Origin of the sequence: Celeribacter baekdonensis, assembly GCF_900102315.1 — a bacterium.
GTDB classification, from domain to species: Bacteria; Pseudomonadota; Alphaproteobacteria; order Rhodobacterales; family Rhodobacteraceae; genus Celeribacter; species Celeribacter baekdonensis.
The window spans coordinates 225,833-282,650 of record NZ_FNBL01000004.1 but is presented as its reverse complement, the minus strand read 5'-3'; the positions used below and the strand labels follow the sequence as shown (position 1 = coordinate 282,650).

The window sequence follows — 56,818 nt, the reverse complement described above, 5'->3', positions numbered from 1 at the left end:
CACCGGCATCCGCGCCCTGCACGTCCACTTTGCCCAGCGTGGTCACATCACACAGACCCACGCCCACGCGCACGGCTTTGGTTTCGCGATCAACGCTTTCGCGCCAATCGGTCTCACCCGCTTGCGGGAAATACTGCGCCCGCATCCATTGCCCCACTTCGACAAATTCCGCGCCTTGCGATTTGGCCCATGTGTGGGTCGGGGTCAGGCGGCGCGGACGGAAATTGACACCCGTATCACCACCGCCCAACACAGATAGGGACACGCCTGTGTAAGGCGGGCGAAAAATCGTTGTGCCGGTTTGAGGGATGGATTTCCCGGTGAGTTCCGCCATGACGGCCAGCGCAGACACGTTCGACGTTTTGCCCTGATCCGTCGCCATGCCAAGGGTGGTCCAGCGTTTCAAATGCTCAACCGGCTTCATATTCTCTTTATGGGCCAAGGAGATGTCTTTGACGGTCACGTCATTTTGGAAATCAACCCAAGCGCGTTTTTTGCCGGGCACATGCCAGAAATCCGCTTGCGATACGGGCATGTCCTCGGCGTCTGGCAAAGCAACCTCGGGGGTTTTGATACCCAGTTCAGCCAAGGCAATGCCCGCCGCTTTTGCACCATCGGCCAGCGCCTTTGCCGTGCTGCCCAGCCCGACGCATGCGCCAGCCGGAATCAACCCCGCCGGACCGTCGGCACCGGGCACAAAACTCAAAAGCGTGTCATCCCAAACCGGACGCCCACGGTGGTGCGAGGCAAGATGCACGTTCGGGTTCCATCCGCCCGACACACCAAGTGCTGCACAGCGATGCCAAGAGGCCACGCCACCTTTGGTGATCTCGATGTCCCTCAGACCAAGACGCCCTTTGGTTCCAGTTACCATGGCGCCGGAAAAGAGGTCGTAATCGCCAAAGCGCGGGGCATTTTCACGGCTGTCGATCACGCCCAAAATAGGGACGTTTTTCGACATCAGATCAAGCGCTGTGCGGTGGCCATCGTCATTGTTGGTAAAGATCGCAACGGGGTCTTTGGCGGACTGCGTGGGCGTCACAGCCCAGCGGTTGGCATAGGCGCGCATCGCACCGCCCAACATGACGCCGGGGCGATCATTGTCAGCAAAGGGGATGTGCCGCTCAGTCGCGCCCGCCGCCAAAACCGCGCGTTTCGCAGTGATACGCCAGAGGGTCTGACGCACCTTATTGCCGGGTTCGACGACATGATCAGAGACGCGCTCAACCGCACCATAAATCCCGTGATCATAGACACCAAACACCGTGGTCCGGCGCATGACACGTAGGTTTGGCAAAGTCTCGAACTCAGCCTCAAGGGTCGAAATCCAATCCGTTGCTGGCGCACCATCAAGCCTATGACTTTCCGCCAAAAGACGGCCACCAAGGCGGAAGTCTTCGTCACACAGAATGACCTGTGCGCCAGCCCGCGCCGCAGTCAAAGCCGCCGCAAGACCGGCCGCACCACCGCCAATGACCAAGACATCGCAATGCAAAAAGCCTTTGTCATAACTGTCAGGATCGGCCTGCATCGACAGGCGACCAAGGCCCGCCGCGCGACGGATCATCGGCTCATAGAGCTTTTCCCAAAAAGCGCGCGGCCACATGAAGGTTTTATAGTAAAACCCGGCGGCAAAGAACGGCGCAAAATAGTCATTCACGCCAAGCGCATCAAAGGCCAAAGAACCGGTGCGGTTTTGCGATTTGGCAACCAGACCATCATACAATTCGGCCACCGTGGCGCGTGTATTTGGCTCTGTGCGTGCGCCGCTGCGCAGTTCCACCATAGCGTTGGGTTCCTCAGACCCCGCCGCCACAACGCCGCGCGGGCGGTGGTATTTAAAGCTGCGGCCCATGAGGCGCACCCCATTGGCCAGCAAAGCGGAGGCCAAAGTGTCGCCTTGGTGGCCCGTGTAGGTTTTGCCATCGAAGGTAAAAGAAAAGGAGGAGTTCCGGTCAATCAGACCGCCGGACAAACGCGTCATTTCGATCCCTCTCTGTGTGCCAAGGCCACATCAGAGGCCAGTTCTGCGCCGAGAATTTCGTGAGTCACCGTGTTGCGCGTGACGACAAGCCAACTGCGGTCGCCTTGTTCGTGATACCAAAGTTCACGGTGAACCCCCGCCGGGTTGTCGCGCAGGAACACATAGTCGCAAAACATTGCCTCGGCATTGGGGGCGTTTGGGTCCGGTCGGTTTATCAGGTTTGCGTCACCCAGATAGGTGAACTCCTGAGCATCGCGCAGACCGAGAAGGGGGTGAGGGATCAACATCTGTGGACCTCAATGCAAATTGGGCTGAGCGCCAGCGCCACGTTCGTCAATGACGTAGCCCTTGGCAAAACGATCAAGGCGGTAGGCTTTGGCAGTGTCATGCGGGCGATCGGTGGCGAGCAAATGCGCAAAGGCATAGCCCGAGGCAGGCGTCGCTTTGAACCCGCCATAACACCACCCACCATTGAAATAGAGGCCTTCGATATCGGTGCGATCAATGATGGGGGAACCGTCCATGGACATGTCCATCACCCCACCCCAGCCGCGCAAAAGCCGCGCGCGCCCGATCATCGGCATAAGCGCCATGCCGCCTTCGAGCACGTCTTCGATCACCGGAAGATTGCCGCGTTGGGCGTAAGAGTTATAGCCATCGATGTCGCCCCCAAACACAAGCCCGCCCTTGTCAGATTGACTGATGTAAAAATGCCCGGCACCGAATGTGATCACGCCGGGAATGGTCGGTTTGAGACCCTCAGACACAAACGCCTGAAGCACATGGCTTTCAATCGGCAAGCGCATTCCAGCCATGGACATGACCCGACTGGACGAACCTGCCACCGCCACACCAACCTTTTTCGCGCCAATAAATCCACGCGAGGTCTCGACGCCCAAAACTTTGCCACGTTCAATTTTAAAGCCGGTGACTTCGCAATTCTGGATGATATCGACGCCGCGCATGTCGGCGCCACGGGCATAGCCCCAAGCAACACCATCGTGGCGCGCCGTGCCCGCACGCGGCTGCATCAAACCGCCTTTGATCGGGAAACGCGCATTGTCATAGTTCAAAAACGGCACTTTCTCACGCAGTTCTTCTCGCGACAAAAGCACCGAATCCGCACCCGCAAACCGCATCGCATTGCCACGCCGACGGTAGGCGTCACGTTGGGCGTCTGTGTGGATCAGGTTGATGATACCACGTTGGCTGACCATGGAATTGAAATTGGTTTCTTGTTCAAGGTTCTCCCAAAGTTTCATCGAGAATTCGTAGAACGGCTCATTGCCCGGCAACAGGTAATTGGAGCGAATGATGGTGGTGTTCCGGCCAATATTGCCCGACCCAAGCCAACCCTTTTCAAGCACCGCAATCCGCGCCTGTCCAAAGCTCTTGGCAAGATAAAATGCCGTGGCAAGTCCATGCCCACCGCCGCCAACGATGACAATGTCGTAGTCTGATTGCGGCTCGGGATCGCGCCATAAGGGCGTCCAGCCTTTGTGGCCTGTCAGAGCCTCTTTGATGACCTTAAATCCGGAGAATTTCATGCGTATCGCTCCATTCGGTTGAGACAGTTTTACATTGTAATTTTCCCCTATTCTTTTCATTAAAAGACATTTATTTTCTTATTTAGGACAAAACACTGGGCAGTAAGCGCATGAGGAAAATCGGATTCGTCTTGCTTGATGGCCATGCCCTTATGTCCACGGCGGCAGCGCTTGAACCGTTGCGCGCGGCCAATCTTTTTGGCTCTGAACCGCTCTACAATATTCAGGTTTTGTCACCCCGAAATCCGGCGGTGCACTCCTCCGCCGGAAGCATGTTTGCGGCAACGCCACTACACGCGGCAGGCACCGATTTCGATCTGGTGTTTGTGGTTGCGGGCGGTGACCCTTTGTCCGTCAACGATCCCGAATTAGAGACATGGTTGCGGCGTGTGTCGCGTGCGGGCGCAGCACTTGGGGGCATTTCTGGCGGGGCGGCGATTTTGGCCAAGGCGGGGCTTTTGGACAACCGTCGTTTCACTCTGCATTGGCATCACTATGAGGATATCCAAAGGCTGTTCCCAAAGCTCCTGCTTGAGCGCAGATTGTTCGTGATTGACCGGGATCGCTACACCTGCGCCGGGGGAACCGCGCCGTTGGATATGATGCACGCGATCATTTCGCGCGATCACGGGGTTGGCTTTGCGCAACGGATCAGCGATTGGTTTATTCAAACCGAAGTGCGCCGGTCAGAAGCACCGCAACAGGCCAGCATCGCGGCGCGATACGGGGCTTTGCCCGCGCCGATTTTGGCCGCGATTGAATTGATGGAATCCCATATCGCCGATCCGCTCGATATCTCTCAACTCTCTGAATTATCCGGGCTTTCTTCGCGCCAGTTGCAGCGTCAATTCACCGAAAGCCTCGGCAGTTCGGTTATGGAAACCTATCGCGACATTCGCCTGGAAACCGCGCGGGATTTGCTGCGTCAATCCCAGCTGCGTATTCATGAGATTGCGATGATGACCGGGTTTGTCAGTCAGGCGCATTTTTCCGAAAGCTTCCGCCGCCAGTTTGGTCAACCGCCCTCTGCCCTGCGCAGGCGTTGACAAAAAAGCGGCCCCCGAAGAGGCCGCTAAAGGGGAATTAGGAAGAGGAAAACGCTTAGATATCAAGCGTGTTCTCGCGCTCCCAACGCGAGAAGTGGGAGACGAAGGAATTCCATTCCTGCATCTTCATCTTGGAATAGGAGGTCGAGAAACCGGTTCCCATCATGGCTTTCAAACCTTCATCCTCGTCATACGCGCGGATCGCGTCGAGCAGGTTCAAAGGCAGGCGCGGGGCGTCTTTGACAAGGTGGCCTTCGGCGTACATGTCGATGTCGTAACGCTTGCCGGGATCGGCTTTGGAGTTGATGCCAGACAGGCCCGCCGCGATGATCACAGCTTGCAACAAATAGGGGTTCACTGCCCCATCTGGCAGGCGCAATTCAAAACGGCCCGGCCCCGGAACGCGCACCATATGAGTGCGGTTGTTGCCGGTCCATGTCACAGAATTCGGGGCCCATGTTGCGCCAGAAATGGTCCGCGGCGCACTGATGCGTTTATAAGAATTCACCGTCGGGTTGGTGATTGCCGCCAAGGCTTCGGCGTGCTTCATAATGCCGCCAAGGAAATAACCGCCCTGCTCAGAGAGGCCGACTTCGCCGACCTGCCCCTTACCATCTTTTGAAGCAAAGGCGTTGGTTTTGCCGTCTAAATCCCAAACCGAAATATGCGCGTGACAGCCGTTTCCGGTCAGACCTTCAATCGGCTTCGGCATAAACGTCGCCCGCAAACCATGTTTTTCGGCCACGGATTTAACCATGAATTTGAAAAAGCTGTGGCGGTCGGCGGTCACGAGCGCGTCGTCAAAATCCCAGTTCATTTCGAACTGGCCATTGGCGTCTTCGTGGTCGTTTTGATACGGGCCCCAACCCATTTCCAACATATAATCGCAGATTTCCGCGATCACATCATAGCGGCGCATCACCGCTTGTTGGTCGTAACAGGGCTTTGCGGCGGTATCGAAAGGGTCAGAAATCTGATCGCCCTCAGGCGTCAAAAGAAAGAACTCCGCCTCGATCCCGGTCTTAACCCGAAGGCCCGCCTCAGCAGCTTCGGCAACGAGTTTTTTCAACACGTTGCGCGGCGCTTGCTCAACGGGCACGCCTTCCATGACGCAATCGGCGGGCACCCACGCGACATCGGGTTTCCACGGCAATTGGATCACGGCCGAGGCGTCCGGCACGGCCAACATGTCCGGGTGCGCGGGGGTCAAATCAAGCCAGGTTGCGAAACCCGCAAAACCTGCGCCGTCTTCCTCCATATCGACAATCGCCTGAGCAGGTACGAGTTTGGCCCGCTGCCCGCCGAAGAGGTCAGTGTAGGAGATCATGAAATATTTTACGCCGGTCTTTGCGGCGAAATCTGCAAGAACGCTCATCGTCTTGTCCTTTTTCTAGTCCCTGTTGGCAGGATGAGGGGCACATGGCCCCTCCCCTTTTATCGCTGACTCAAAAGCCCGGTTTGCCCGGATACCAATTGGTCCCCGCAAGCGGCACCTGGGCCATTGCAGCGGCTTCCATGGTCAGAGCGCAAAGATCCTCTGGCTCAAGGTTATGGACATGGTTGTGACCACAGGCGCGGGCGAGTGTTTGGCATTCCAAGGTCAAAACATTGAGGTAATTTTGCAAACGACGACCGGCTGCGACCGGATCGAGGCGCTTCATCAACTCAGGGTCTTGGGTGGTGATGCCAGCCGGATCGCGGCCCTCGTGCCAATCATCGTAGGCACCCGTTGTCGTGCCAAGTTTTTGGTACTCAGATTCCCATTTCGGATCATTGTCCCCCAAAGCGATGAGAGCCGCCGTCCCGATAGACACCGCATCTGCGCCCAGCGCCAAAGCCTTGGCCACATCGGCCCCGGTGCGAATACCGCCGGAGACAACAAGCTGAACTTTGCGATGCATACCGAGGTCTTGCAGCGCCTGAACGGCAGGGCGGATACAGGCCAAAGTGGGCTGACCGACATGTTCGATGAACACGTCTTGGGTGGCGGCGGTCCCGCCCTGCATCCCGTCCAAAACGACCACATCAGCACCGGATTTGACCGCCAAAGCCGTGTCGTAATAGGGTCGAGCGCCGCCAATTTTGATGTAAATCGGCTTTTCCCAATTGGTGATTTCGCGGATTTCGAGAATCTTGATCTCAAGATCATCCGGGCCGGTCCAATCCGGGTGACGACAGGCGGAGCGTTGGTCAATCCCGACAGGCAAATCGCGCATACCCGCGACCCGCTCGGTGATCTTTTGACCCAAAAGCATCCCGCCACCACCGGGTTTCGCGCCCTGACCCACCACGATTTCAATCGCATCGGCGCGGCGCAAATCATCCGGGTTCATGCCGTAGCGCGACGGCAGATATTGATAGACGAGCTTCTCGGAATGACCGCGCTCTTCTTCGGTCATGCCGCCGTCGCCCGTGGTGGTCGAGGTGCCCGCAAGGGTTGCGCCGCGGCCCAACGCCTCTTTTGCCGGACCCGACAGGGAGCCAAAGGACATGCCCGCGATGGTCACCGGGATTTTCAGCTCAATCGGCTTTTTCGCAAAACGCGTACCGAGGGTGACGGAGGTGTCACATTTCTCGCGATAACCTTCGAGCGGATAGCGCGACATCGACGCGCCCATGAACAACAGGTCGTCAAAATGCGGCACACGACGTTTTGCGCCACCGCCCCGGATATCGTAAATCCCGGTGGCTGCCGCCCGACGGATTTCAGCATTCACATCTTTTGAAAAGGTCCACGACTGACGCGGTTCGGTTTGTGGTGTTTTTTCCATGTCGCGCTCCTCAGTATTCGTCTGCGTGGTCGATGTTGAAATTGTAGAGTTTGCGGGCGGAGCCGTAGCGTTTGAACTCTTCGGGCTTTGCATCGGCACCCGCTTTTTCAAGAAGCTCTTTGAGGATTTCGATGTGTTCCGGGCGCATCTCTTTTTCGATGCAATCGGCGCCGAGGGATTTCACCGCCCCGCGCACGAAAAGACGTGCTTCATATAAGCTGTCGCCAAGGGCATCCCCTGCGTTACCCAGCACCACAAGGTTGCCCTTTTGTGCCATGAACGCGGACATGTGACCGATGTTGCCATGCACGACAATGTCGATGCCCTTCATCGAAATACCACAACGCGAAGACGCATTGCCTTTGATGTTCAAGAGACCGCCATGTCCGGTTGCGCCGGCATATTGCGAAGCGTCGCCTTCGATGGTGACCGTGCCTGACATCATGTTTTCGGCGACACCGGGACCCGCGGACCCTTTGACTGTGATCGCCGCTTCTTTGTTCATGCCTGCACAATAATAGCCGGTAGAACCTTGGATCGTCACGTCGAGCGGGCCGTCTAGACCACAGGCCATCGCATGGCTGCCGCGCGGATTGGTGATGATATATTTCTCGTTGGCTTGACCTTTTGCGGCGGCCTGGAGCGTGGTGTTGATGTCGCGCAGCTCTGTCTGCGTCATATCGAGCGTGTTGGTCATGGATTAGCGCTCCCAGAAATAAACAGTTGCGGGTTCCGGCTCCCAAACGCGGGCGGCATCAATACCCGGCAGGTCGGCGAACGCACGGTATTCAGAGGCGAAAGCGACGTAGTCGTCTGTTTCGGCCATCACGGCGGGCTTGCAAGCGATCGGGTCGCGTACAACGCCAAAGCCGTTTTTCGTTCCGGTCACAAAGGTGAAGAACCCATCAAGATCCTTCAGTGTGCCCTCCAAGGCTTCGCCAAGCGTCGCGCCCTCAGCGATGCGCGAAGAGATATAGGCCGCGCCCACTTCGGTGTCGTTTTCGGAGCGGGTGAACACGCCCTTTTTGGCCAAAACCCGGCGCATTTGGTTGTGATTGGACAGCGAGCCGTTGTGCACAAGGCATTGATCATCTGCGGTCGAGAACGGATGCGCGCCCATGGTTGTGACTGCGGATTCTGTCGCCATGCGGGTGTGGCCGATACCGTGGCTGCCACCCATCTCGCGTAGGTTAAACCGAGCCGCCACATCTTTGGGCAGGCCGATTTCTTTGTAAATTTCCATGGACTCGCCTGAGCCCATGATGCGCAATCCTTTGTCTTCCAGAAAAGCAATCGCTGCTTTTTCCGATCCGGCGGGTACAGTGAGAACCGCATGTGTGCTGATTGACTTGATCGTCACAGGCCCGTCGATAACCGCACAGAGGTCGGCGTCGAGATCGACAAATGCCGTCTCCGGCGTGTCCGACTGAACGGTGATTTTGATGCCGCCTGTCTCATCGCCATAGATCGCGATCCCGGCACTATCGGGGCCGCGGTCGGTCATGGTGATCAGCATATCGGTTAACATGTCGCCCAGCTTGGGGCGCAGTTCGTCCTTCTTAAGGAACAGGCCTACAATGCCACACATATATCCCTCCATCAGAGTCTTCGGCCCAATCGCCGTTATGATCTGATTAGAGGGAAATCTTATTTCTCATCAAGAAAGTTTTTCTCTACAGGAGCAAGTTTTTCTGTTTGGGAAATAATTGCCCGGAAATGTCGCGAAATAGGGCGTGGGCAGCCACCGTCGCACAAAAAACAGACTTCCTTAGAACGCATCATTTTTGTTGAGGGTAGGTGATGACCGAAAGATAGCGCGCGGGGAGTTCAATCAGCGCCTCTGGCCCATGCGGCGAATCTGCATCAAACAAAAGCGAGTCACCCGGTTCCAAGATGTACCGTTTGTCGCCATGCCGATAGTCGATCACACCTTCAAGAATATAGAGCAACTCGATGCCCTCATGCTGGAAGGCCGGAAAACGGTCGCTCTCGTTGTCCAAGGTGATGAGATAGGGTTCAACGACAACGCCGGAGTTGTTTGACCCAATATGCCCCAACAGATTGTATTGGTGCCCTGCGCGGGTCCCCGCACGTTCGATTTCAACGCCTTCGCCCGCTTTCACATGCATACAGCCGCGCTCTTCCTCAAAACCGGAAAACAGTTGAACCAGCGGCACGCGCAATGCATTTGCGAGCGTTTGGATCGTGTTCAAAGAAGGGGAAATCACACCGTTTTCGATTTTGGACAGCATCCCAACCGACAGACCCGCCTGCCCCGCAAGATCCGCGCCCGTCATGCGCTGACGCTTGCGCAACTCACGCACCTGACGGCCAATCGCCACTTCAAGGTTCTTTTCACGAGCCTCACGAACTGCATGAGGATTTTGTTGGAGGGTGGTTTGTGATTTTGTCATTCGGCGTCCTGTCTCGAAACTGGTCTTCAATCTATGCTCTGTTTACTGCGACGTGGCTTTGGCACTGCGATCTGGGGCAAGTCGTTGATCCCACAATTGCCCAAGCTCTTCCATATGCCGTTTTAAACGTGGTCCATTGTGTTCCAGCCAGTCCAAAACGGACACGAAATCTTCGATCCGGGCTTTACCATCGCGAATTGTAACCACGGGCCAATCTCCGACCAAGGCATTATCAATCCCAAAAATCTCATCGCCCCACCAACGGGCTGGACCAAAGACATGCGACATCTGGCGCCCCCGCTTCATTGCCGCCAAAACCGACACGGAATTGGTCGAATCCGCAAGCTCAACCGCATTGTGCCACAGATCCAAGATCGAAGCATATTCCCAACTTACCGCGCCCCATGCGCCAGGGAAACGACTGCAATAGGTGTCAAAGAATGCTTTGGGCTGACGAAAGAAAAACGCGTTATCCGCCAGTTTTGGGTCATCAAAATCCGGGAACTGAAAGACGAAACGCTCCATGAACACAGCCGAAGTGCGCGCAATCAACCTGTTATAATTGTCGCCGGTACAGGACAGGATATGGCCCTCAAAGCCAAGTTTGTAGGCGGCTTCGGTCAGAGCCTTGACCATCGGCGGCGGCGAGGAACACCAACAGAGAATATCGGGGGCTTCGGCCATCATGGCTTTGACAATGCCAAGCGCGTCTTTGGTGTCTGCGCTGTACTGAATGTCTTTGACGATTTCTCGCTTTGCCGCCTCGAACCCGGCGCGATAGACCGCCAGTGAGGGCAATCCCATCAAATCGGTTTGACTACATACTGCGACGCGCGTGGCCTGAGGTTGGGTGCGCGCCAGCCACTCAATACCCGCGACATTGAACAGGGGATGCACCTCCGCCGGAGCGATCAAATAAGGTCGGTCCGGCGACAGATCACTGGGCAACAGGGTCGCCACAAGCACTTTACGCGACATCAGGTAATCAATCGCCTGCGCCACATCATTTCCGCCCAGCGTGACGATCAGCGGGATCTGATCTTTTTCGACCATATCGCGGGCCGCGGCCAAAGTTTGGTCTGGACCAATTGCACTATCCTGCACACGCATTTCAATCTTGTGCCTGCGACCGCCCACCATCAGGCCGCCATGGGTGTTGATCCAGTCCACCCAGATCTTGCAGCCCTCATATCCGGGCAGTCCCCACGCCTGTTCATCCCCGGACATGGGAATCAAAAAGCCAATCCGAAGAGGCGCGCGGGTCTGCCCCCTTAGTTTCGGCAAAGACCCGGTCACAAGCAGGCGCTGAGATAAGGAAGGAATGCTCATATTTTCATCATTGGCCTAATTTTGTGATCATAAAGGCCAAATGGCCCATACAAATATATTCCCACAAAGAAAATTCATTGACCACGGAAAAAGTTGGTTCTCATTTGGTTCATGCCGATTGAACCAATTTATGAATTCGGTTCAATCCAATGAATTCTAATGTCCAAGGGAGACACTCATGACCAAACGTGTCGCAATTATCGGAGCGGGTCCCTCCGGTCTCGCACAGCTCCGCGCCTTTCAATCCGCCGTGCAAAAAGGCGCAGAGATCCCCGAGGTTGTCTGTTTTGAAAAACAATCCGATTGGGGTGGGTTGTGGAACTACACATGGCGCACCGGCGTCGATGAAAATGGCGAACCCGTGCATTGCTCAATGTATCGCTATCTGTGGACCAACGGTCCAAAAGAAGGTTTGGAATTTGCCGACTATTCCTTTGAGGAACATTTCGGCAAACAGATCGCGTCCTATCCGCCGCGCGCCGTCATGGTCGATTATATCGAAGGTCGCGTGAAAAAGGCCGGAGTGCGTGATTGGATTCGGTTCTCTACCGTGATCCGCTGGGTCGACTACGATGAGGACACAGGCAAATTTACCGTCACTGCCCACGACATGATCGAGGATCGAATGTACAAAGAGGTGTTTGACCATGTGATCGTCGCCTCAGGTCATTTCTCTTCGCCAAATGTGCCCGAATACCCTGGGTTCGAGACGTTTAATGGCCGCATCGTCCACGCTCATGATTTCCGCGACGCGCGCGAATTTGCGGGCAAGGATGTGCTTTTGGTTGGCGCCTCTTACTCCGCCGAAGACATCGGCTCGCAATGTTGGAAATACGGCGCCAAGTCGATCACAACTTCCTATCGGTCCGCTCCCATGGGGTTTGACTGGCCGGGCAATTGGGAAGAAAAGCCTGCGCTGGTGAAAGTCGACGGCAAAACCGCCTTTTTCAAAGACGGCTCCACCAAGGATGTCGATGCGATTATTCTTTGCACTGGCTATCGTCACTACTTCCCATTCCTGCCCGACGATCTGCGCCTGAAAACGGCCAACCGCCTGGCCACGGCCGACCTCTACAAAGGCGTCGCCTATGTCCACAATCCAAAGATGTTCTATCTGGGGATGCAGGATCAGTGGTTCACCTTTAACATGTTCGATGCGCAGGCTTGGTATGTGCGGGACATCATCATGGGCCGCATCGAAGTGCCCTCTGACAAAGAGGTGCTTTTGGCCGATGTTGCAGAACGCGTTGAACGCGAAGAGCGTCAGGATGATGTGAAATACGCGATCGTCTATCAGGGTGATTATGTCAAAGAACTGATCGCCGACACCGACTATCCGTCCTTCGATGTGGATGGGGCTTGTGAAGCTTTCTTTGAATGGAAACACCATAAGGTCGAGGACATCATGGGGTTCCGCAATCACAGCTATAAATCAGTGATCACCGGAACCATGGCCCCTGCGCACCACACCCCGTGGAAAGACGCGCTGGACGATTCCATGGAAGTCTATCTTCAAAACTGATCTACCACGTGACGCAATGGGCGGGCCTTTCGCGGGGCCCGTCTCTCTCCTTTTTCAAGGACAAAAAATGCAAACGCACATTCCCGCAACCCTGTTGCGCCCCGGACCGCCCTCCGCCTCCCGCGCGCGCCGCGCGGCGGCCTATGGGCTTCAATCCAACGAAGAGCGCGTGACCGTTCCCGGTTCTGGCGCGGTCATGGTCGAACTCGCTCAGGGCGATCAGATCACGATTGAGAATATCGAAGGCGGTCAGCGTTGTGAGCTCTTAAGCGCGCATCCCGATGGGCGCTTGGATTGCGGCCTTTTGGGCGCAACCGCAGACACGTCCGCCGCAGGCCTACGCGCGATGCTCCTGTCACCGCTGTCGGGCTTTGACCGGCTTGAAAAGGGTCTAATCCAGCGCAATATCGACATAACGGGCGCACGCACCATTGGCCTTTTTGGCGCAGAAAGCCCCGCGAAAGACAGTGCCACCTTTACGGCGCAGGGTTCAGGTTGGGCCATCATTGCCGCTCCCGGCGATGTGATGAATTTCGAAGCGCAAAACACCACAACACCGCTGCGTGTGACCCTAACCCGTGCCAAATCGCGCAAGTCTGGCCAATTCGCCCTCCCCGATCCTTTGGCCGATCCGGTTCAAGACCTGCGAGTCAAATCCGCCACAGCTCAGGCCTATTTCGTGCGCAAGAGCGAGTTCATTCAGATTCTTGATGTCGATGGTCGCCAATGCACCGATTTCCAATGCTTCGATGCGCGCAAAGTGGATCGGGGTGACTATCTCCCCCTCGATGTCACCACCACACGCACCATCCTCAATCACGCCTACCCAATGCCCGGCTTACATGGGAAATATTTCGATCAGGACATGACGCCCCTCATCGAAGTGGTACAAGACACCTGTGGTCGGCACGACGCTTTCGCCATGGCCTGTTCATCCAAATATTATGATGACATCGGCTATCCCGGTCACGCCAATTGTTCCGACAACTTCAACCACGCGCTCTCAGCCTATAACATTCCGGGCCGTAAGGGATGGATGGCTGCGAATTTTTTCTTCAACACTCATGTCGATGATCATGGTGTGCTCTTGGCCGACGAACCGTGGTCACGTCCGGGCGATTACGTGTTGTTGCGCGCGCTCACCGATCTGATCTGCGTGTCCTCCGCCTGCCCCGATGACACCTCCCCGGCCAATGGCTGGAATTTGACCGACATTCATGTGCGCACCTATGCCGCCGAAGAACGATTCAGCCGCTCCGTGGCATGGCGCGCCACTCCCGACGAGGACCCTGTCATGACCCGTGAAAGCGCCTTTCATCAAAACTTTGCCGAACTGACGACTGATTTCGTCGAATACCGCGGCTTTTGGTTGCCGAATTCGTTCCCCCAAACTGATGCGGTCGAAGGATATTGGGCCTGTCGCGAGGGTGTTGTGGTCATGGACCTCTCCGCCCTGCGCAAATTTGAGGTCACCGGCCCGGATGCCGAAGCATTGATGAATTGGGTTCTGACCCGCAATGTCGAAAAGCTCGGCGTCGGTCAGGTGGTCTATTCGGCCATGTGTTATGAGCATGGTGGCATGATTGACGATGGCACGCTTTTCCGCCTTGGTCCGACGAATTTCCGGTGGATTGGCGGCTCGGACGAAGGTGGCGTTTGGATGCGCGAACAGGCCGAAAAGCTGGGCCTCAACGTGATGATCCGCGCCTCGACCGATCAGATGCACAACCTTGCCGTCCAAGGCCCACAATCCCGCGATCTGATGAAAGAGATCATCTGGACCGCCCCGCATCAAACGCCGATCTCTGATCTCGACTGGTTCCGCTTTACCGTGGGTCGGATTGGTGATGATCAAGGCGTGCCTGTTGTGGTGTCCCGGACGGGCTATACTGGCGAGTTGGGTTATGAAATCTTTAGCCATCCCAAAGACGGCGACGCGGTGTTCAAGGCCGTTTGGGAGGCAGGCCAGGCCTATGGCATGCGTCCGATGGGGCTTGCCGGGCTTGACCTTGTGCGGATTGAAGCTGGGCTTGTGTTTGCAGGCTATGATTTTTCCGATCAGACTGATCCGTTTGAAGCCGGGATTGGCTTCACCGTTCCGCTCAAGTCAAAAACGGTAGATTTCGTCGGTCGCGATGCGCTTTTGCGGCGCAAGGAACACCCTGCGCGCAAATTTGTCGGGCTTGAAGTCGACGGTCAGAACCACGTCGCCCATGGCGATTGCATCCGCATCGGTCGCGCGCAAGTGGGCGAGGTCTGTTCCGCGATGCGATCCCCGCGCACCGGGCAAGTCATCGCTTTGGCACGGATCGATGTGGCGCATTCGGAGCCAGGAACAGAGGTCGAAGTTGGCCAATTGGACGGTCATTTGAAACGCTACAGCGCCAAGATCACCGCCTTCCCGCATTACGATCCGAAAAAGGAACGCCCGCGCAGCTAATTCTAGCCAAACGAAAACAACAAAGCCTCCCTTCGGGGAGGCTTTTCTTTGGGGACACCCAAAACCTGAATAGAAAAGTGGTGCCGCTGATAGGACTCGAACCTACGACCCCATCATTACGAATGACGTGCTCTACCAGCTGAGCTACAGCGGCACTCTTCTCTGTCAGGCGCGATTGTGCCTGACGTGAACGGGTCTTTATCACCCTCTTTCAAAGGTGTGTAGCCCTAATTTTCGACCTTGGGGTTTTCACCTTCTTCAACGGGGGTCACATCTACCATACCTTTCGGCGCGTCCTGTGACTCCTCTTCAATTGGATCGACAAAATCCACTTTTGGCTCCGGCAATGTGCCCACAATCATCGGCAACATTTCGGTGCCTTGTGGCATCGCGACCTCAGACCGCGTCGGTTTGCGCCAGCTCAGCGTATCAAATCCACCGCAGTGCTCGCAGACCGGTGCCCATTCTGAATGGATTGTTTGGCAATTGTCACAGACCCATTGTGGCCCACGCGGCGCTGTCAGCGCTCGGGTCAGCCAGCCACGCACAACCACGTCATCCGCGCCTTCACCGCGTTCGATCGCCGCCAAAATCGTCAGGCTGCGCGCGGTTGGGTTGATCTCCGCCAGATCGCCCAGCGCGCGACGAGCCGCCGGGAAATCTTCGGAGGCAATGTTAAGCTCTGCGAGCAGCATTTTGGTCTCTGGATCTTCCGGGTGGATTTTGGTCAGAACCGCAAAGCGTTTGATCCGTTGCTCCGGGGTTTCATCCGGGACAATCGCCGCAAAGGCAGCGGCCAAATCGGGATGCGGTTGCGCTTCCCATGCTTTTTTGATGACGCGCGCAGCCGGGCGCGGCTTGTCATCAGCAACATATTCTTCACAGGCCATCACAGCGGCAGGGATGAGATCCGGCGACTTTTTATTGGCTTCAATCGCTGCTTCGCGCGCCTCAATCGTGGCGCCTTTTTCAAACACCCCCTTGGCCTCTGACAGGGCCAAAACCGCATCGCGACGTTTGTGAACATCGCGCGGGATCGCCCCATGTTTCAATTTGGCCGACAAGGTCGAACGCGCCGCCGACCAATCACCCTTTTCCGCCTGAAGCCGGAGCAAGATGTCTTGTGTCTCAACGTGTTTCGGTTTGAGGGCAAAGGCTTTTTCCGCAAGTTTCAGCGCCGTCGCGGTATCACCGTCCTCAAGCTTCTGTTTCATGATGCCCTGAACGCCAATAAAGCGGGTGCGGTCATCCGTGACCAATTGTTTGTAAGCACGCTCTGCGGTCTTTTTGTCGCCACTCATCACCGCAGCCTGTGCTTTGAGCAGGTTGGTCAGTTCGGGTTTTTGCAGATATTTCTCAGCGCGCGCAACCTTGGTCAGTGCCAGGCGACCCTCACCTGAGGCCAGCGCCATCATCCCATCCGCCAGCGCTTCAATGCCTTTTTTCTGACGATTGCGGTCGAAATAGCGCGAGATTGCGGTTTCATCGCCCAAAAGGAATTTCACCACAGCGATCAGCAGGCCGATGAGTTTGAGCGCAACATAAAACGCGACGATCAAGGCAATCAGCGCCAGCACGGCTTTGAGCGGTGTCAGGGTAATTTCGAAATTTCCAAAGCTCAGCTGTGCGCCGCCTTCGGTTTCCATGAGAAGCATACCGCCATACGCAAGGGCAGCCACAAGGACGACGAAAAGAACGATTTTAACGAGGGACCAAAGCATGTTTCGCCTACCTTACTGACCAAGCATTTCATTGAGAGCGGTCATCACATCCACCCGTTTTTGCGCCTGTTCAATCCAGGGCTGCATCTTCGCCTGACCTGCCTCAGGCAAAGCCTCAAGCGTGGTGATTGCTGATGCAAACTGACCTTTGCGCACGGCATCTTCGGCCCGTGACAGGATCGCATCGGCGTCATCGCCCTCTTTTGGCTTCGTCGATCTGAGGCCAAGTTGCGTTTGAAGCGCCGTATCAAACCAGCCCTGTTCGCCCGCTTCATAGGCCGCGCGCGATGCAGACATGAGGGCCAGCCTTGCGGCCTCTGGATAGGCATCCTGCAACTCCGTCACACTGGAAATCCCATCCTGCGCCGCCTCTTTGATCGCTGCGGGCGCATCCCCTTCAAGCTCATCAAGAACGGAGGCAAAAGGATCACCAGCATCCACAAGCCTTTGCAACCGGGCCTTTTGTGTTGCGGCTGTGGCAGCCTTTTCCTCAGCCATGGACTGTTCTTTGGCGGCTTCAAGCCGTGCAATCTCGCCAGTGAGTAGGTCCTGCATTTCGGCCAATTGACGCTCATAGGCGGCTGTCGCCTCCGGTGAGACCACCGCCTCCGCCACGGGACGCGCCTCAAATTCGGTCAGGCGCGATTCAAAGTTGGACAATTGATCCTGAAGCGGCTGGATCGCTTGGCCTGGATCAATGGCGGCAATTTGCGCTTCAATTTCGGATTTCAACCCGTCCTGCGCCGACTGGGTCGCCGCGATCCGATCTTGTGTGCTGGATTTGAGATCAGCCAATTGCGCCGATAGGTCGGTGACCTGCTGTGCCAACTCATCCGTATTGGCCCCGGGGAACGGCCAGCCCTCTGGCTTGATAAATTGCGCACCCGCGTAACCCAGTGCCACACAAATCACGCCCCCCAAAAGCGTCGGGACCATGCCGCCACGTTTGACCACATTCTTTTCGATCGCAGGCCGCGCGTCAGCGCGCTCGGTTTTGGTTGTGTCTTCGCTCCGTGTCGGCTCATCCGTCTCAGACGCATCATCCTGATCTTCGACATGCGTCTCTTCAGAAACCTCAGCCTCTGGATCGGCCACATCACCGTCTGTCATTGGCGCTTCAGAAGCCATCTCCGTTGATGTATCGGCTCCCAAAGACGCCGCCTCTACCACCAAGGCATCCTCTTGATCCTGAACCGTTTCCGCCTCGGTGTTCACATCATTTTGCGGAGTTTTTTTGTCTCGTGTCAAAAGATCAACCTTTCGAATCCAGAACCAATTTCACAACTACCTCTGGAACTTAGACCCTGAGCCACCGCGCCTCAAGCGATGATCAGGTCAATTGCGATGCAATGGCCTGCTTCATCGTCGCACCATCGGGGCGTTGCGCAACAACAGAGCAGATAGGAACAGGCCCTGACCAAGCATCAAGGCAGGCTTGTGACATGGCAACAAGGGTCAAGGGCCCAGTATAGATTTCGAGTCGTTTCGACAGGAGCTGTGCCGAGCGCGGAGAATAGAGCGGAACCACAAGGGATTGCGCCTGCGCCACGCTGTCCCGTTCCTCTGATGTCCATGTTCGAGCGTTCTGATCATAGACCACAGCTTCGTGGGTCTCTATACCGCTGGCCGCCAACCGGCGCGCCACATTCCCGCGCGTATGCTTGCCATGGAGGTGGATGACCCGAGATAGGGGTTTCCCCTTGAGGTGCATGATCAAATCATCCGCCGACCCCGCAACGGAAACAGCCGTCATGCCAAGCGCCCGCACCGCCTGCGCTGTCGCATCCCCAACACAATAGGCCGTCAATTTTGGGAACATCTCAGCCGCCGCTGCGGCCGCGTGGCGCGATGTCAAAATAACCGCGTTATATTGCTCCGCCGTAAGTTTAGGGGCGCAAGGCACGATCTCTAGAACCGGCGCTATCAGCACGCTCACCCCCGGCACCAGTACACGCAAATCCTGCGCCAGTCGTTTGGCGTCCTCTTTGGGGCGTGTGATCAGGACGGTTTTGGGCAAAATCGGTCTCGGGATTGTCTGACGGTTCACTCGGTGATACCTCCCAAAGTGCATCTGAACAACGCTCAACGGAGGGCGACCGATGAGACTGGGTGAGGAGACACAGCACGTGGATCAGATTTCTGTCCTCGGCGCCGGTGCATTTGGGACGGCTTTGGCGATTTCTCTTGCGCGATCTGGCCAAGCGGTCACCCTTTGGGCGCGCTCGAATGATGCCGCGCGATCCATGCAATCCGCGCGCGAAAACATTGGCCGCTTGCCGGGAAAGCCCTTTCCCGCATCCTTGAATGCCACCTCCGATCTTACCCATGCCTGCAAAGCACCCATCCTTCTTTTGGCTGTTCCCATGCAACAGCTCGCGGATTTCGCAGTCCTAAATAAGAGCCTAATCCAGCATAAAAGCCTTGTTGCCTGCTGTAAGGGTATTGATCTTAAATCAGATCGCGGTCCCTTGGCTGTTCTTGAAGATTTGGTGCCAGACGCACGGGTGGCCATTCTGTCCGGCCCCTCTTTTGCTATCGACATCGCGGACGGCCTGCCCACCGCATTGACTCTTGCTGCGAGAGACAAAGACGTGGTTGATATGCTGCAATCAAAGCTGACCACCGACACTATCCGGCTGTATTCAAGCCTCGATCCGGTGGGGGTCGAGTTTGGCGGGGCTTTGAAAAATGTGATTGCGATAGCATGCGGCCTTGCGATGGGAGCTGGGCTTGGCGAAAGCGCGCGCGCCGCATTGATGACGCGCGGATTTTCCGAAATGCAACGGTTGGCAGCCCGCGTTGGGGCAGATCCCACAACTCTTTCAGGACTTTCGGGCTTTGGGGATCTTGTTCTGACCTGCACCTCTGATAAATCGCGCAACTTTTCGCATGGTTTCAAACTTGGCACCGGCGCAAAAGTCGACCCAAATATAACGGTCGAAGGCGTGGCCACCGCCAAAGCCGTCATGCATCTGGCGCGTACCCTGGACCTGGATATGCCTATCACAACGACCATCACGCAGATTTTGGATGGTCACATTTCGATTTCTGAGGCGGTGGAGCTGTTGCTTTCCCGCCCGCTCAAAAGGGAGTAACCCATGAAATACGCCGTCATTTGCACTGACAAATCCGGTTCGCTTCACATTCGCACCGACACGCGCCCGGATCATGTGGCCTATTTGAAATCCTGTGGCGTTGTTGAACAGGCTGGGCCATTTTTGGACTCGGAGGGCAAGATGTGCGGCTCACTTGTGATCATCGAAGTGGATGATCTTGAAGCTGCGAACGCATGGGCCGCGAACGACCCCTATGCCAAAGCCGGGCTGTTTGCGGATGTGCGGATTGAGGCATGGAACAAGGTGATTGGCTGATGGCATATTGGCTTTTTAAATCCGAAGCGGAAGTTTGGTCTTGGGATCAACAGGTTGCCAAAGGTGACGCTGGCGAGGAATGGAACGGCGTACGCAATTATCAGGCTCGCAACAACATGCGCGCGATGCAGATTGGCGATCGCGGGTTTTTCTACCACTCGCGGGCGGAAAAAGAGATCCTTGGAATTGTTGAGGTCTGTGCTCTTGCGCATCCGGACAGCACAACCGACGACGAACGGTGGGAATGCGTCGACATCAAAGCAGTGCGTCCATTAAAGACGCCCGTGACCCTTGCCATGTGTAAAGCCGATCCACGCCTGTCGGAAATGGTTTTGGTGAACAACTCACGGCTTTCCGTTCAACCCGTGTCGGAGGCGGAATGGGCGATTATATGTGAGTTGGGAGACACCGATCCGGCGTAACGCTTTGATCGACCTGATCTTGCGCCGTTTCAAAGTAGAATTTCAATAAAAAGGAGGGTCCCGACCCCCCGGGACCCTCCACCACCCCACGTGCTCCCTTAGGCACCACACGTGTTCGATATAAGGTCCGGTCCGTCCTGGCCCGTGTATTCAACCTAGGGGTTTTGGTGATTCACTGCAAACCCGAAGTAGCTAGGGTTGGATCGGATTTTGAAACCTCCGATTAACTTGAATGAGCAGCAACCAACGCAAAACCGCCCCGAACAATCGAGGCGGCTCTCAATGGATCGAAACGAAATCAGCTATAAACGGCTTCTTTGCCGAAATGCTTGACAAGCATGTAGTAGAAAACGGCGCGATATTTGTTGCGCTCAGAGCGACCGTACGTGTCGATCACAACGTTGATCGCATCCATGAGTTCGGGACCATCTGGGAGGCCTAGTTTTTTCATGAGGAAATTGGCTTTGACCGTTTCGAGTTCGCCTTCTTGCGAGGCCGCCACTGTGGACGCATCTTCTTTGTAGATCGCAGGCCCACAACCGATGGTCACTTTGGTCAACAAATCCATGTCAGGTTCGACGCCGCATTTGGATTTCAGATCCTCTGCGTATTTGGCGATCAGATCGTCACGTTTTCCCATTTTATTCTCCCACCATTCAAAGTGTTATGTCATTCATGTCGGAACCCAAACAAGGCTCGCGCAAAGCCTAGTGGGATCACAGCGCTTTAAAAAGGGAAAATTTGGCGAATGAACTCATAATGAAACCGCCCATGTTCCCATGAGCGGTTTCTGTCTTGTTCTATGCTTGGCCTCAGTAGCGGTAATGCTCCGGCTTAAACGGACCTTCGACGGTCACGCCAATGTAATCCGCCTGATCTTTCGAAAGTTCGGTGAGCTTCACACCAATGCGGGCAAGATGCAGTCGCGCCACTTTCTCGTCGAGATGTTTCGGCAAGATGTAGACTTGGTTCTCATAGCTGTCGCCATTGGTCCAAAGCTCGATCTGCGCCAACACTTGGTTGGTGAAGGAGGCAGACATCACAAAGGACGGGTGACCCGTGGCGTTGCCAAGGTTCAACAGACGACCTTCCGACAATAAGATAAGGCGCGCGCCGGAGGGCATCTCGATCATGTCGACCTGATCTTTGATGTTGGTCCATTTGTGGTTTTTAAGCGCCGCAACTTGGATTTCATTGTCGAAATGGCCGATATTGCCGACAATCGCCATGTCTTTCATCGCCCGCATATGTTCGATGCGGATCACGTCTCTGTTGCCCGTGGTGGTGATGAAAATGTCGGCGTCACCAACAACATCCTCAAGCACAACAACCTCAAACCCGTCCATCGCAGCCTGAAGCGCACAGATCGGATCAACCTCGGTGACTTTCACCCGTGCGCCAGCACCGCGCAGCGAGGCGGCGGAACCTTTGCCCACATCGCCATAGCCGCAAACGACGGCCACTTTGCCGGCCATCATCGTATCGGTCGCGCGGCGAATGCCATCCACAAGACTCTCTTTACACCCATATTTGTTGTCAAATTTCGACTTGGTCACAGAGTCATTGACGTTGATCGCCGGGAAGGGGAGTTGACCCTTTTTCACCAAATCGTAAAGACGGTGCACACCCGTGGTGGTTTCCTCGGAGACGCCAACAATTTGACTGCGCATTTTGGTGAACCAACCCGGGCTCTCCTTCATACGTTTTTTGATCTGGGCGAAAACCGCGACTTCTTCTTCAGATGTCGGCACTTCGATCAAGTCGGTTTCACCCGCCTCAACACGCGCGCCCAAGAGAACGTAAAGGGTTGCGTCCCCACCATCATCCAAGATCAGGTTCGGACCTTCCGGGAATTGGAACGAACGGTCGAGGTAATCCCAATGCTCAACCAAAGACTGACCTTTGATGGCAAACACCGGCACGCCCGCTTCGGCAATGGCCGCCGCCGCGTGGTCCTGTGTTGAGAAAATATTGCACGAGGCCCAGCGCACATCCGCGCCCAACGCCACAAGCGTTTCGATCAACACAGCGGTCTGGATCGTCATGTGCAGCGAGCCGACGATGCGGGACCCTTTGAGCGGCTTGCTTTCGCCAAATTCCTCGCGCAGCGCCATCAGGCCTGGCATTTCGGTCTCTGCGATATCCAACTCTTTGCGCCCAAAAGCGGCGAGCGCGATATCTTTCACGATGTAATCGGTGCCCATCTCTGGCTCCTGCATAAATATGGTTAACTTGATCGCTGGTTACCAGCTTGACACGCTCCTTACAACGCAGAGGCATTGATTTCCGGTTAAGTCGAGAAAAATCATAGAAACTGCGCTGTTCAGACGCTACCTAGGACCAAACACAAATGAGGCAACCATGGCTCAAACACGCGCGTGGCAACGGATGTTATCGGGTCGGAGACTTGATCTTTTGGACCCCACTCCTATAGATATTGAAATCGAAGATATCGCCCATGGGCTGGCCTTTGTGGCGCGTTGGAACGGGCAAACACGCGGTGATTTTGCCTATTCCGTGGCCGAACATTCGGTCTTGGTCGAGGAGATTTTTCGCAAACTCTACCCATCCGAGCCGATCAAATGGCAACTGGCAGCACTTTTGCATGACGCGCCGGAATATGTCATTGGCGATATGATTTCGCCGGTGAAGGCTGCCGTGGGGCCGAATTACGGTGAGTTGGATGAACGCCTCACCGCAGCCATTCACATTCGATTTGGCTTGCCGGCGAAAATCCCTGTGGCGATCAAGAAAAAGATCAAACAGGCGGATAAAGTCTCTGCTTGGCTGGAAGCCACCCAAATCGCAGGGTTTTCCGTTGAAGAAGGCAATAAGATTTTTGGTAAAATGAACCCGGATTTGGTGCGCGATCTGCGGATTCACCTGCGCCCGCCGATCTATGCGCGCACGGCCTTTACGGCGCGACACGCCGAATTGATGGCGGCGCTTTAAGCCGAGACACAAAGCCGAGTTTTCCAGCCCAGGTCCGTAGCTCCGAGAGCCAAACCGCACGCGCAGCTTGGGCCTGAACATGCTTGCGCTCCATAAGGGCGCGCCGATGCTGAACCTCTGGCGTCACCTCCGGCTGACGCATCATGTCGGTCGCGATAATCTGTAACATTTGATCTCTCCAAATCTTTGGGTATGATCTGTATTTATCGCTTATAGCGACCTATCGCGACTCAACGATTTTTTGAACATGTAAGTTTTGGTTACACATGAGTGACATTGATTGGCGTCAAATCCCTTCTCTCTCCACGCTACGCGCCTTTGAGGCGACAGCGCGGTTGGGTAGCTTTACCGCCGCAGGACGCGCGCTGAACGTGACCCATGCGGCGGTCACGCAACAGGTGCGCGCGCTTGAAAAAGAACTTGGTGTGGCCCTTGTCCAGCGGGAGGGGCGAGGCATGGCGTTGACTGAAGCGGGCGCGCAATTGGCCGAGGCTTTGGGCGAGGGGTTTTCGACGATTGCGCAGGGCATCGAGCGCCTGCGTAATGGGCCGCGTTCGCGTGGGCTACGGGTCACCTGTACACCCGCTTTGTCCTATGCGTTTATCATTCCGCGCCTTGGTCAATTTTGGGATGCGCACCCAAATATCCCCGTGTCCCTGACCCCGTCCGGCACAGTCGACGACCTTAAACGGCGGCAATTTGATGTTGGCATTCGTTCTGGGTCGGGCAACTGGCCAGACGTAGATGTTGAATTGCTTTGGGAGACGAGATTTATCCTTGTCGCCAGTCCGATTTTGGTCGCCAAACATGGTGGGGATGTAAACAATCTTCCTTTAGAGGCAATGCCTTGGATCAGATCGCAGGCGCATAGCCAAGATTTGGTTTACATGAAAAAGGGTGGCGTTGATGGCCACAAAGCGCCGGCAATTTTTATCGAGGGGCAATCCGATGCGGTGCAAGCCGTCGTGCGCGGATTGGGGGTGACCTTTGTCTCTGAAATCGCGGTGAGCGATGACCTTACCTCAGGGGCTCTTTTGCATGTGCCTTTTGAAATTGACGCCGATTTTTCCTATTTCGCCGTCACACCCAAAGGTCCGCAACGGACCTCGACCCGGCTGTTCATTGACTGGCTCAAGACCTTGGGGCCACAATTTAAGTCATAAAAAAGACCCGCCCAAGCAGGTCTTTCTAAGTCTTATTGCCTCAGTATTTTCGCGTTAGCGCGGGCTGCGTTTGGCCAAAATGCGCTGCAAAGTGCGCCGGTGCATATTGAGGCGTCGCGCCGTTTCGGACACGTTGCGATCACAAAGCTCATAGACACGTTGGATATGTTCCCAACGCACCCGATCCGCCGACATCGGGTTTTCGGGCGGTGGGGGCAGGGCATCACCATTGGCCAAAAGCGCATTGACGATGTCATTGGCGTCGGCGGGCTTTGACAGATAATCCGTGGCACCGATTTTGACGGCCGCCACAGCAGTGGCAATCGCGCCATATCCGGTCAAGACAACGATGCGGCTGTCGGGGCGTTTTTCCCGCAGAACCTCAACGACATCAAGCCCGTTGCCATCCTCAAGCCGAAGATCAACCACGGCATAGGCAGGCGGGCGGGCGGTCGCAATGGCTTTACCAGCAGCGACAGACCCCGCCATTTCGACCTCAAAGCCGCGCTTTTCCATGGCCCGCGCCAAACGGCGCAAAAACGGTTCGTCGTCATCGACCAGCAACAGCGACTTGTCCACTCCCAAGTCCATCATTTCATCCCCGGTCATGGGACCCCCTTGCGCCAATGTGCGTGATTATCTGAATTTGTATCAACCTAGAGCGCGGATGGCGGCGGGTCAATTTCTACCCTGCGTTCTATTTGGCGGCATCAATGAAACAGGCGACACGATCCGCCATCTGCTCTGGCGTGTCGTCGCGTTTAAAGAAATCGACAAATCCGATTTCGGGGAACACCAGATAGGTGAAGGTCGAATGATCCACGAGGTAATATTCCGGATCACCCTCTTCTTGTTTCTTGTAATAGGTTTTGTAGGCCATCGAGGCGGCTTTCACCTGTTCAGGAGAACCGGTCATACCGATCATGTTTTCGTGGAAAAGATCGGTGAACTCTTTGACCACCTCAGGCGTGTCACGGTCCGGGTCGATGGAGATAAAAGCGGTTTGCGTGTCATAGCCGCGCTCGTCCAAAAGACGCTCCGCATCCGCGTTGCGGGCATTGTCGAGCGGACAGACATCGGGGCAGAAGGTATAGCCGAAATAGAGGATCGTTGGCTTGGTGAACACATCCTGATCGGTGACCGTCACACCATCTTCGCTCACAAGCTCAAAAGGCCCACCAATGGACCCCGCACCACCGCTGACAGCGGAGCCGCGACATTGGGCAAATTGATCATCACCGGCCGGGCGTGTGGCATACCATACGCTTGCGCCCAATAAGGCGACAACGGCAACACCAGCGACAATGGCAAAAGATTTTGTCGACATGTTTTCTCTCCTCACGTGTGCGACGCATTGATCGGCGCATCAGCACGGACTAACAAGGGGTTTAATGCCGCAGTTGGATCAAAAACCTGTCAATGATTGAAAATAGTGACGATCTCATCACCGAAGAGCGCAGATCCAATTGGGTTCGCCTGAGAACGCTCACTGCGCTGCGCTGGATTGCGATCACGGGTCAAATTGCCACGATCATTTTGGCGATGACGGTATTTCACCTCAGATTTGATCTGGGCGGCTTTGCCGTTGTGATTGGCGCGTCGATCATTTTGAATATCGTGATCACGTTCATTTACCCGGAAAACACCCGGTTGAGCGAACATGGAGCAACATTGATGTTGTTGTTCGACATCGTACAATTGTCAGCGCTTTTGTATCTGTCAGGCGGGTTGAACAACCCATTCGCCCTCTTGATCTTGGCGCCTGTGTCAATTTCAGCCTCTGCCCTTCAGCCAAAATCATCGGTGTTGACAGGGGGCGCGGCCATCGCCTTGGTGTCGATCACCGCGCTTTATCATGTCCCGCTTGAGCTTTTAGACGGTGAAATCCTGCGAATGCCGAGACTTTTCCTGTTCGGGAGCTGGGCCGGGATTGTGATTGGCGTGGTGTTTTTGGGGGTATTTTCGTGGAAAGTCGCCTCTGAAATTCACACCATGTCAGAGGCACTTTTAGCGACCCAAATGGCGCTCACACGCGAACAGAAATTGACGGATTTAGGGGGTGTGATTGCCGCGGCGGCGCATGAATTGGGTACGCCTTTGGCAACGATCAAACTGGTGTCCAGTGAATTGGTGGATGATTTGGCGGATCATCCGATTTTGCGCGAGGACGCGCAGTTGATCAATGAGCAGGCGGATCGGTGTCGCGATATTTTGCGTTCCATGGGGCAGGCCGGCAAAGACGATCTACATATGCGGTTTGCGCCGCTTCAGGCCGTGGTCGAAGAAGCCGCACAGCCGCATGTTGCGCGGGGCAAAACAGTCAAACTTGAGGTGTTGGGTAGCGAAGATGGGACACCACAGCCCTATGTCTATCGGCGTCCCGAGATCATCCATGGGCTGCGCAACCTGGTTCAAAATGCGGTGGATTTTTCTGAAACGACGGCGTGGATTGATATCACATGGAACGCGCGTACCATCACGCTTCGGATCATTGATGATGGGGCTGGATTTCCGACATCTGTGATTGGCCGGATTGGCGACCCTTTCATGCGACGCCGCCGCACAGAACGCGAGATTGATCGGCGTCCGGGCTATGAGGGTATGGGGCTTGGGCTTTTTATTGCCAAAACGCTTTTGGAGCGAACTGGGGCCGAGATTGCTTTTGCCAACGGATCGGACCGCCACGACCTCCATCTACATGCGGGCCGTCGGTCTGGTGCAATTGTTGAACTGAGTTGGCCCAAAGAGCGGATCAGCGTGCCGGAGGGAGAACAAAACAAGGCTTTGGGGGAAAATGCCCGATTTGATGCATGATTTCTTGGGGTTTTAACGGTGCGTTAACTATCCTTACCCAAAATCATCCCGTCGCAGAAGCGTATTTTGTCGGGAATCACATGTCGGTCGAACTCCTCTCCACTCTTGCATCCCTCATCATAGGAAGCCTTTGCATTGCCTTTTTGGCGCTCTACGGGTTTGCCTGGATGGCTGCCAGGAAAGAAAAATCAGAGGCGATCACCCTGAGAGATCAGGACAATGACATCGTCTTTCTGTTCGATGACGAAAAACTGGTAAACGCGACGGTCTCCGCGCAAAGCGTGCTTGCGGCAGCCGCCAATGTCGGCTCGGATTGGTCACGGCTTTTGTCGGTAACGATCTCAAAATTCCCGACGCTTCAAAAAGAAATCATAGAACTCGCCGATCGTGGCACATTGATCATTGAGTCCCGTGATGGCAGCTCCGTGATGAAATGCGAATGGCGCAACGGGCTTGCGCGCCTGACATTGTTGGATCGAGAAACGGAACACAGCCATATCGAGTTGGACCGTCATTCCTTGATGGCGATGGAGCAAGAGCTTGAAACTCTGCGCGCCACCACGGAAAACGTGCCCTATCTGGTGTGGCGCGAACTGGCGGATGGCACGATCAGTTGGGCCAATGCCGCCTATATCGCTCTTGCCGACAGTATGGTGCAAAACGGTGATATTCCAAGCTGGCCACCGATGTCTTTGTTCGACACCTCGCGTCTTACCAACGTTGGCGCAAAAGACTCCCGCCGCCTCACCCTCAAGGATCAAAACGGCGGAACACATTGGTTTGAGGTCTTTCGATTTGAAATGGGGGGTGATTTCCTATTCACAGCCAATTCCGCGGACCATACGGTCAAGGCGGAGGAAACGCTTCGCGAGTTCACCCAAACCCTGACCAAAACCTTTTCTCATCTCACTATCGGGCTTGCAGTGTTTGATCGCAATCGTAGGCTGGCTTTGTTCAACCCGGCGCTTACGGACCTGACCGCCCTTTCGGTTGAGTTTTTGATCTCGCGCCCAGTTTTAACCACCTTCCTCGATAGGCTGCGCGACAGTCAGATGATGCCAGAACCGAAAGATTATAAATCTTGGCGCCAGGAGATGGCTGCGTTGGAATCCGCCGCCGAAGATGGCACATATCAAGAGGTTTGGACCCTGCCTGGCGGTATGACATATCGGATTTCTGGACGCCCGCATCCCGATGGGGCCATCGCCTTTTTGTTCGAAGACATCTCTGCCGAGATGTCCTTGACACGGCGGTTTAGGTCAGAGATCGAAACGGGTCAGGCTGTGCTCGACAGCCTGCCTGAAGCCATTGCCGTGTTTAACAGCGAAGGCATGTTGATGATGGCGAATTCGGCCTACACGTCGCTTTGGGGTCTTGAACAAATGGAAGGCATTTCAGAGACAAGCATCGTTGAGGCGACACGCATATGGCATTCGAAATGTGCGCCATCGCCACTTTGGAATGATATTCGGGAATTTGTCAGCCGTGTTGGTGCGCGCGAAGAGTGGACTGGCACCACCCGGCTTTGGGATGGGCGCCGTCTTACTTGCCGATTTGCACCATTGCCGTCCGGCCAAACCCTTGTTGGCTTTGCGCCTGAGGCGCGCGGCTCTGTGGTGCGACCCACGCTTCGGCCGCAGGCGGACAGCCAGTTCGTAGAAATGTGACGCCCTTCTTTCCTTGTGTCCCTTGCGGGGCAGCCTAAAGTCGGGCACATGTTTTGTCCGAACATCAAAGGCTCCCGGCAATGCTTTTCGACCCTATATCTCTTAAATTCCAGCGGCCTCATGTCTGAGCGCGCACAGCTTTTCCAAGAGTTTCTTGGGTCTGGCCCTTGGGCTAATTCTAGCGTAGCCGCCTTGGCGGGAGATGCGTCTCGGCGGCGGTATCACCGGCTGAAGGATCGTTCGACCGGTCGATGTGCCATCGCAATGGATGCGCCCCCGGAGGCTGGTGAAGATGTTCGCCCTTTTCTAAAGGTCGCCGCCTATCTTCGCGATCTCGGACTGTCAGCCCCTGAAATATATGCCGCCGATGAGACCAATGGGTTTTTGATCCTCGAAGATTTTGGCATAGATTTGTATGATGTCGTCTGTGCCCAGAAACCCCATTTGGAAACTGAGCTTTATGACGCGGCTGTCGATGTTCTGATTCACATCGCCTCCTCAACACCACTGGAAGGCGCTGCGGATTACGGGTCCTTGATGACCGATCTCGCACTTTCCTGTTACCGCTGGTACGCTGAACCCGTTTTGGGTCACGATATGTCTTCAGAATGTGAGGCCGCGCGCACCGTTTTAACGCCACTCATTGCGACTCTTGGGCATGGCCGCGTTACGATTTTACGCGATTATCACGCGCAAAATCTATTGTGGCTGCCGGATCGAACGGGCCCATCTCGCGTTGGGCTTTTGGATTTCCAGGACGCGATGCTCGGTCATCCCGCTTATGATGTGATTTCGCTGACAACAGATGCGCGACGCGATGTCCCGGTTGAGGTTCAGAAACGATGCCTGGCGCGATTTAGCGACGGATTGAATCTCAATCCAGTTGATTTCAATCGTGAAGCAGCGATGTGTTCGGTGCAGCGGAACCTGCGGATTTTGATGATTTTCGCGCGCATGTCGCTTCATTTTGCGCGCCCGCATTACGTTGACCTGATCCCACGGGTCTGGGCGCATTTACAGCGCGATCTGGATCACCCTGATCTCGCGGATCTTGCACGCCTCATTCGCGCAGATTTACCGGAACCCACAAAAGAAACCCTTCAGTGTCTGAAAGAAAAATGCGGAACCATCCCAACACTGCAATGATTTTTTGTGCGGGACGCGGCACCCGGATGAAAACACTGACGGAGGATCGACCAAAACCGATGATTGAAGTGGCAGGGCGGCCACTTGTCGATCATGCGCTGGATCAGATCGGGGGCATCGAGCACAAGGTCGCAAATCTTCATTACTTGCCGGAGGCGCTTGAAAAACACTTGAATACCGCCGGAATCGAGACTGTTTTTGAAGAAATCCTGCTTGAAACAGGGGGCGGTCTACGCAACGCTTTGCCACAGCTCAGGGCAGATGTCGTCTTTACCGTCAACACGGATGCGGTTTGGAAAGGTCCAATGGCGTCTGACATTTTGTCAGAGGCTTGGGACCCTGAAAAGATGGATGCGCTGCTCTTAACCGTTCCATTTGACCGCGTGCACGGACACCTTGGACAGGGTGATTTTGATATTTTACCAGATGGGCGATTGGCGCGCGGTCATGGCTCAGTTTACACTGGGGTTCAGATTTTAAAGACCGATACGCTCAACGGCATCGACGAGACGTGTTTTTCGCTTAATCTCGTGTGGGAACGTCTGTTTGAAAAGAATAGAATTTTCGGCGCGGAATATCCGGGACATTGGTGTGATGTCGGTCATCCCGAAGGGATTGAGATTGCGGAGCGCCTCTTGAAGGACGCCCATTAAAGGACGGATTATGTTCGGATCCATCGAGAAGCCACATTTGTTTGGTTTGCCCTGCGGCGTCAATTATCCGGCGGCGTTAAAACAGGGGATTTTGGAACGGTTTCGAGACTCGCCGCCCGAAATTTTGGCGCACACGCAGGTTTTCGTGAACACATCGCGAATGAAAAAGGACATCCTGTCCGCGTTTGATGACGGCTCAACCCGGCTTTTGCCGCAGGTGAAATTGATTTCAGAGCTAGGGGCGTCGCCTGATTTCATGGACCTGCCAATGCCGATCAGCGGCCTCCGGCGGCGGTTGGAATTGTCACAACTTGTGTCGCATTTTCTCCGCCAAGAGCCGCAATTTGCCACGCGCGCCTCTGTGTTTGATCTCTCTGATAGCCTCGCGGCCTTACTGTCCGAAATGCAGGATGAGGGCGTGACACCAGAGCGGCTCAGGTCGCTTAAAATCCCCGATGCTTCAGGGCATTGGGAAAAATCTTTGGTGTTTTTGTCGATTATTTTTGACTATTTTGGTCCGACTGCCACCCATGAACCCAGTCAAGAAGATCGGTTGAGGTTGATTGTGGATCGCCTCGAAACAAGATGGGGCGAGACTCCACCAAATCATCCGATCATAGTTGCCGGCTCAACCGGATCGCGTGGAATGACGGCACGATTCATGGCATTGGTGGCGCGCCAACCGAAGGGCGCTGTGGTTTTGCCCGGTGTTGATTTTGATATTCCTCTTGGAGTCTGGCAAGAAATTGCAGGGCAGGGGAACAGGAGCACACCCACCGTTGAACACCCGCAAGAGCGCACAGTGCGTATGGCCGAAAAGCTTGGCTTAACGTCAGGTGACATTCAAAACTGGGCGCAAGTATCTCCTCCTAATTTGACCCGAAACCGGCTCATTTCTCTTTCTTTGCGGCCTGCGCCTGTGACTCATCAATGGATGAAAGAAGGCCCTGAATTTCAGAATACAGACGCTGCCTGTTCTGCAATGACTTTGATTGAAGCGCCTGACATGCGGATCGAGTCCAATGCCATCGCTTTGATCCTTCGTGAGGCAGCACAAAACGGGCGTAAAGCCGCCCTGATCACACCGGATCGCGACCTTGCGCGGCGGGTGACGGCGCTTTTGGGCCGGTGGAACATCACACCAGATGACAGCGCCGGGATACCGCTCAATCAGACCCCGCCAGGCCGACTTTTACGCCATATTGTTGGGATTTTGGGACGCAAACTGTCCTCTGAAGACTTACTGGTTCTTTTGAAACATCCACTGACATCGCGCGGGCATACAGGCGATGAGGGGCGAGGATATCACCTTTTGTGGACCCGTGAACTTGAGGTGCATCTACGCCGCAAAGGGGTGGTGTTTCCCGCCCGTGAAAGCCTTTTGCAGTGGGCTATTTCGTCTGGGGCAGAAAAGGCGGACAAAGAGGGCCGCAAAATTTGGGCGGCTTGGATTGCCGATCTTTTGGACGTACTTGCCGTGGCGCCTGAGCGCGACTTGACGGATCACATTGATCATCTCGTGTCGGTCGCGTCCCTCTTTGTAAAAGGGGCACAAGGCACGGATGATCGTGAACTTTGGGGGCAAAATGCGGGACGAGAAGCGTTGCGCCTTGTCTCTGACTTACGTCGAGAAGCCGAATTTGGCGGCATAATGAATGCGTTGGCCTTTGCCGATCTCTTTCGGGCGGTTTTGGGTCGGGGATTGGCACGCGATCCGTCGCCAAAACATCCGCAAGTTATGATCTGGGGTACATTGGAAGCGCGGGCCTTGGGGGCCGAGTTGGTTGTTTTGGCTGGGTTGAACGAAACCATCTGGCCACAAGCACCCGGACAAGATCCGTGGTTCAGCCGAGACATGCGCAAGCAGGCCGGGCTGTTGTCGCCCGAACAAGCCACGGGACTTTCCGCGCATGATTTCCAACAGGCTGTTGGCGCGCCTGAGGTGGTTTTGACGCGGGCAAAACGAGATGCAGAGGCCGAAACTGTTGCGTCCCGCTGGCTGATCAGACTGACAAACCTGATGTCTGGCATGTCCGATGAGGGCCGGAGCGCTCTTGACGCCATGCGCAAACGTGGGGCGTATTGGATCAAGATGGCCGATGACCTCGATCGACCCAATTTCACCTTGCCGCCTGCAAAACGACCAAGCCCGCGCCCCCCGGTTGCGGCACGCCCAAGGCAGCTTTCGGTGACACGGATCGAAACATTGATCCGTGATCCTTATGACATTTACGCCAACCGTATCCTTCGGTTGAATAAACTTGATCCGCTGAGCCGCGACCCCGATGTGCGCGAGCGAGGCACCGCCTTTCACGCGATCATGGAAAGCTATCTAACTGATATTTCAGACGAAACATTCGATCAATCGCTCGCACGGTTCATGGCGACGGCCGAGCGTGTGTTGGAGGATCAAGTGGCTTGGCCCTCCGCGCGCCGCGTGTGGTTGGGTCGGATACGCAAGATTGCCGAGGGTTTGGTGCGTCAGGAACGCATGCGCCTGACCACGGGGCAACCTGCGGGAATTGAAGTCAAAGGAGCGATGCATTTTGCTGACATTGATTTTTCTTTGACCTGCAAGGCGGATCGGATTGATCGCAAAAACGACGATACATTCGTGATCTATGACTACAAATCAGGGCGGCCTCCGTCGGAAAACCAAACACGGATTTTCAGCATTCAGTTGTTGTTGGAGGCAGCAATGTTGGAGGCTGGCCGCTTTGACGACCTACCGATGGGAAGAGTTTCCGAAGTCACCTATTTGGGGCTTAATTCCGAGTTGACGGAAACATCTTTGGCTTTGGAAAAAAGCGACATTGAAGAGGTTCAAGCCAAGCTACGCGAACTGATCCGCAGCTACGATGATCCGCAAACGGGCTATAGCGCGCGGCGGATGATGGCCAAAGTGCGGTTCAAAACCGATTTTGAACATCTTGCACGCTTTGGTGAATGGTCGGAAGCGGATGAGCCAGTGCCAGAGGATTTGCAATGAGCGCGTTCAATGAGGCCACCCAACGCCAAATCATGGCGGCGCAGCCGGACATGTCCACTTGGCTTTCCGCGAATGCGGGTTCGGGTAAGACCAAGGTGCTGACCGACCGCGTGGCGCGGCTGTTGTTGGATGGCACGCCACCTCAACATATTTTGTGTTTGACTTACACCAAGGCGGCCGCGGCAGAGATGCAGAACCGGCTGTTCGCGCGGCTGGGTGGTTGGGCGATGCTGCCGGATGCGCAATTGGTCGACGAGCTGACAGTGCTCGCGCCTGGCAAAGTTTTGGATCCCGAAACCCTACGGCACGCGCGCACCTTGTTTGCGCGCGCGGTAGAAACGCCGGGTGGGTTGAAAATTCAAACCATCCACTCGTTTTGCAGCGCCCTTTTGCGCAGGTTTCCTTTGGAAGCCGGGGTGTCACCTCAGTTCAAGGAAATGGATGAGCGACAATCCCGCAGGATGGTGGCTGACATTTTGGATGAGTTGGCATTGGGGCAGGCGCGTGACGTGATCGACGCAGCCGCGGTTTATGTCAACGATCTGGATTTGACGGATTTAGCACTCCGAATTGTTGCCAAACGAGAGGGCTTTTTGCCCGCCCGCAGTGAAGCAGAGATTTGGTCCTGGTTTGACCTGCCAGAGGGCTATGATGAGAGGGCATTAATCGCCGATGTCTTCATGGGCGGCGAGCAGGAGATGTTTCGTTCGGTTGCAGTACTTTTAGAAGGCTCCACAAAAGCGGATGAAAAACTGGCCCCGCTTTTCCGGTTTTGGGCTGGATCAGAGCCTTCTATGACGATGATCGAGGCCTGTTGCCAAAAGCTTTTATCCGGGGAGACAAGCAAAAACCCACATGTTTCAAAATTCTATGCACAGCATTCGAGCTTTCCAACACGCAAACTGATTGATGCGCATCCCGATGCGCTTCATCAATTAGAAGCGTTCATGAAACGGGTTGAGGCGGCGCGATCGCGGGTGTTTGGCCTCTATGATGCGCGGCGAACTTGGACGCTTCATCAATTGGCGCGGGCGGTTTTGCCACCCTATCTGGAACGCAAGGCGCAGCTTGGGCTTTTGGATTTTGACGACATGATCCGACGCGCGCGGGATTTGTTGTCGATTTCAAACGTGTCGCAATGGGTGCTTTATCGCCTTGATGGCGGGATTGATCACATCCTTGTCGACGAAGCGCAAGACACCAGCCCGGATCAATGGATGGTTGTGCAACTTTTGGCGGGGGAATTTACCGCGGGAGAGGGTGCGCGCGCGGATGTGACGCGCACGATTTTCGTGGTTGGGGATCACAAACAGTCGATTTATTCGTTTCAGGGCGCAGCGCCCGAAGCGTTTGACAAGATGAAAGCGCATTTTGGCGAACGTTTGACCGCCGTAGGCCAGCCACTGCAAGACCTTTCATTGCAGTATTCCTTTCGTTCTTCGCGCGCGATCCTGTCGGCCACGGATGAGGTGTTTCGCGCCAGTGAGGGTGTGGGTGTCGGCGGCGCAACGGAGCATATTGCATTCTTTGACGACATTCCGGGACGGGTGGATCTTTGGCCTTTGATCGAACCGGAAAAGGGCCCCGATGATCCCGAGGATTGGGAAAATCCGGTGGACATCATCACACCCGAACATCACTCCGCACGACTGGCGCAGAGGGTGGCGGATTTTGTTGCAAACCTTCTCGAATCCGGCTCAATTCCTGATAAAAATGGCACAGGCCGTCCCGTGACACCGGGCGACATCATGATCCTTGTGCGTAGTCGGTCTGAGTTGTTTGGCCGGATTTTACGGACGCTGAAATCCCACCCGGCGCGCATTCCCGTGGCGGGGGCGGATCGCCTAACGTTGAACGACGAATTGGCGGTGAAAGATATCCGTTCGCTTTTGGCATTTCTGTCTTTGCAGGACGATGATTTGGCCTTGGCCGAGGCGTTGAAATCGCCTTTGTTCAATTGGTCCGAGCGTGATCTGTATCAGTTGGCCCATGGGCGCACCACGATCACGCTTTGGCGTGCGCTCTATGAAAGACGGGCAGAATGGCCGGAGACCTTTGAAATTCTTGAGGATTTGCGTCAAACCTCTGATTTTTTACGGCCTTACGATCTGATTGAGCGGATTTTAATCCGTCACAACGGACGACAAAATTTTATTGCACGCCTGGGCAAAGAGGCCGAAGACGGGATTGACGCCCTGCTGTATCAAGCGCGGGCGTATGAGGTGGCGGAAACGCCAAGCCTCACCGGGTTTATCGCTTGGCTTGAAGCGCAGGACATTCAACTCAAACGCGTTTTGGATGAGACCTCAAACCTTGTTCGGGTCATGACGGCACATGGCTCCAAAGGGTTGGAAGCCCCGATTGTGATCCTGCCGGACACGTTAAAATCCCTACGTGAAACGCGGGATGAATTTGTCGAACCTGACAGTGGTCAGGTGGTTTGGAAGGGGCCGAAAGAACAGCGATCCGATGTTGTAAAACAGACCTTAAACCGGCTGAAAATGGCAGATATGGAAGAAGATCGCCGGCTTTTATATGTGGCAATGACACGCGCGGAAAAGTGGCTTGTGGTCTGCGGGGCAGGCGAGGAAAAAGAGGCGGCGGACAGTTGGTATAACCTTGTACGTCGCGGATTGGCCGAGTTGTCGACACAGAAGGTCGATTTTGGTGATTTTGAAGTGGATCGCTACGCCTATGGCGACTGGCCAGAGCCGCAAACCGGGGAAGCGCGTGCCAAACAAATGCGGCCTGTTTTGCCGGATTGGTGTCACTTTCCCGCGCCAGAACCGGACTTGGCCACCGCGGTTCTGTCCCCGTCTGATCTTGGCGGTGCCAAAGCCCTGCCCGGTGAAGCGAATGTTTTGGACCAAGAGGCCGCGATGCGGCGCGGAAGTCAGCTTCACCGTTTGATTGAAATCCTACCAGAGGTCGCGCCAGATCGCCGGGCCCAGGTGGCGCATCACGTTTTGACCACAGGTGAAGACCCTGCGCTGGATGAGGAGGTCGGCGATCTGTTGGAGGAAGCGCTTGGTGTCCTCAACGCGTCCTATGACTGGGATGTGTTTGGCACAGATTCTTTGGCCGAAGTACCCTATACTTCGCAACTTTCCACGAAGGGCGGGCAGATGATCCACGGAATTATTGATCGACTCATTATCACACCCGATCACATCCAAATCATCGACTACAAATCCAATGCGGTGATCCCAGAGCAATCCGAAGACATCCCGGAAGGATTATTGCGGCAATTGGGCGCCTACGCCGAGGCAATGGCGCAGATTTACCCGGACCGGATGATTGAAACCGCGATTCTTTGGACGCGCACGGCGGAACTTGCTGTGGTGCCTCTCGACATCGTGATGTCAGCCTTGCGTCGAACCGCCACATCTTGATCTTTGGCCGTACAAGTCATAGGTTTTCGGTCAAGTTCAGCATTCAGGAGAAGCCCCATGGCGACTGTTAAAGTAAGCGATGACACTTTCGCATCCGAAGTTCTCAATTCAGACATCCCCGTTGTTGTGGATTTCTGGGCGGAATGGTGCGGCCCGTGCAAACAAATCGGCCCGTCCCTCGAAGAACTTTCCAATGAGTACGAAGGCAAAGTCAAAATCGTCAAAGTGAACGTGGACGAAAATCCGAACGCGCCGGCACAATTTGGCGTGCGTTCGATCCCGGCCTTGTTCATGTTCAAAGATGGCGAAGTGATCTCCAACAAAATCGGCGCAGCGCCGAAAGCCGCATTGGCCGGTTGGATCGCCGAAGCTGTTTGAGTTCGGCTAAACATTACGGATCAGGGGCGCCACTTTGGCGCCCTTTTTCGTGGCCGGGTTGCGCCAAGCGGGTCGTGCGCTCATATAAACCACGAAGCGAAAGGAAAACCGATGTCGAGAGAAGAGTTTCCCGGATGGCACGGCACGACGATTATTGGCGTGCGGCGTGGGGGTGAAGTTGTGATTGCGGGGGATGGACAGGTGAGTCTGGGCCAGACCGTGATCAAAGGCACTGCACGCAAGGTGCGACGCTTGAAACCCGGAGGGCATGAGGTTGTCGCGGGGTTTGCCGGATCGACGGCGGATGCGTTTACGCTTTTGGAGCGGCTAGAAACCAAATTGGAGGCCAGCCCCGGTCAATTGGCGCGGGCTTGCGTTGAATTGGCGAAAGATTGGCGCACGGATAAATATCTGTCGAAACTTGAGGCGATGTTGATCGTGACCGATGGTGATGCGCTTTTGGTGGTCACCGGGGCAGGCGACGTTTTGGAGCCCGAACATGACATCGCAGCGATTGGATCGGGCGGGAATTTCGCATTGGCGGCTGCGCGCGGCTTGATGTCCACCGACAAGGATACCGAAACGATTGCCCGCGAGGCGATGAAAATTGCCTCTGACATCTGTGTTTATACCAATGGCAACCTGACGGTTGAGAAGATTTCAAAATGACAGACCTGACCCCCCGTGAAATTGTTTCTGAGCTGGACCGCTACATCATCGGTCAAAATGACGCCAAACGCGCGGTTGCTGTTGCGTTGCGCAATCGGTGGCGCCGCAAACATTTGGCCGATGACATCCGTGATGAGGTCTATCCGAAAAACATCCTGATGATCGGGCCCACCGGCGTGGGCAAAACCGAGATTTCGCGGCGTTTGGCGAAGCTCGCGAAAGCACCATTTGTCAAAGTGGAAGCGACGAAATTCACCGAAGTCGGCTATGTTGGCCGCGATGTGGAACAGATTGTACGTGATCTGGTCGATGCGGCGATTGCGCAGACCCGCGAGTACATGCGCGATGATGTGAAGGCGAAAGCCTTTAGCGCCGCCGAAGATCGCGTCATTGAAGCGATTGCCGGGACGGATGCACGCGAGCAGACGCGGGAGATGTTTCGCAAAAAACTGCGCGGGGGCGAGTTGGATGCGACCGTGATCGAGATCGAGGTGCAAGACAGCGGCACACCCGCAGGAATGTTTGAAGTGCCCGGTCAGCCGCAAATGGGCGGGATGATGAATCTCGGCGATATTTTTGGCAAAGCCTTTGGCGGACGCACGGTGAAAAAGAAGGTCACGGTGGCAGAAAGCTATGACCTGTTGATCTCGGAAGAGGCCGACAAGCTTTTGGACGACGAGACCGTGACGCGCGTGGCCTTGGAGGCGGTGCAGGAAAACGGCATCGTGTTCATCGATGAAATCGACAAGGTCTGTGCGCGCTCGGATGCCCGCGGCGGCGATGTGTCACGCGAGGGGGTTCAACGGGATTTGTTGCCTTTGATCGAGGGCACCACCGTGTCGACCAAACATGGGCCGGTGAAAACTGATCACATCCTGTTCATCGCATCAGGCGCGTTTCACATCGCTAAGCCTTCGGATTTGTTGCCGGAATTGCAAGGGCGTTTGCCAATCCGAGTGGAATTGCGGGCCCTGGAAGTGGGCGATTTCGTCCGAATTTTGACCGAAACGGAAAATGCGCTGACATTGCAATACAGCGCCTTGATGGCGACCGAAGAGGTTACGGTGACCTTTACCGAAGACGGCATTGCCGCGATTGCGAAATTGGCCGCTGAGGTGAACACCGCCGTCGAAAACATCGGCGCGCGCCGCCTTTATACCATCGTTGAGCGGGTGTTTGAGGAACTGTCCTTTGGTGCCCCGGACCGGGGTGGCGAGGAGGTCGTGATTGACGAGGCCTATGTCCGCGCCCATGTCGGCGAAATGGCCAAAGAAGTCGATGTAAGCCGCTATATGCTCTGAGGTTTGGGGTTATTTTTGCCGTCTGAGATAGACGTAATAGGCCCCGGACCCACCATGTTTCAAATGCGCCTCAGCGACCTGTAACACCGCCTCACGCAGGGGCGGTGTTTGGAGCCAATGCGGCACCTGATGTTTCAAAACGCCTTTGCGCACCGGAATTGGCCCCTCATCGTCGCGATGTTTGCCCTTGCCAGTGATGACCAACACAAGCCGCCGATCCATCGCGCAGGCCGTGAGGATAAACCGGGTGAGCGCAGGATGCGCCTGTGCCATGGTCATGCCGTGAAGGTCGATGCGGGCCTCTGGCGACACCTTGCCTTTGCGCATTTTGGTGAAATGTTTGCGATCCATCCGCAGCGGCGCTTTCGCCAGCCGCTCGGTCAGAGTGGGCGCAAGGTTATGGCCTTTTTCCACCTTGGCGTGACGACCAATTTCGAGTTCGAAAAGCTGGATGTCGCGAGTAACGTCACGCGGCGTGATGGGCACGGATGCTTTTGGTTTGACCGGACGGGCAATCGGCGCGGGTGGACGTGCGCCATGAATGGGTTTCGCAGTCTTCTTGACCAAATCCCAAAGGGTTTGATCCTCATCAGAAAGCGCAGATGTGCCGGGTTTGCGTTTACGAGTCATCCCTTGGCCTTTTCCTCAAGGCCAAAGGCAATTTGGATTGGCATCAGGACGACCATACGTCCGGGATCGCGGATTTGCCCCGCCAGATCCCCCGCTGCCGCGCCAGATCCGAAAAAGATATCGGCGCGCTGTGCGCCTTTGATGGCCGAGCCGGTGTCTTGGGCAATCATCAGGCGGCGCAAGGGGGTGGCACCGTTCTTTTCCACCCAAACAGGCGCCCCCAAGGGCACAAAGGCAGGGTCCACCGCGATGGAGCGCATCGGCGTGATCGAACGGTGCATGGCCCCGATCGGACCTTTGTCCGCAGGCAAGCGCGGCAATTCGCGAAAGAAGACGTAGGACGGGTTGAAATTCAATAAATCCTGTCCTTCGACCGGATTGCGCCGCACCCAATTTTGAATGACCTTGGCCGAAACCTGATGCGGTTCATAGACGCCGCGCCGGATCAATTCCTGACCGATGGAGCGATAGTTATAGCCGTTGTGCCCGGCATAACCGATCCGAATGGTGGACCCATCCGTGAGGCGAATACGGCCAGAGCCCTGGACCTGAAGGAAAAACAGTTCGACCGGATCATCGACCCAAGCAATCTCAAGCCCACGTCCGACCAAAGCCCCATCAGCAATATCGCGGCGGCTCAGATAAGGCGCGCCAGAAACCCGGTCCGGGGGCAGGCGGTAAATGGGGTAACGGTAGGGGCCGTCAGGAGAGCGCGCACCGCGCAATTCGGGTTCGAAATAGCCGGTGAACATTGGATCAGCGCCGTCTTCGATCAGGACGGGACGGAAAAACAGTTCAAAAAAGCTACGCGCATTGATGGGCGTGGCGGCAAGTTTACACAGCTGCGGCCACTCGTCGCCGTCGATCAAATCACAAGTGTCGCGAAACACGGCAAGGGCCGCGGCGTGATCGTCCTCGGCCCAGGTGTTGAGATCGGAAAAAGAGAGAACGCGCGCCATAAGATCATCCGCAGAAAAAACTGGCGCGCTCAAAGCCAGCAAGGCCGCAGATGCAGCGCTCGCCAACCTCGTCCACATCAGGCACCCGTTGCTACAAGTTGCCAGTTTGGATCATCCGACCCGACGACACGCGCAAAGGTCCAGATGTCTTTTTGGCGTTTGATGTCATTGGGATTGCCCTCAACCAACTGGCCGGTGGCATCGCGCACCACAGTGGTGGTTTCACCAACAAAACGCAGTTTGATCTCGGCCTCATCACTGGCGCGGTCCAAATCGGCGTCGATGATTTGAATTTCACGCAGACCGACGAATTGGCTTTCAATCGTCAGACCTTTGGATTGGCGTTCCGCTACCACGCCAGAAAACGCCTCATACACGTCTTCGGAGAGGAAGGGGCGAATGCTTTCCAACTCGTCGTGTTCAAACGCCATGAGGATCATCTCGTAGGCGCCACGCGCGCCGGAAAGGAATTCATTGACGCTGAAAGAGGGATCAACCCGTTTGATCGCGGCGAGATTTTCGGCAACGCGGGTGCCAGCCTCGACATTGTCGATGATGTCGTGATCGACACCACCATCAATGACTTCGAAATTTTGTCGGGCGCGTGTGGCATCAGGCGCACCGGGGAATTCGGCGCGCGGTTTTTCAAACCCCTCGCGCGTACCCAAAACGCTGCGCAAGCGCAGGATCAAAAAAATGGCGATACCCGCAAGTACCAGAATGGAAAGAAGGGAGTTACCCATCGGCGGTTCTTCTCCGTTGCAACGTGGCAAAATCTGTCTACTCACCTTATGTAGGTGCTGACTGGCACCAAGTCCACCGGTGCCACAGAGAGAAGACAGGAGTTCCTATGTGGCTTTTCGCACTTTTTGTTGCTGTGCCCATCATTGAGATCGCACTTTTTATTCAAGTTGGCGGCCTCATTGGCCTTTGGCCGACGCTTTTAATCGTCGTTGTGACGGCAATTTTAGGCACGCAGTTGGTGCGTCAACAAGGCGCGCTTGCCCTATCGCAATTGCGCCAATCCTTTTCCGAACTCAATGATCCAAGCGAACCTTTGGCGCATGGTGCGCTGATCCTTTTGTCTGGCGCGCTGTTGCTGACGCCGGGGTTTTTCACCGATACGGTCGGGTTTTTGCTTTTGATTCCGGCGTTTAGGTCCTTTACGTTTCGCGAGCTGCGCAAGAGGATCAAGGTTCAGGGTTTTGTCATGGGCCAACACACAATGCCGCCACGCCAAGATGGATTTCGCGATCAACCGGGTGATCCCACGACCATTGACGGCGAATGGCAAGAGATTGATCAAGAGGACGACAGTGCCTCAAATGACCCGCAAGCCCCATCAGGGTGGACTCGCCATTGAGGCATGGGTGGCAACCTGATACAAAACCGCGAATTTCATACTTCTAAGGACGAAACCCATGGCCGAAAATGGAACCGACACCAGCGACTCCGCGATTGCTCCCGAAGCGGCAGCACAAGCTGCCCCTGTGAAAATGCAGGTTTTGGGCCAATATATCCGGGATATGTCGTTTGAGAATATTCTTGCGCAGAAGAGTTTGAAGGTCGAAGGCCGTCCGAACATTTCTGTGCAAGTGGCACTTGATGCCAAAAAGCGCGCTGAAGACAATCAGTTTGATGTGGCGACCAAAATCAAGGTCGAATCCAAGACCGAAGATGATGCGACCCTGTTCATCCTTGAGCTTGATTATGCGGGCGTATTCTTGATCGAAAACGTGCCGGACGAGCAAATGCACCCGTTCCTGATGATCGAATGCCCGCGGATTCTGTTCCCGTTCCTGCGCCGGGTTGTTCATGATGTGACGCGCGATGGGGGCTTCCCGCCGCTGAACCTGGATAATATCGACTTTGTTCAGCTCTATCGCCAAGACATGATGCGCCGCGCAGAAGCTCAAAAGGCCGCAGCCACGACAAACTAAGCCTTTCGCTTAGCTGTATTTTTTCCAAATCGCGCCGTCGCCCAACCCGTCAACAAAGGCGGCATGGGCGGCGGCTTCTTCGTCTGTAATGCGCGGCGGAAGCGGGGCAGGGCGACGCGTCGGTCGCCACGTCTCATCTTTGGCGAGTGAGGAGACCGTCGTTTTGCGGGCGGGTTCGGGCGCAAGGATCAAATCGGGTTGGCGCCCGCCGATGAGTTCAAGATAGACCTCGGCCAAAATTTCCGAGTCAAGCAAGGCACCGTGCAGCGTACGCGCGGCATTATCGATCCCAAAACGGCGGCACAGAGCGTCCAGAGTGGCAGGAGAGCCGGGGAATTTTTTGCGCGCCATGGCGAGGGTATCAAGCGCGCGGGCAAAGGGGATTTCCGGCAGGCCGATCCATTTCAGCTCCGCATTGAGAAATTTCATGTCAAAGCTGGCGTTGTGGATCACAAGTTTGGAATCAGGCCCGATGAAATCAAGAAAGGCCTGACCCACGGTTTTAAACAAGGGTTTATCTTTAAGCGTCACTTCGCCCTCTTTTGGCGCGCGCGGCGGCGTCAAAAGATCAGGGCCAATGCCGTGAACGCCGAATGCGCCATCAGGCATGTCCCTTTGAGGGTTGATATATTGGTGATAGGTCCGCCCGGTCGGCATGTGATTGAACAGCTCAATCGCCCCGATCTCAACGAGACGATCGCCGCTATGAGGATCAAATCCGGTGGTTTCGGTATCGAGAACGATCTCACGCATGGGCTATTTTGGTCCTGAGAGTTGAGAGCAGATTTTGAACCTGAGCGCGGGTGGATTCAAGGGTATCGGTTTCGATAACCACATCCGCGCGCGCGCGTTTTTCCGCATCTGGCAGTTGTTTTGACAGGATGGCTTTAAAATGCGCCTCTGTCATGCCCGGTCGGGCAAGCACACGGGCCGCTTGGGTTTTGGCATCGGTTGAAACGACAACAACGACATCGACACTTTTGTCGGCACCCGTTTCAAACAAAAGCGGAATATCGGCAAGTGCGATGGGGGCGGTACAATCAGCAATGAAAGCATGCCGGTCTGCGGCAACCAAGGGATGAACGATGGATTCAATCTGTTTGAGTGCGTCCGGGTTGGCCGCGATGATGGATTTAAGCCGATCTTTGGACACCACCCCATCACTGATAGCCTCCGGGAACACTTTGGAAATTGGGTCGACAGCCGCGCCATTTTTGCCATAAAGCCGCGCCACGGCCACATCGGCGTCCCAAACGGGGATGCCTTCCTCGGCAAACATCGCAGCCGTGGTGCTTTTGCCCATTCCGATGGAGCCGGTAAGGCCAATGAGAAAAGGCCGGGAGGTCATGCGGAGAGGATGAAGTTTCGGGTGGCCTCGTCAACATCGGGACGTTGACCGAACCAACGCTCAAATCCCGGCGCGGCTTGGTGCAACAACATGCCGAGACCATCGACGGTTTGGCAACCCATCTGAGCCGCGCGCTCAAGCAATCCAGTGCGCAGGGGGGTGTAGACGATATCTGTAACCACAGCTTTGGGGCTCAAATGATCCAAGGAAAGCTTTAGGTCAGGCTGCCCCGCCATGCCAAGCGAGGTGGTATTGATCAGCGTGGTAACACCATCAAGCATATCAGCGGCATTGACCCATTCGCAGACCACAACCTTGGTGCCAAACTCAGAGCGCAACACATCCGAACGCGTGCGCGTGCGGTTGGAGAGGCGAATTTCTGGAACACCAACCTCAAGCAAAGAGGCGATCACCGCCCGCGCTGCACCGCCCGCACCAAGCACAGCGGCAGGGCCGGACTTAGGGTCCCAATTGGCATTGGAACGGAGGTTTTCGACAAAGCCGTAACCATCTGTATTATCTGCGTAAAGCTTGCCATCCGGTCGAAAGATCAGCGTGTTGGCGGCGCCGATAAGAGCCGCACGGTCGGTGACAATATCGGCGAGGCCAAGCACGGTTTCTTTATGTGGAATGGTCACATTTGCGCCGACAAATCCCATTTTCGGCAGGGTTTGGAGCGCCTCTTTGAGGTCGGATTGCTCCACATGAAGTGGCACATAATGGCCTTTAATCCCGTAGCGGTTCAACCAATACCCATGCAGTTTTGGCGATTGGCTATGGCTGATCGGCGCGCCGATGACGCCGGCCAATGGAATTTTATCACTCATGATGCAATCATCCCCCTTTGGGACAGGTATGCCAGAAGTGGCAACAAGGGCAAACCCAAGACCGTAAAGTAGTCACCATCAATGCGAGAAAAAAGCCGCACGCCTTCTTCTTCGAGCTTATAACAACCAACAGCATGGCGAATGCTGTCCCAGTTTCGCTCCAGATAGGCATCCAGATAAGCCTCAGACAGGGCATTCATCGTGAGGCGCACTTCGCCCACGTGACGCCATTTTGGTTCGCCGTTCTCATAAATGACAGCAGCGGAGAGCAAAGAATGCCGTTCCCCACGCATTTCACCTAAGAGCGCGCGGGCTTCTTTGATGTCTTTGGCTTTCGAGATCAACCGCCCCTTAAAGGACAAAACCTGATCGCACCCGATAACCATGGCCTCGGGATGTTTCATCGACACTTTGCGGGCTTTGCCCTCGGCCAAGGCATCGGCAATCTCGCGAGGTGTTGCGCCTTCAGATAAGAGCGCATCTTTTACGCTTTCTTCATCAATTCGTCCGACGATCACCTCAAAGGTCACGCCAGAATTTTGCAAAAGAGCGCGCCGTATCTCGGACCCGGACGCAAGGATAAGGGGTTTGGGACTGTTCATCACTCTGTGGAAAACTCCTGTGCGTTTGCGTTGACCAAATGACCGAAATCGACCTGATTGACCTGCCTTGGGGATATCAGGGCTGGTTCAGGAAAAATACGCACTCTTTCTCCTGTGTGGAAAAGAAATCTATCGATGACGGGGCGGTTTTTTCATCCATCACGTGAAACTGTTTTATCCCCGTACTTTTGGAAGTCTACTTTCTCAAAATACTGAATTCAAAGCATAAAAATGATTTATCCCGTCTTGTGGATAGAATGAAGCTGCGTTTTGAACCGGAGGAGAACTGTGTGGGTATCTCAATAATCCCCATTATCCACAGGCCTTACTAACAACATCATCTTTCTTTTCTTTCTTTTTATTTTATTAAGAGAGTGAACCAAGGGAGACGATCATGGGCGATATTTTGGCAAGCGCATATCCATGGGTAAAATCCCTGCATGTAATTTCTGTGATCGCTTGGATGGCTGGGATTTTTTATCTCCCTCGCCTTTTTGTTCGTCACACTGAAAGCGTGAAACAGGACAGTGAAGCGGATATTTTGTTTCAGGATATGGAACTGAAACTGCTCAAATTGATCATGAACCCTGCTATGATTTCGACGTGGATTTTTGGGCTTTGCCTTGTGATGACGCCAGGGATCGTCGATTGGTCTGCAGGTTGGTCCTGGATTAAAGCTGGCTCTGTGATTGCAATGACTTGGTTTCACTATTGGCTTGGATTGCGCCGCAAAGAATTTGTCGCGGGGACCAACACGCGCACAGGGCGTCAGTATCGGATGATGAACGAATTGCCGACGCTTTTGATGATCATCATCGTGATCATGATCATCGCCAAACCATTTTGATCCAAGTCCGCTTAGTGAACATTGCCAGTTCTTTCCGAGAATGATTGACTTACCCTCTTTCTGTTCCTATGTACTCTCAAATCCCAGCCGTCCGGCTTCAAAGGGATTCTCCAGTATAATTTGACCAAGAGACCGCTCAATGAGTCGGTCGAGACGGATTTTTTCATGACAACCACCACCCTTAATCTGGCCGATCTCAAAGCCAAGAGCCCCAAAGACCTCCTTTCAATGGCAGAGGAGCTTGAGATCGAAAACGCCTCAACCATGCGTAAGGGCGAGATGATGTTCTCGATCCTGAAAGAGCGGGCAGAGGATGATTGGGAAATCTCCGGTGATGGCGTGCTTGAAGTGTTGCAAGATGGGTTCGGGTTTCTGCGCGCACCTGAAGCGAACTACCTTCCGGGTCCTGATGACATTTATGTCTCCCCGGATGTGATCCGTCAGCATGGTTTGCGCACCGGCGACACCGTGGAAGGTGTCATGTTGGCACCTGATGAAAACGAACGCTATTTTGCGATCACCAAGGTCACACAGATCAACTTTGAAGAGCCTGAGAAAGCCCGTCACAAGATCAACTTTGACAACCTGACGCCGCTTTATCCGGATGAGCGCTTTAAATTGGAGATCGAAGATCCGACGCTGAAAGATCGTTCTGCTCGGATCATCGACCTTGTTGCGCCTATTGGTAAAGGTCAGCGTGCGCTGATCGTTGCGCCGCCGCGCACGGGTAAAACCGTTTTGTTGCAAAATATCGCGCATTCGATCGAAACCAACCACCCGGAATGCTACCTGATCGTTCTGTTGATCGACGAGCGTCCCGAAGAGGTGACGGACATGCAGCGGTCTGTGAAAGGCGAGGTGATTTCTTCGACCTTTGACGAACCGGCAACGCGCCACGTCGCTGTCTCTGAAATGGTGATTGAGAAAGCCAAACGTCTGGTCGAACATAAACGCGATGTGGTCATCCTGCTCGACTCCATCACCCGCCTTGGCCGCGCCTTTAACACGGTTGTGCCGTCGTCGGGCAAGGTTCTGACAGGTGGTGTCGATGCGAATGCGTTGCAGCGTCCCAAGCGCTTCTTTGGGGCTGCACGTAACATCGAGGAGGGTGGGTCTTTGACGATCATCGCCACCGCCTTGATCGACACTGGATCGCGCATGGATGAGGTCATCTTTGAAGAATTCAAAGGGACCGGCAACGCCGAGATTGTTTTGGATCGTAAGGTTGCGGACAAACGTGTCTTCCCGGCGATGGATATTCTCAAATCCGGCACCCGCAAAGAAGAACTTTTGGTCGATTCGAAAGATCTTCAGAAAACCTATGTGTTGCGCCGTATCTTGAACCCGATGGGGACAACCGATGCGATTGAATTCCTGATCTCGAAGTTGAAACAGACCAAGAGCAACGCCGAATTCTTCGATTCTATGAACGCTTAACATTTAATATCAATAGGTTATCCTATGGATACGATATACGCCCTGGCATCGGCCCGCGGCAAAGCAGGCGTCGCAGTGGTCCGGATTTCCGGGCCGCTTGCATTTTTGGCTGTCAAAAACCTTACCGGTGGTGTGCCATCTGCACGGCGCACAGCCCTACGCATTCTGCGTGACGCGGCGGGCGAGGTGCTTGATGAGGCTTTGGTCATTTGCTTTGAAAAAGGTGCGTCATTCACCGGAGAAGAAAGCGCGGAACTGCAACTCCACGGTTCTATCGCAATTGTGAATGCTGTGTTGCGCATTCTTTCTGAGATGGAGGGGTTGCGCCTTGCGGAGGCGGGTGAATTTACGCGTCGGGCGCTTGAAAACGAACGTCTCGACCTGGCCCAGGTTGAGGGTCTTGCTGATCTGATCGAAGCAGAAACCGAAGCGCAAAGACGGCAAGCCCTAAAGGTCTTCTCTGGTGTGCTTGGTGAAAAGGTTGAGCGTTGGCGTACTGCTCTTGTGCGTGCTGCGGCCTTGATTGAGGCCACGATTGATTTCGCAGATGAGGAGGTTCCTGTCGATGTCTCGCCAGAAGTTCTTGAACTGATCACGACTGTTATGTTGGATCTCGAAACCGAGGCGCGTGGGGCAAAGATGGCCGAGCGCATTCGCGATGGCTTTGAAGTGGCCATCGTCGGTCCACCAAATGCCGGAAAGTCCACGCTGTTAAATGCACTGGCGGGACGCGATGCAGCGATCACCTCCGAGGTCGCCGGGACCACGCGCGATGTGATTGAAGTTCGAATGGAGCTTGGCGGATTGCCTGTGACTCTTTTGGACACGGCGGGCCTGCGTGAGACCGAAGATGTTGTTGAAGCGATTGGTATTGAGCGTGCGCGTGAACGGGCAAAATACGCTGATTTGCGTGTCATCTTATTGGCGGATAAAGACGCTGCTCCTGAGATCGAACCAGAAGAGGGTGATCTTTTGGTTCTCAGCAAGGATGATGACGGGTCGGTTCGTGGTAAATGGCTTTCGGTGTCCGGAAAGACCGGGCAGGGGATCGACGTCATGGTCGCCCAGATTTCTACGACTTTGACGGAACGCGCTTCGTCGGCGTCGTCCGCCATCCGCGAACGCCACAGAGTTGCAATTCGTGATGCACTGCTCTCTTTAGAATCAGCGCAAAATGAAGTATTGCTCGGGGCAGATCGGACCGAGTTGGCAGCAGAAGAGTTGCGCACTGCAATCCATGCGCTCAATTGCCTTGTGGGGCGGGTTGACGTTGAAACTATCCTCGGAGAGATTTTCTCCAGTTTTTGCATTGGGAAATGAAAATGGCGCAAGGAGTGTTTCACGTGAAACATACCGACTTTGATGTTGTCGTCGTTGGTGGCGGCCACGCTGGATCTGACGCTGCCGCTGCGGCAGCTCGGACAGGGGCTCGGACCGCTCTGATCACACTTAAGCGCAGCAATATTGGCGTCATGTCCTGTAATCCTGCCATTGGGGGGCTTGGAAAGGGCCACCTTGTGCGGGAAATTGATGCTTTGGACGGCGTTATGGGGCGAATTGCGGATAAGGCCGGGATTCAATTTCGCCTTTTGAACCGTCGAAAAGGTCCGGCAGTACAGGGTCCGCGCGCCCAGGCAGATCGGAAGATTTACCGCGAAGAGATGTTGAAAGAGCTTTCCACAACGGAAAACCTGACCATCATTGAAGCTGAGGTTGCCGACCTTGTGATGCAGGACGCGCAGATTTCCGGCGTCATTTTGGCTGATGGCTCTGAGATTTCTTGCGGTGCAGTTGTTTTAACGACCGGGACATTCTTGAATGGCTTGATACATATTGGCGATGTCAGCCATGCGGGCGGCCGTATGGGGGATAAGCCCTCTGTTGCTTTGGCTGAGCGGCTATATGGATTTGGCCTGCCAATGGGGCGGCTCAAAACGGGAACCCCTCCGCGCTTAAATGGCAAAACCATCAATTGGGATATTCTCGAAGAACAGCCGGGTGATGATGAACCTGTGATGTTCTCTTTCCTCAATCGGGCTCCAACGGCGCGTCAGGTGTCTTGCGGGATCACGCATACGAATGAGGCTACTCACGACATCATTCGCGAAAATTTGTCTCGATCTGCAATGTATGGCGGCCATATCGAAGGCGTCGGCCCGCGTTATTGCCCTTCGATCGAGGACAAAGTTGTCCGCTTTGCCGACAAAACCTCCCATCAGATTTTTTTGGAACCTGAAGGCGTAGATGACGACACAGTTTATCCAAACGGCATTTCAACCTCTCTTCCAGTCGATGTTCAAGAGGCTTATGTGCGCTCCATTCGCGGTCTTGAAACTGTTGAGATCCTTCAGCCAGGGTATGCGATTGAGTATGATTATGTGGATCCCCGTGCGCTTCGAATGACGCTTGAACTGCGCGATGTGCCGGGACTTTTCCTTGCAGGGCAGATCAATGGGACCACGGGATATGAAGAGGCTGCAGCACAAGGTCTTGTGGCTGGCTTAAACGCCGCACGCAAATCCTTGGAAATGGAGACGACGGTTTTCGCGCGTTCGGAAAGCTACATCGGTGTGATGATTGACGATTTGGTGACGCGTGGTGTGACTGAACCTTATCGCATGTTCACCTCGCGTGCGGAGTTCAGATTGTCCCTGCGCGCGGATAATGCAGACCAAAGATTAACGCCTGTTGGGTTGGGCTTAGGTCTTGTTGGTCAAAAAAGAAGACAAGCATTCACTCAAAAGATGGAAGCCCTCGCGAGCGGTAGAACTCTTTTAGAGAGTGCTGTTTTCACGCCAAAACAGATGTCAGAAGTTGGAATCCGCGCCAGTTCTGATGGCAGTCGCCGCAATGCGTTCCAAATTCTGTCATTCCCTGATGTCGATTATGATGAAATAATCAAGCTTGATCAGACGTTTGCAGAAGTCGACGGCGATATTCGCGAGCAACTTTCAAAGGATGCGTTGTATGCCACTTACATTGAACGGCAACAGCGGGATGTTTTGGCGATGAAGCGGGATGAAAAACAAATTATCCCCGATGATTTCGATTATTCTGCGCTCGTCGGACTTTCGAATGAGCTTCGTATGAAACTGGAGCACGTGCGCCCACAGACGATCGCTCAAGCCGGCCGTGTTGAGGGGATGACCCCGGCTGCGACCACACTTATTCTTGCACGTATGCGTCAAGGAAAGAAAGCAAAGGCGTCTTAATGAATAAAATTGCATTTGCGGGCTTGGATGTTTCACGTGAAACATTCGAGCGACTTGAGGCCTATTTTTCAATTTTAAAGAAATGGAACCCCGCCATAAACCTTGTGGCAAAGTCCACAGTTGAAAATGCTTGGGATAGACATTTTTTGGATTCGGCTCAGGTGTTTGCTTTGGCGCCAAAAGAAAGCAAATCTTGGGTGGATATTGGAAGTGGGGGAGGGTTCCCTGGTTTGGTCTGCGCTGTTTTGGCTGCTGAACATGCACCAGAAATGGCATTTACTTTGGTTGAATCCGACCAAAGAAAGGCGGAATTCCTTCGAACTGTGGCGCGCGATTTGAACGTTCCCGTCACTGTAATAGCAAAACGCATCGAAGATATTCCGCCCCTCAATGCAGATATCATTTCCGCGCGTGCGCTTGCAGCTTTGCCACTGCTTTTAAACTATGCCGAGCGCCATCTTTCTGAGTCTGGGCTGGCCATATTCCAAAAAGGGGCCAATGTGTCAAATGAGATCGCAGAATCTCTTGAAACTTGGCGCTTCACCTACGAAGAATATCCAAGCGCGACGGGCCAAGATGCCGTCACCCTTCTTATTGGAGATATAAGACGTGTCTGATCCCACTCGCCCGCCAGGCCCCAAGATTATTGCAGTCGCGAACCAAAAGGGCGGTGTCGGGAAGACAACGACAGCTATAAATTTGGCTGCTGCGCTGGTTGAAAACGGGTTTCGTGTCCTTGTTGTAGATCTTGATCCGCAAGGGAACGCCTCAACTGGCTTGGGAATCGATATAGAGAGTCGCAAATTCACAACCTATGACCTTGTTCTTGGGGATGTGGATTTACACGATGTTATTCAAACAACTGATATCGAAGGCCTCTGGATTTCGCCTGCGACCGTAGATTTGAGCTCTGCCGACATTGAAATGGTTTCAAGCGAAAAGCGAAGCTTTCTTTTGCATGACGCGCTACGTCAGCCGGCAATTGATGGCTATCTGTTTGATTTTATTTTAATTGACTGCCCTCCATCGCTCAGCCTGTTGACGGTGAATGCAATGGTCGCCGCTGATTCCGTTTTGGTGCCGCTTCAAAGCGAGTTTTTTGCACTCGAAGGCTTGTCTCAGTTGATGTTATCTGTACGAGAGGTGCGCCAGACAGCGAATCCAAATTTGAGAATCGAGGGGGTTGTGTTGACGATGTATGATCAACGAAACAATCTGTCTCGTCAGGTGGAGTTGGATGCGCGCGAAAATTTGGGAGAATTGGTGTTTCAAACGGTGATTCCGCGCAATGTACGTGTCAGTGAAGCACCATCTTTTGCTTTACCTGTTCTTCAATACGATTCGAATTCCAAGGGTAGCTTGGCCTACAGGGCTTTGGCGACCGAAGTCGCTGCAAAGAGGGGTAAATAAGAGATGGAAAATCCGACGAAGCCAAAAACCCGCGGTCTCGGGCGTGGTTTGTCAGCATTGATGGCGGACGTCGCGCCAGAAATTGGTGGCGCATCAGATACAAAAGAACCTCGCCGGCCTGACATGATGGTGCCGATTGAGAAAATCGTGCCGAATCCAGATCAGCCACGGCGGACCTTTGAGCAGGGCGCATTGGACGATTTGGCCAATTCCATTCGCGAAAAAGGTGTGATTCAACCTTTGATCGTACGCGAAAGCCCAAGAAATGCTGGTGACTATGAGATTGTGGCTGGGGAGCGTCGTTGGCGTGCGTCCCAATTGGCCAGATTACATGAACTTCCTGTCATTTTACGCGCTTACACAGACACTGAGGTTCTTGAAGTTGCGATTATCGAGAACATTCAGCGCGCTGACCTGAATGCGATTGAAGAGGCGGCAGGCTATAAGCAATTGATGGAGCGGTTTGGCCACACACAGGAAAAGCTCTCTGATGCATTGGGCAAAAGCCGTAGCCATATCGCGAACTTGATGCGACTGCTTCATTTGCCGTCGGATGTTCAGGATTTGGTTGTCGATGGTCACCTTTCTGCTGGCCACGCCCGCGCTCTGGTGACGGCGGAAAATCCGGCCGAACTGGCGAAACGAATTGTGAAAGGTGGGCTTTCGGTGCGGGATGCCGAAAAGCTTGTAAAGGCTGAAAAGACCCCAACTCAGCCGAAGGCGGTAAAATCCTTCCGTGCCTCTGAAAAGGACGCCGATACCCGTGCTTTGGAGGCTGATTTGTCAGCTACGGTGGGCATGAAGGTGGAGATTGATCACAAAGACGGGTCAGAGAGCGGTAAGCTTTCGATCTCCTACGCGACTTTGGATGATCTGGATACGATTTGCAGAATTTTATCTAAGGGCGTTTAAGCGTCCGGGATCAAATCCCGAATGATGGCATTTAACAGCGGGCGGCCTTTTCCAGTTACGGAAAGGCGCCCGTTTTCTGATTTTAGAAATCCGTCTTCTACTAAGTATTTGTTTTTAATGGAGTAATCATATCCAAAGAGAGCGGAAAGCCGGGCTAAATCAACCCCTTCTGAAATTCTAAGTCCCATCATGAGGTATTCGAGGGCCTGATCATAGCCGGGCAGAGTGTAGCGCTCTTGTTCGCCATGGCCCTTAGCGTCAACGGAGGCGAGCCAAAGAGCCGGTGAGAGAGGCGTGTCGATGGCGTATTTTTGTCCCCCAAGGGTGAGGCGGGAGTGTGCACCTGGGCCGATGCCAGCGTAGTCGCCATAGCGCCAGTAAATCAGGTTATGCCGACTTTCAGACCCCTTTCGAGCATGATTAGAGACTTCATAGCTGGGCATTCCGGCGGAATCGCATTCCTCTTGGGTGAGGAAATACATATCAGCGGCGGCGTCATCCGAGGGCAGATCACGCAATTGGCCACGATTGTAGCGATCGCCAAAGGCGGTGCCTTGCTCGATGGTCAGTTGATAGAGGGACAGGTGATCGACGGCCATAGAGAGGGCTTCGCGCAGTTCCAAACGCCAGTCCTCTTGAGTTTGGCCCTGGCGCGCGTAAATCAGGTCGAAGCTGACCCGATCAAAGGCGGATCGAGCAATATCAAAGGCCTTTTGGGCTTCCGAGACGGAATGAAGCCGGCCAAGACGACGTAGATCGTCGTCACGAAGCGATTGAATGCCCATCGACAGACGATTAACGCCTGCCTCGCGATAGCCACGAAAACGACCCGCTTCCACGGAGGTTGGATTGGCTTCAAGCGTGATTTCGACATCATTCGCAAGCACCCATGAGGCTCTAACCCGGCTTAAAATGGCATCTACAAGCTGAGGTTCCATCAAAGATGGGGTGCCGCCGCCAAAAAAGATGGTATTGACCAAGCGCCCCGGTGTGAGCGCTGCAATCCGGTCGATTTCAGAAAGATATGCGCGCTCCCATGCCTTTTGGTCAATTGTGGCCGCGACATGGGAGTTGAAATCGCAGTATGGGCATTTTGCCTGACAAAACGGCCAGTGAAAATAAAGACCAAATCCGCCGTTTTGCCAGTCTTCCATCATCAGCCCTTGAAAGCCGTGATTTCGATTTCGATTTTCATCTCAGGTTTGATGAGATCGGCAATCACCATTGTGGCCGCAGGGCGAATGTCGGAGAGGGCTTCGCCCAGGGCCGGGATGAGATCGTCGACCAAGGCTTTGTCACTGACTGTGTATTGCACACGCACAGTGTCGGAGAGGGAAAATCCGGCCTGTTCCAGTGCATTCGAGATGGTTTTAAAGCAATTGCGGGCCTGATCGGCGATACTGTCGGGCATGGTCATTGTGGCGTAATCGTAGCCGGTTGTGCCGGACACGAAACACCAATCGCCCTGAGCGACGGCACGGGAATAGCCCATGGTGGATTCAAAAGCAGAGCCGGAAGAGATGAGTTTACGAGTGCTCATTTACAGAGGTCCTTGAAGGGTCCGGAGACCAGTTTACGAAAGGCATCGGCGCGGTGGCTCATGCCCTGCTTTTTGGCAGGGTCCATTTCACCAAATGTTTCTGTTTCGCCATCAGGCAAGAAAATCGGGTCAAACCCAAAGCCCAAATCACCACGCATAGGCCAAACAAGGCGGCCTTCAACTGTGCCCTCGAAAATCTCATCATGGCCATCAGGCCAAGCGAGGCAAAGCGTACAGCAAAAGCGTGCGGTGCGGGGCTCGGGGGCATTTACGGCCTCAAGCTTGTCCCAAACTTTTGTCATTGCCATTGGAAAATCGCGACCATTGGGCGTTTCGGCCCAATCGGCGGTGTAGACACCGGGGGCACCACCCAATGCATCGACCATGATGCCACTGTCATCGGAAAGCGCAGGCAGCCCACTTTCTTTGGCGGCGAAATGAGCTTTGATCCGGGCGTTTCCGGCAAAGCTGTCTTCGGTTTCGTCCGGTTCTTCGAACCCAAGGTCCCCGGCGGAAATGACTTTGATCCCAAAAGGCGTCAAAAGCTCAGTGATTTCGCGAAGCTTGCCCTTGTTGTGGGAGGCGAGGACCAGCGTGTTGCCATCAAACATGCGCATCAGGCCACCGCAGCGTTTTGTACGGCAACGAGTTCAGCGACACCTTTTTCAGCAAGATCAAGGAGTTCGTTCATTTGAGTGCGCGAATAAGTAGCCCCCTCGGCGCTCATTTGGGTTTCGATCATCTGACCATTGGCGAGCATGATGAAGTTCCCATCAACGCCCGCTTCGGAATCCTCAGGATAGTCGAGATCAAGCACAGCCTGACCCGCGTAAATGCCACAGGACACGGCGGCGACGTTGGACAGCAGTGGATCGGAGATCAGCGCGCCGGATTTCAACAATTTGTTGGTGGCAATGCGCAGAGCGACCCAGCCGCCGGTGATCGAGGCGCAACGCGTGCCGCCATCGGCCTGAATGACGTCACAGTCGATGGTGATCTGACGTTCGCCAAGGGCAACGCGATCCACACCGGCGCGCAGGGCGCGACCGATCAAACGTTGAATTTCTACGGTACGACCGCCTTGTTTGCCTTGGGTCGCTTCACGACGCATCCGCGAAGACGTCGAACGAGGCAACATACCATATTCCGCTGTGACCCAGCCCTGGCCAGAATTGCGCATAAACGGGGGCACGCGTTCCTCAATGGTCGCGGTGCACAAAACATGCGTATCGCCACAGCGGATCAGGCAGGAGCCCTCGGCATGTTTTGTCACATTGATGTCGATCGAGATCGGGCGCATCTCGTTTAATTTCCGTCCGGAGGGTCGCATGGTCATTCCTTCCATTTTTGTTGGCTGAGACATAACGAAGTGGGTGTGAAAGGTGCAAGTGTCATTGACCCCGGCAACGCATGTCTTTTAATGACGATACCGTTGGAGTCCTTTGCGATATGAACGACCGTGC

General features: G+C 54.7%; 55 protein-coding genes and 1 tRNA gene (2 of these 56 cut by a window edge). 27 read left to right on the top strand and 29 right to left on the bottom strand.

Annotated features, from left to right (window positions below; all coding sequences use genetic code 11):
• The 3 genes in view from BLT54_RS09920 to BLT54_RS09910 are tightly spaced (at most 9 nt apart) and all read right to left on the bottom strand, a layout consistent with a single transcriptional unit that may run on beyond the window.
• Window positions 1-1,984 carry the 5' portion of a sarcosine oxidase subunit alpha family protein gene (locus BLT54_RS09920; protein ID WP_074644326.1) on the bottom strand. The gene continues 962 nt to the left of window position 1, outside the view, so the window shows 1,984 of its 2,946 coding nt (coding positions 1-1,984); the start codon lies at window positions 1,982-1,984; its stop codon lies off the left edge, out of view.
• Window positions 1,981-2,271, bottom strand: coding sequence for a sarcosine oxidase subunit delta (locus BLT54_RS09915; RefSeq protein ID WP_074644322.1), 291 nt, complete (start codon window positions 2,269-2,271; stop codon window positions 1,981-1,983). Before BLT54_RS09915 ends, BLT54_RS09920 begins: the two co-directional genes overlap by 4 nt.
• Window positions 2,272-2,280: 9 nt before the next feature.
• Window positions 2,281-3,531 (bottom strand): sarcosine oxidase subunit beta family protein, encoded by a 1,251-nt coding sequence (locus BLT54_RS09910; protein ID WP_074644319.1) that lies wholly within the window; start codon window positions 3,529-3,531, stop codon window positions 2,281-2,283.
• A gap of 110 nt (window positions 3,532-3,641) precedes the next feature.
• Between BLT54_RS09910 and BLT54_RS09905 the strand changes: the two genes are divergently transcribed.
• A complete protein-coding gene (locus BLT54_RS09905) occupies window positions 3,642-4,577 on the top strand; it encodes a GlxA family transcriptional regulator (RefSeq protein ID WP_074644317.1) in 936 nt (311 codons plus the stop codon).
• A gap of 55 nt (window positions 4,578-4,632) precedes the next feature.
• Here BLT54_RS09905 and glnT read toward each other — a convergent pair whose 3' ends face one another.
• The 6 genes from glnT to BLT54_RS09875 form a co-directional block, all read right to left on the bottom strand.
• Window positions 4,633-5,952, bottom strand: a complete 1,320-nt coding sequence (glnT, locus tag BLT54_RS09900; protein WP_074644312.1) for a type III glutamate--ammonia ligase — start codon at window positions 5,950-5,952, stop codon at window positions 4,633-4,635.
• Between the two features lie 70 nt (window positions 5,953-6,022).
• The gene (locus tag BLT54_RS09895) at window positions 6,023-7,348 is read right to left on the bottom strand and encodes an FMN-binding glutamate synthase family protein (RefSeq protein WP_009570435.1); all 1,326 of its coding nucleotides are present in this window, start codon (window positions 7,346-7,348) and stop codon (window positions 6,023-6,025) included.
• A gap of 10 nt (window positions 7,349-7,358) precedes the next feature.
• Window positions 7,359-8,045 carry a GltB/FmdC/FwdC-like GXGXG domain-containing protein gene (locus BLT54_RS09890; RefSeq protein ID WP_143026789.1) on the bottom strand — a complete coding sequence of 229 codons (687 nt, stop codon included), beginning with the start codon at window positions 8,043-8,045 and terminating at the stop codon, window positions 7,359-7,361.
• 3 nt (window positions 8,046-8,048) lie between these two features.
• Window positions 8,049-8,936, bottom strand: a complete 888-nt coding sequence (locus BLT54_RS09885; RefSeq protein WP_074644308.1) for a class II glutamine amidotransferase — start codon at window positions 8,934-8,936, stop codon at window positions 8,049-8,051.
• Window positions 8,937-9,126: 190 nt separating this feature from the next.
• Entirely contained in the window at window positions 9,127-9,762 is a 636-nt protein-coding gene (locus BLT54_RS09880; protein ID WP_009570432.1) for a helix-turn-helix domain-containing protein, read from the bottom strand.
• Window positions 9,763-9,804: 42 nt separating this feature from the next.
• Entirely contained in the window at window positions 9,805-11,091 is a 1,287-nt protein-coding gene (locus BLT54_RS09875; RefSeq protein WP_074644304.1) for an ABC transporter substrate-binding protein, read from the bottom strand.
• Window positions 11,092-11,269: 178 nt separating this feature from the next.
• On the opposite strand from BLT54_RS09875, the gene BLT54_RS09870 reads away from it, so the two are divergent.
• Window positions 11,270-12,613, top strand: a complete 1,344-nt coding sequence (locus BLT54_RS09870; protein WP_074644301.1) for an NAD(P)-binding domain-containing protein — start codon at window positions 11,270-11,272, stop codon at window positions 12,611-12,613.
• Between the two features lie 67 nt (window positions 12,614-12,680).
• A complete protein-coding gene (locus BLT54_RS09865) occupies window positions 12,681-15,053 on the top strand; it encodes a trimethylamine N-oxide demethylase (protein ID WP_074644298.1) in 2,373 nt (790 codons plus the stop codon).
• A gap of 78 nt (window positions 15,054-15,131) precedes the next feature.
• Here BLT54_RS09865 and BLT54_RS09860 read toward each other — a convergent pair.
• From BLT54_RS09860 to BLT54_RS09845, 4 genes are all read right to left on the bottom strand, one after another.
• A tRNA-Thr gene (locus tag BLT54_RS09860) sits at window positions 15,132-15,207 on the bottom strand.
• Between the two features lie 73 nt (window positions 15,208-15,280).
• Window positions 15,281-16,774 (bottom strand): heme biosynthesis protein HemY, encoded by a 1,494-nt coding sequence (locus BLT54_RS09855; protein WP_074644296.1) that lies wholly within the window; start codon window positions 16,772-16,774, stop codon window positions 15,281-15,283.
• A 12-nt stretch (window positions 16,775-16,786) separates the two neighbouring features.
• Complete coding sequence (locus BLT54_RS09850) at window positions 16,787-18,022, bottom strand: COG4223 family protein (RefSeq protein ID WP_074644293.1); 1,236 nt, start codon at window positions 18,020-18,022, stop codon at window positions 16,787-16,789.
• A gap of 82 nt (window positions 18,023-18,104) precedes the next feature.
• On the bottom strand, window positions 18,105-18,821 hold the full coding sequence (locus BLT54_RS09845) for a uroporphyrinogen-III synthase (RefSeq protein WP_074644290.1): 717 nt from the start codon (window positions 18,819-18,821) through the stop codon (window positions 18,105-18,107).
• A 79-nt stretch (window positions 18,822-18,900) separates the two neighbouring features.
• On the opposite strand from BLT54_RS09845, the gene BLT54_RS09840 reads away from it, so the two are divergent.
• The 3 genes from BLT54_RS09840 to BLT54_RS09830 are packed head-to-tail and all read left to right on the top strand — an operon-like array spanning window position 18,901 to window position 20,567.
• Window positions 18,901-19,869, top strand: coding sequence for an NAD(P)H-dependent glycerol-3-phosphate dehydrogenase (locus tag BLT54_RS09840; protein WP_245707989.1), 969 nt, complete (start codon window positions 18,901-18,903; stop codon window positions 19,867-19,869).
• A 3-nt stretch (window positions 19,870-19,872) separates the two neighbouring features.
• A complete protein-coding gene (locus BLT54_RS09835) occupies window positions 19,873-20,145 on the top strand; it encodes a YciI family protein (protein WP_074644284.1) in 273 nt (90 codons plus the stop codon).
• Entirely contained in the window at window positions 20,145-20,567 is a 423-nt protein-coding gene (locus BLT54_RS09830) for an EVE domain-containing protein (protein WP_074644503.1), read from the top strand. Before BLT54_RS09835 ends, BLT54_RS09830 begins: the two co-directional genes overlap by 1 nt.
• Before the next feature lie 298 nt (window positions 20,568-20,865).
• On the opposite strand, the gene BLT54_RS09825 is transcribed toward BLT54_RS09830, so the two are convergent.
• Window positions 20,866-21,207, bottom strand: coding sequence for a DUF2853 family protein (locus tag BLT54_RS09825; RefSeq protein WP_074644280.1), 342 nt, complete (start codon window positions 21,205-21,207; stop codon window positions 20,866-20,868).
• 172 nt (window positions 21,208-21,379) lie between these two features.
• Window positions 21,380-22,771 (bottom strand): adenosylhomocysteinase, encoded by a 1,392-nt coding sequence (gene ahcY / locus BLT54_RS09820; protein WP_074644276.1) that lies wholly within the window; start codon window positions 22,769-22,771, stop codon window positions 21,380-21,382.
• 157 nt (window positions 22,772-22,928) lie between these two features.
• On the opposite strand from ahcY, the gene BLT54_RS09815 reads away from it, so the two are divergent.
• Window positions 22,929-23,519, top strand: coding sequence for an HD domain-containing protein (locus BLT54_RS09815; protein ID WP_074644272.1), 591 nt, complete (start codon window positions 22,929-22,931; stop codon window positions 23,517-23,519).
• Here BLT54_RS09815 and BLT54_RS22170 read toward each other — a convergent pair.
• Window positions 23,482-23,688, bottom strand: a complete 207-nt coding sequence (locus BLT54_RS22170) for a hypothetical protein (protein WP_143026788.1) — start codon at window positions 23,686-23,688, stop codon at window positions 23,482-23,484. The genes BLT54_RS09815 and BLT54_RS22170 overlap by 38 nt on opposite strands.
• Window positions 23,689-23,785: 97 nt before the next feature.
• Here BLT54_RS22170 and BLT54_RS09810 point away from each other — a divergent pair, with 97 nt between their 5' ends.
• Window positions 23,786-24,682, top strand: coding sequence for a LysR family transcriptional regulator (locus BLT54_RS09810; RefSeq protein ID WP_074644267.1), 897 nt, complete (start codon window positions 23,786-23,788; stop codon window positions 24,680-24,682).
• A gap of 54 nt (window positions 24,683-24,736) precedes the next feature.
• On the opposite strand, the gene BLT54_RS09805 is transcribed toward BLT54_RS09810, so the two are convergent.
• Together BLT54_RS09805 and BLT54_RS09800 are read right to left on the bottom strand one after the other, a co-directional pair.
• Window positions 24,737-25,291, bottom strand: a complete 555-nt coding sequence (locus BLT54_RS09805) for an ActR/PrrA/RegA family redox response regulator transcription factor (RefSeq protein ID WP_074644263.1) — start codon at window positions 25,289-25,291, stop codon at window positions 24,737-24,739.
• Between the two features lie 88 nt (window positions 25,292-25,379).
• Window positions 25,380-26,009 (bottom strand): SCO family protein, encoded by a 630-nt coding sequence (locus BLT54_RS09800; RefSeq protein WP_074644260.1) that lies wholly within the window; start codon window positions 26,007-26,009, stop codon window positions 25,380-25,382.
• Between the two features lie 92 nt (window positions 26,010-26,101).
• On the opposite strand from BLT54_RS09800, the gene regB reads away from it, so the two are divergent.
• The 9 genes from regB to hslU all read left to right on the top strand — a co-directional run bounded on the left by regB (window position 26,102) and on the right by hslU (window position 39,691).
• Window positions 26,102-27,496, top strand: coding sequence for a sensor histidine kinase RegB (gene regB / locus BLT54_RS09795; RefSeq protein WP_074644256.1), 1,395 nt, complete (start codon window positions 26,102-26,104; stop codon window positions 27,494-27,496).
• Between the two features lie 167 nt (window positions 27,497-27,663).
• The gene (locus BLT54_RS09790) at window positions 27,664-29,163 is read left to right on the top strand and encodes a PAS-domain containing protein (RefSeq protein WP_176832862.1); all 1,500 of its coding nucleotides are present in this window, start codon (window positions 27,664-27,666) and stop codon (window positions 29,161-29,163) included.
• Between the two features lie 120 nt (window positions 29,164-29,283).
• Window positions 29,284-30,309 (top strand): aminoglycoside phosphotransferase family protein, encoded by a 1,026-nt coding sequence (locus BLT54_RS09785; RefSeq protein WP_074644501.1) that lies wholly within the window; start codon window positions 29,284-29,286, stop codon window positions 30,307-30,309.
• Window positions 30,282-30,962, top strand: a complete 681-nt coding sequence (locus BLT54_RS09780) for a nucleotidyltransferase family protein (protein WP_074644251.1) — start codon at window positions 30,282-30,284, stop codon at window positions 30,960-30,962. The genes BLT54_RS09785 and BLT54_RS09780 overlap by 28 nt, the downstream gene beginning before the upstream one ends.
• Before the next feature lie 10 nt (window positions 30,963-30,972).
• Entirely contained in the window at window positions 30,973-33,951 is a 2,979-nt protein-coding gene (gene addB, locus BLT54_RS09775) for a double-strand break repair protein AddB (protein ID WP_074644248.1), read from the top strand.
• A complete protein-coding gene (gene addA / locus BLT54_RS09770; RefSeq protein ID WP_074644245.1) occupies window positions 33,948-37,343 on the top strand; it encodes a double-strand break repair helicase AddA in 3,396 nt (1,131 codons plus the stop codon). The genes addB and addA overlap by 4 nt, the downstream gene beginning before the upstream one ends.
• A 57-nt stretch (window positions 37,344-37,400) precedes the next feature.
• Window positions 37,401-37,721 carry a thioredoxin gene (gene trxA / locus BLT54_RS09765; RefSeq protein ID WP_009570410.1) on the top strand — a complete coding sequence of 107 codons (321 nt, stop codon included), beginning with the start codon at window positions 37,401-37,403 and terminating at the stop codon, window positions 37,719-37,721.
• 111 nt (window positions 37,722-37,832) lie between these two features.
• Window positions 37,833-38,390 carry an ATP-dependent protease subunit HslV gene (gene hslV / locus BLT54_RS09760; RefSeq protein ID WP_074644241.1) on the top strand — a complete coding sequence of 186 codons (558 nt, stop codon included), beginning with the start codon at window positions 37,833-37,835 and terminating at the stop codon, window positions 38,388-38,390.
• Window positions 38,387-39,691: an ATP-dependent protease ATPase subunit HslU gene (gene hslU / locus BLT54_RS09755; RefSeq protein ID WP_074644237.1), complete on the top strand. Its 1,305-nt coding sequence runs from the start codon at window positions 38,387-38,389 to the stop codon at window positions 39,689-39,691. Before hslV ends, hslU begins: the two co-directional genes overlap by 4 nt.
• A gap of 9 nt (window positions 39,692-39,700) precedes the next feature.
• On the opposite strand, the gene BLT54_RS09750 is transcribed toward hslU, so the two are convergent.
• The 3 genes from BLT54_RS09750 to BLT54_RS09740 are packed head-to-tail and all read right to left on the bottom strand — an operon-like array spanning window position 39,701 to window position 42,023.
• Complete coding sequence (locus BLT54_RS09750; RefSeq protein WP_074644234.1) at window positions 39,701-40,321, bottom strand: Smr/MutS family protein; 621 nt, start codon at window positions 40,319-40,321, stop codon at window positions 39,701-39,703.
• Entirely contained in the window at window positions 40,318-41,358 is a 1,041-nt protein-coding gene (mltA, locus tag BLT54_RS09745; protein ID WP_074644230.1) for a murein transglycosylase A, read from the bottom strand. Before mltA ends, BLT54_RS09750 begins: the two co-directional genes overlap by 4 nt.
• Window positions 41,358-42,023 carry a Tim44/TimA family putative adaptor protein gene (locus BLT54_RS09740; RefSeq protein WP_074644227.1) on the bottom strand — a complete coding sequence of 222 codons (666 nt, stop codon included), beginning with the start codon at window positions 42,021-42,023 and terminating at the stop codon, window positions 41,358-41,360. Before BLT54_RS09740 ends, mltA begins: the two co-directional genes overlap by 1 nt.
• Window positions 42,024-42,130: 107 nt before the next feature.
• On the opposite strand from BLT54_RS09740, the gene BLT54_RS09735 reads away from it, so the two are divergent.
• Together BLT54_RS09735 and secB are read left to right on the top strand one after the other, a co-directional pair.
• Entirely contained in the window at window positions 42,131-42,643 is a 513-nt protein-coding gene (locus BLT54_RS09735; protein ID WP_074644225.1) for an FxsA family protein, read from the top strand.
• Between the two features lie 58 nt (window positions 42,644-42,701).
• Window positions 42,702-43,220 carry a protein-export chaperone SecB gene (gene secB / locus BLT54_RS09730; RefSeq protein ID WP_074644221.1) on the top strand — a complete coding sequence of 173 codons (519 nt, stop codon included), beginning with the start codon at window positions 42,702-42,704 and terminating at the stop codon, window positions 43,218-43,220.
• Window positions 43,221-43,229: 9 nt separating this feature from the next.
• Here secB and dnaQ read toward each other — a convergent pair whose 3' ends face one another.
• From dnaQ to BLT54_RS09710, 4 genes are read right to left on the bottom strand one after another with little or no spacing between them, the layout of a single operon-like run.
• Window positions 43,230-43,973, bottom strand: a complete 744-nt coding sequence (gene dnaQ, locus BLT54_RS09725; RefSeq protein WP_074644218.1) for a DNA polymerase III subunit epsilon — start codon at window positions 43,971-43,973, stop codon at window positions 43,230-43,232.
• Window positions 43,966-44,568: a dephospho-CoA kinase gene (gene coaE, locus BLT54_RS09720; protein ID WP_074644216.1), complete on the bottom strand. Its 603-nt coding sequence runs from the start codon at window positions 44,566-44,568 to the stop codon at window positions 43,966-43,968. The genes dnaQ and coaE overlap by 8 nt, the downstream gene beginning before the upstream one ends.
• Window positions 44,565-45,395 carry a shikimate dehydrogenase gene (locus BLT54_RS09715; RefSeq protein WP_074644213.1) on the bottom strand — a complete coding sequence of 277 codons (831 nt, stop codon included), beginning with the start codon at window positions 45,393-45,395 and terminating at the stop codon, window positions 44,565-44,567. Before BLT54_RS09715 ends, coaE begins: the two co-directional genes overlap by 4 nt.
• Window positions 45,392-45,997 carry a Maf family protein gene (locus tag BLT54_RS09710; RefSeq protein WP_074644211.1) on the bottom strand — a complete coding sequence of 202 codons (606 nt, stop codon included), beginning with the start codon at window positions 45,995-45,997 and terminating at the stop codon, window positions 45,392-45,394. The genes BLT54_RS09715 and BLT54_RS09710 overlap by 4 nt, the downstream gene beginning before the upstream one ends.
• 394 nt (window positions 45,998-46,391) lie before the next feature.
• Here BLT54_RS09710 and hemJ point away from each other — a divergent pair, with 394 nt between their 5' ends.
• From hemJ to BLT54_RS09675, 7 genes are all read left to right on the top strand, one after another.
• On the top strand, window positions 46,392-46,844 hold the full coding sequence (gene hemJ / locus BLT54_RS09705; protein ID WP_074644208.1) for a protoporphyrinogen oxidase HemJ: 453 nt from the start codon (window positions 46,392-46,394) through the stop codon (window positions 46,842-46,844).
• 165 nt (window positions 46,845-47,009) lie between these two features.
• Window positions 47,010-48,281, top strand: coding sequence for a transcription termination factor Rho (gene rho, locus BLT54_RS09700; RefSeq protein ID WP_074644498.1), 1,272 nt, complete (start codon window positions 47,010-47,012; stop codon window positions 48,279-48,281).
• Window positions 48,282-48,305: 24 nt separating this feature from the next.
• Window positions 48,306-49,601, top strand: a complete 1,296-nt coding sequence (gene mnmE, locus BLT54_RS09695) for a tRNA uridine-5-carboxymethylaminomethyl(34) synthesis GTPase MnmE (protein ID WP_074644205.1) — start codon at window positions 48,306-48,308, stop codon at window positions 49,599-49,601.
• Window positions 49,602-49,624: 23 nt separating this feature from the next.
• On the top strand, window positions 49,625-51,493 hold the full coding sequence (gene mnmG, locus BLT54_RS09690; RefSeq protein ID WP_083351781.1) for a tRNA uridine-5-carboxymethylaminomethyl(34) synthesis enzyme MnmG: 1,869 nt from the start codon (window positions 49,625-49,627) through the stop codon (window positions 51,491-51,493).
• Complete coding sequence (gene rsmG / locus BLT54_RS09685) at window positions 51,493-52,110, top strand: 16S rRNA (guanine(527)-N(7))-methyltransferase RsmG (RefSeq protein WP_074644202.1); 618 nt, start codon at window positions 51,493-51,495, stop codon at window positions 52,108-52,110. Before mnmG ends, rsmG begins: the two co-directional genes overlap by 1 nt.
• On the top strand, window positions 52,103-52,903 hold the full coding sequence (locus tag BLT54_RS09680; RefSeq protein WP_074644199.1) for a ParA family protein: 801 nt from the start codon (window positions 52,103-52,105) through the stop codon (window positions 52,901-52,903). Before rsmG ends, BLT54_RS09680 begins: the two co-directional genes overlap by 8 nt.
• A gap of 3 nt (window positions 52,904-52,906) precedes the next feature.
• Window positions 52,907-53,815 carry a ParB/RepB/Spo0J family partition protein gene (locus BLT54_RS09675; protein WP_074644196.1) on the top strand — a complete coding sequence of 303 codons (909 nt, stop codon included), beginning with the start codon at window positions 52,907-52,909 and terminating at the stop codon, window positions 53,813-53,815.
• Here the strand turns inward: BLT54_RS09675 and hemW are convergent.
• The 4 genes from hemW to rph are packed head-to-tail and all read right to left on the bottom strand — an operon-like array spanning window position 53,812 to window position 56,685.
• Window positions 53,812-54,969: a radical SAM family heme chaperone HemW gene (gene hemW, locus BLT54_RS09670; protein ID WP_074644190.1), complete on the bottom strand. Its 1,158-nt coding sequence runs from the start codon at window positions 54,967-54,969 to the stop codon at window positions 53,812-53,814. The two genes, BLT54_RS09675 and hemW, sit on opposite strands and share 4 nt — an antisense overlap.
• Before the next feature lie 2 nt (window positions 54,970-54,971).
• Window positions 54,972-55,355 (bottom strand): RidA family protein, encoded by a 384-nt coding sequence (locus tag BLT54_RS09665; protein ID WP_074644188.1) that lies wholly within the window; start codon window positions 55,353-55,355, stop codon window positions 54,972-54,974.
• The gene (rdgB, locus tag BLT54_RS09660; RefSeq protein WP_074644184.1) at window positions 55,352-55,972 is read right to left on the bottom strand and encodes an RdgB/HAM1 family non-canonical purine NTP pyrophosphatase; all 621 of its coding nucleotides are present in this window, start codon (window positions 55,970-55,972) and stop codon (window positions 55,352-55,354) included. Before rdgB ends, BLT54_RS09665 begins: the two co-directional genes overlap by 4 nt.
• Window positions 55,972-56,685, bottom strand: a complete 714-nt coding sequence (rph, locus tag BLT54_RS09655; protein WP_009570388.1) for a ribonuclease PH — start codon at window positions 56,683-56,685, stop codon at window positions 55,972-55,974. The genes rdgB and rph overlap by 1 nt, the downstream gene beginning before the upstream one ends.
• A gap of 119 nt (window positions 56,686-56,804) precedes the next feature.
• On the opposite strand from rph, the gene hrcA reads away from it, so the two are divergent.
• Window positions 56,805-56,818 carry the 5' portion of a heat-inducible transcriptional repressor HrcA gene (hrcA, locus tag BLT54_RS09650; protein ID WP_074644492.1) on the top strand. The gene runs 1,051 nt beyond the window's last position, so 14 of the gene's 1,065 nt are visible here — the first part of the coding sequence; its start codon is at window positions 56,805-56,807; its stop codon lies off the right edge, out of view.

Excerpts from the sequence above, each read along its gene's own strand:
- BLT54_RS09915 (WP_074644322.1), bottom strand. The coding sequence starts at position 2,271 with ATGTTGATCCCTCACCCCCTTCTCGGTCTGCGCGATGCTCAGGAGTTC.
- BLT54_RS09910 (WP_074644319.1), bottom strand. The coding sequence starts at position 3,531 with ATGAAATTCTCCGGATTTAAGGTCATCAAAGAGGCTCTGACAGGCCAC.
- BLT54_RS09905 (WP_074644317.1), top strand. The coding sequence starts at position 3,642 with ATGAGGAAAATCGGATTCGTCTTGCTTGATGGCCATGCCCTTATGTCC.
- glnT (WP_074644312.1), bottom strand. The coding sequence starts at position 5,952 with ATGAGCGTTCTTGCAGATTTCGCCGCAAAGACCGGCGTAAAATATTTC.
- BLT54_RS09895 (WP_009570435.1), bottom strand. The coding sequence starts at position 7,348 with ATGGAAAAAACACCACAAACCGAACCGCGTCAGTCGTGGACCTTTTCA.
- BLT54_RS09890 (WP_143026789.1), bottom strand. The coding sequence starts at position 8,045 with ATGACCAACACGCTCGATATGACGCAGACAGAGCTGCGCGACATCAAC.
- BLT54_RS09885 (WP_074644308.1), bottom strand. The coding sequence starts at position 8,936 with ATGTGTGGCATTGTAGGCCTGTTCCTTAAGAAGGACGAACTGCGCCCC.
- BLT54_RS09880 (WP_009570432.1), bottom strand. The coding sequence starts at position 9,762 with ATGACAAAATCACAAACCACCCTCCAACAAAATCCTCATGCAGTTCGT.
- BLT54_RS09875 (WP_074644304.1), bottom strand. The coding sequence starts at position 11,091 with ATGAGCATTCCTTCCTTATCTCAGCGCCTGCTTGTGACCGGGTCTTTG.
- BLT54_RS09870 (WP_074644301.1), top strand. The coding sequence starts at position 11,270 with ATGACCAAACGTGTCGCAATTATCGGAGCGGGTCCCTCCGGTCTCGCA.
- BLT54_RS09865 (WP_074644298.1), top strand. The coding sequence starts at position 12,681 with ATGCAAACGCACATTCCCGCAACCCTGTTGCGCCCCGGACCGCCCTCC.
- BLT54_RS09855 (WP_074644296.1), bottom strand. The coding sequence starts at position 16,774 with ATGCTTTGGTCCCTCGTTAAAATCGTTCTTTTCGTCGTCCTTGTGGCT.
- BLT54_RS09835 (WP_074644284.1), top strand. The coding sequence starts at position 19,873 with ATGAAATACGCCGTCATTTGCACTGACAAATCCGGTTCGCTTCACATT.
- BLT54_RS09830 (WP_074644503.1), top strand. The coding sequence starts at position 20,145 with ATGGCATATTGGCTTTTTAAATCCGAAGCGGAAGTTTGGTCTTGGGAT.
- BLT54_RS09825 (WP_074644280.1), bottom strand. The coding sequence starts at position 21,207 with ATGGGAAAACGTGACGATCTGATCGCCAAATACGCAGAGGATCTGAAA.
- ahcY (WP_074644276.1), bottom strand. The coding sequence starts at position 22,771 with ATGGGCACCGATTACATCGTGAAAGATATCGCGCTCGCCGCTTTTGGG.
- BLT54_RS09815 (WP_074644272.1), top strand. The coding sequence starts at position 22,929 with ATGGCTCAAACACGCGCGTGGCAACGGATGTTATCGGGTCGGAGACTT.
- BLT54_RS22170 (WP_143026788.1), bottom strand. The coding sequence starts at position 23,688 with ATGTTACAGATTATCGCGACCGACATGATGCGTCAGCCGGAGGTGACG.
- BLT54_RS09810 (WP_074644267.1), top strand. The coding sequence starts at position 23,786 with ATGAGTGACATTGATTGGCGTCAAATCCCTTCTCTCTCCACGCTACGC.
- BLT54_RS09805 (WP_074644263.1), bottom strand. The coding sequence starts at position 25,291 with ATGACCGGGGATGAAATGATGGACTTGGGAGTGGACAAGTCGCTGTTG.
- BLT54_RS09800 (WP_074644260.1), bottom strand. The coding sequence starts at position 26,009 with ATGTCGACAAAATCTTTTGCCATTGTCGCTGGTGTTGCCGTTGTCGCC.
- regB (WP_074644256.1), top strand. The coding sequence starts at position 26,102 with ATGATTGAAAATAGTGACGATCTCATCACCGAAGAGCGCAGATCCAAT.
- BLT54_RS09790 (WP_176832862.1), top strand. The coding sequence starts at position 27,664 with ATGGCTGCCAGGAAAGAAAAATCAGAGGCGATCACCCTGAGAGATCAG.
- BLT54_RS09785 (WP_074644501.1), top strand. The coding sequence starts at position 29,284 with ATGTCTGAGCGCGCACAGCTTTTCCAAGAGTTTCTTGGGTCTGGCCCT.
- BLT54_RS09780 (WP_074644251.1), top strand. The coding sequence starts at position 30,282 with ATGCGGAACCATCCCAACACTGCAATGATTTTTTGTGCGGGACGCGGC.
- addB (WP_074644248.1), top strand. The coding sequence starts at position 30,973 with ATGTTCGGATCCATCGAGAAGCCACATTTGTTTGGTTTGCCCTGCGGC.
- addA (WP_074644245.1), top strand. The coding sequence starts at position 33,948 with ATGAGCGCGTTCAATGAGGCCACCCAACGCCAAATCATGGCGGCGCAG.
- trxA (WP_009570410.1), top strand. The coding sequence starts at position 37,401 with ATGGCGACTGTTAAAGTAAGCGATGACACTTTCGCATCCGAAGTTCTC.
- hslV (WP_074644241.1), top strand. The coding sequence starts at position 37,833 with ATGTCGAGAGAAGAGTTTCCCGGATGGCACGGCACGACGATTATTGGC.
- hslU (WP_074644237.1), top strand. The coding sequence starts at position 38,387 with ATGACAGACCTGACCCCCCGTGAAATTGTTTCTGAGCTGGACCGCTAC.
- BLT54_RS09750 (WP_074644234.1), bottom strand. The coding sequence starts at position 40,321 with ATGACTCGTAAACGCAAACCCGGCACATCTGCGCTTTCTGATGAGGAT.
- mltA (WP_074644230.1), bottom strand. The coding sequence starts at position 41,358 with ATGTGGACGAGGTTGGCGAGCGCTGCATCTGCGGCCTTGCTGGCTTTG.
- BLT54_RS09740 (WP_074644227.1), bottom strand. The coding sequence starts at position 42,023 with ATGGGTAACTCCCTTCTTTCCATTCTGGTACTTGCGGGTATCGCCATT.
- BLT54_RS09735 (WP_074644225.1), top strand. The coding sequence starts at position 42,131 with ATGTGGCTTTTCGCACTTTTTGTTGCTGTGCCCATCATTGAGATCGCA.
- secB (WP_074644221.1), top strand. The coding sequence starts at position 42,702 with ATGGCCGAAAATGGAACCGACACCAGCGACTCCGCGATTGCTCCCGAA.
- dnaQ (WP_074644218.1), bottom strand. The coding sequence starts at position 43,973 with ATGCGTGAGATCGTTCTCGATACCGAAACCACCGGATTTGATCCTCAT.
- coaE (WP_074644216.1), bottom strand. The coding sequence starts at position 44,568 with ATGACCTCCCGGCCTTTTCTCATTGGCCTTACCGGCTCCATCGGAATG.
- BLT54_RS09715 (WP_074644213.1), bottom strand. The coding sequence starts at position 45,395 with ATGAGTGATAAAATTCCATTGGCCGGCGTCATCGGCGCGCCGATCAGC.
- BLT54_RS09710 (WP_074644211.1), bottom strand. The coding sequence starts at position 45,997 with ATGAACAGTCCCAAACCCCTTATCCTTGCGTCCGGGTCCGAGATACGG.
- hemJ (WP_074644208.1), top strand. The coding sequence starts at position 46,392 with ATGGGCGATATTTTGGCAAGCGCATATCCATGGGTAAAATCCCTGCAT.
- rho (WP_074644498.1), top strand. The coding sequence starts at position 47,010 with ATGACAACCACCACCCTTAATCTGGCCGATCTCAAAGCCAAGAGCCCC.
- mnmE (WP_074644205.1), top strand. The coding sequence starts at position 48,306 with ATGGATACGATATACGCCCTGGCATCGGCCCGCGGCAAAGCAGGCGTC.
- rsmG (WP_074644202.1), top strand. The coding sequence starts at position 51,493 with ATGAATAAAATTGCATTTGCGGGCTTGGATGTTTCACGTGAAACATTC.
- BLT54_RS09675 (WP_074644196.1), top strand. The coding sequence starts at position 52,907 with ATGGAAAATCCGACGAAGCCAAAAACCCGCGGTCTCGGGCGTGGTTTG.
- hemW (WP_074644190.1), bottom strand. The coding sequence starts at position 54,969 with ATGGAAGACTGGCAAAACGGCGGATTTGGTCTTTATTTTCACTGGCCG.
- BLT54_RS09665 (WP_074644188.1), bottom strand. The coding sequence starts at position 55,355 with ATGAGCACTCGTAAACTCATCTCTTCCGGCTCTGCTTTTGAATCCACC.
- rdgB (WP_074644184.1), bottom strand. The coding sequence starts at position 55,972 with ATGCGCATGTTTGATGGCAACACGCTGGTCCTCGCCTCCCACAACAAG.
- rph (WP_009570388.1), bottom strand. The coding sequence starts at position 56,685 with ATGCGACCCTCCGGACGGAAATTAAACGAGATGCGCCCGATCTCGATC.